Origin of the sequence: Microbacterium bovistercoris (genome assembly GCF_003387575.1) — a bacterium.
Classification (GTDB): Bacteria; Actinomycetota; Actinomycetes; order Actinomycetales; family Microbacteriaceae; genus Microbacterium; species Microbacterium bovistercoris.
On the sequence record NZ_QUAB01000014.1, the window covers coordinates 1 to 55,954 of the forward strand.

Annotated in this window: 55 protein-coding genes and 2 rRNA genes (1 of these 57 cut by a window edge); 29 read left to right on the forward strand and 28 right to left on the reverse strand. The window is 69.5% G+C overall.

Translation table 11 applies throughout. From position 1 onward, the window contains the following. The 3 genes from DY023_RS02125 to DY023_RS02135 all read left to right on the forward strand — a co-directional run. A 23S ribosomal RNA gene (locus tag DY023_RS02125) occupies positions 1–96 on the forward strand; the annotation flags it as partial. 111 nt (positions 97–207) lie between these two features. Continuing rightward, a 5S ribosomal RNA gene (rrf, locus tag DY023_RS02130) occupies positions 208–324 on the forward strand. Positions 325–454: 130 nt separating this feature from the next. Beyond that, on the forward strand, positions 455–2,170 hold the full coding sequence (locus DY023_RS02135) for an acyl-CoA dehydrogenase family protein (protein WP_116240703.1): 1,716 nt from the start codon (positions 455–457) through the stop codon (positions 2,168–2,170). A gap of 61 nt (positions 2,171–2,231) precedes the next feature. Here the strand turns inward: DY023_RS02135 and DY023_RS02140 are convergent, their stop codons facing one another. Beyond that, a complete protein-coding gene (locus DY023_RS02140) occupies positions 2,232–2,600 on the reverse strand; it encodes a group I truncated hemoglobin (protein WP_116240704.1) in 369 nt (122 codons plus the stop codon). A gap of 118 nt (positions 2,601–2,718) precedes the next feature. Then, a complete protein-coding gene (gene soxR / locus DY023_RS02145; protein WP_116240705.1) occupies positions 2,719–3,183 on the reverse strand; it encodes a redox-sensitive transcriptional activator SoxR in 465 nt (154 codons plus the stop codon). 82 nt (positions 3,184–3,265) lie between these two features. Between soxR and fdxA the strand changes: the two genes are divergently transcribed. The 3 genes from fdxA (at position 3,266) to DY023_RS02160 (ending at position 5,568) form a co-directional block, all read left to right on the forward strand. After that, entirely contained in the window at positions 3,266–3,592 is a 327-nt protein-coding gene (gene fdxA, locus DY023_RS02150) for a ferredoxin (RefSeq protein WP_116240706.1), read from the forward strand. Positions 3,593–3,651: 59 nt separating this feature from the next. Continuing rightward, on the forward strand, positions 3,652–4,116 hold the full coding sequence (locus DY023_RS02155; protein WP_116240815.1) for a flavin reductase family protein: 465 nt from the start codon (positions 3,652–3,654) through the stop codon (positions 4,114–4,116). 126 nt (positions 4,117–4,242) lie between these two features. Then, complete coding sequence (locus DY023_RS02160; RefSeq protein ID WP_245958544.1) at positions 4,243–5,568, forward strand: D-alanyl-D-alanine carboxypeptidase family protein; 1,326 nt, start codon at positions 4,243–4,245, stop codon at positions 5,566–5,568. Between the two features lie 26 nt (positions 5,569–5,594). Here DY023_RS02160 and cls read toward each other — a convergent pair whose 3' ends face one another. Further along, positions 5,595–7,055, reverse strand: a complete 1,461-nt coding sequence (cls, locus tag DY023_RS02165; RefSeq protein ID WP_116240708.1) for a cardiolipin synthase — start codon at positions 7,053–7,055, stop codon at positions 5,595–5,597. Positions 7,056–7,288: 233 nt separating this feature from the next. Then, the gene (locus DY023_RS02170) at positions 7,289–10,099 is read right to left on the reverse strand and encodes a helix-turn-helix transcriptional regulator (protein ID WP_116240709.1); all 2,811 of its coding nucleotides are present in this window, start codon (positions 10,097–10,099) and stop codon (positions 7,289–7,291) included. A gap of 76 nt (positions 10,100–10,175) precedes the next feature. On the opposite strand from DY023_RS02170, the gene DY023_RS02175 reads away from it, so the two are divergent. After that, complete coding sequence (locus DY023_RS02175; RefSeq protein WP_147303244.1) at positions 10,176–13,913, forward strand: AAA family ATPase; 3,738 nt, start codon at positions 10,176–10,178, stop codon at positions 13,911–13,913. Between the two features lie 42 nt (positions 13,914–13,955). Here the strand turns inward: DY023_RS02175 and DY023_RS02180 are convergent, their stop codons facing one another. Further along, the gene (locus tag DY023_RS02180; protein ID WP_116240711.1) at positions 13,956–14,297 is read right to left on the reverse strand and encodes an ArsR/SmtB family transcription factor; all 342 of its coding nucleotides are present in this window, start codon (positions 14,295–14,297) and stop codon (positions 13,956–13,958) included. An 83-nt stretch (positions 14,298–14,380) separates the two neighbouring features. On the opposite strand from DY023_RS02180, the gene DY023_RS02185 reads away from it, so the two are divergent. From DY023_RS02185 to DY023_RS02200, 4 genes are all read left to right on the forward strand, one after another. Beyond that, the gene (locus DY023_RS02185) at positions 14,381–15,682 is read left to right on the forward strand and encodes an NAD(P)-binding domain-containing protein (RefSeq protein WP_116240712.1); all 1,302 of its coding nucleotides are present in this window, start codon (positions 14,381–14,383) and stop codon (positions 15,680–15,682) included. Positions 15,683–15,749: 67 nt separating this feature from the next. After that, positions 15,750–16,847, forward strand: a complete 1,098-nt coding sequence (gene arsB / locus DY023_RS02190) for an ACR3 family arsenite efflux transporter (RefSeq protein WP_116240713.1) — start codon at positions 15,750–15,752, stop codon at positions 16,845–16,847. Beyond that, a complete protein-coding gene (locus tag DY023_RS02195) occupies positions 16,844–17,854 on the forward strand; it encodes a metalloregulator ArsR/SmtB family transcription factor (protein ID WP_116240714.1) in 1,011 nt (336 codons plus the stop codon). Before arsB ends, DY023_RS02195 begins: the two co-directional genes overlap by 4 nt. Beyond that, a complete protein-coding gene (locus tag DY023_RS02200) occupies positions 17,851–18,246 on the forward strand; it encodes an arsenate reductase ArsC (RefSeq protein ID WP_116240715.1) in 396 nt (131 codons plus the stop codon). The genes DY023_RS02195 and DY023_RS02200 overlap by 4 nt, the downstream gene beginning before the upstream one ends. An 8-nt stretch (positions 18,247–18,254) precedes the next feature. Here DY023_RS02200 and DY023_RS02205 read toward each other — a convergent pair whose 3' ends face one another. Further along, on the reverse strand, positions 18,255–19,202 hold the full coding sequence (locus DY023_RS02205) for a hypothetical protein (RefSeq protein ID WP_116240716.1): 948 nt from the start codon (positions 19,200–19,202) through the stop codon (positions 18,255–18,257). 107 nt (positions 19,203–19,309) lie between these two features. On the opposite strand from DY023_RS02205, the gene DY023_RS02210 reads away from it, so the two are divergent. Next, positions 19,310–22,474 carry an MFS transporter gene (locus DY023_RS02210; protein WP_116240717.1) on the forward strand — a complete coding sequence of 1,055 codons (3,165 nt, stop codon included), beginning with the start codon at positions 19,310–19,312 and terminating at the stop codon, positions 22,472–22,474. Positions 22,475–22,652: 178 nt separating this feature from the next. Then, positions 22,653–23,741, forward strand: coding sequence for a 3-deoxy-7-phosphoheptulonate synthase (locus DY023_RS02215; RefSeq protein WP_116240718.1), 1,089 nt, complete (start codon positions 22,653–22,655; stop codon positions 23,739–23,741). Here the strand turns inward: DY023_RS02215 and DY023_RS18170 are convergent. Genes DY023_RS18170 through DY023_RS02225 form a run of 3 tightly spaced genes read right to left on the reverse strand, consistent with a single transcriptional unit; the run spans position 23,722 to position 28,011 of the window. Continuing rightward, positions 23,722–24,564 carry a bifunctional lysylphosphatidylglycerol flippase/synthetase MprF gene (locus DY023_RS18170; RefSeq protein ID WP_245958545.1) on the reverse strand — a complete coding sequence of 281 codons (843 nt, stop codon included), beginning with the start codon at positions 24,562–24,564 and terminating at the stop codon, positions 23,722–23,724. The genes DY023_RS02215 and DY023_RS18170 overlap by 20 nt on opposite strands. Beyond that, positions 24,557–25,804, reverse strand: a complete 1,248-nt coding sequence (locus tag DY023_RS18175) for a DUF2156 domain-containing protein (RefSeq protein ID WP_245958546.1) — start codon at positions 25,802–25,804, stop codon at positions 24,557–24,559. Before DY023_RS18175 ends, DY023_RS18170 begins: the two co-directional genes overlap by 8 nt. Next, a complete protein-coding gene (locus DY023_RS02225) occupies positions 25,801–28,011 on the reverse strand; it encodes a winged helix-turn-helix domain-containing protein (protein ID WP_116240719.1) in 2,211 nt (736 codons plus the stop codon). The genes DY023_RS18175 and DY023_RS02225 overlap by 4 nt, the downstream gene beginning before the upstream one ends. Before the next feature lie 128 nt (positions 28,012–28,139). On the opposite strand from DY023_RS02225, the gene DY023_RS02230 reads away from it, so the two are divergent. Next, positions 28,140–29,000, forward strand: coding sequence for a CPBP family intramembrane glutamic endopeptidase (locus DY023_RS02230; protein ID WP_245958547.1), 861 nt, complete (start codon positions 28,140–28,142; stop codon positions 28,998–29,000). Positions 29,001–29,075: 75 nt separating this feature from the next. Beyond that, the gene (locus DY023_RS02235; RefSeq protein ID WP_116240720.1) at positions 29,076–29,906 is read left to right on the forward strand and encodes an isocitrate lyase/PEP mutase family protein; all 831 of its coding nucleotides are present in this window, start codon (positions 29,076–29,078) and stop codon (positions 29,904–29,906) included. Between the two features lie 155 nt (positions 29,907–30,061). Here the strand turns inward: DY023_RS02235 and DY023_RS17865 are convergent, their stop codons facing one another. Beyond that, entirely contained in the window at positions 30,062–31,720 is a 1,659-nt protein-coding gene (locus DY023_RS17865) for an HNH endonuclease signature motif containing protein (protein WP_181905689.1), read from the reverse strand. Positions 31,721–31,876: 156 nt separating this feature from the next. On the opposite strand from DY023_RS17865, the gene DY023_RS02245 reads away from it, so the two are divergent. The 4 genes from DY023_RS02245 (at position 31,877) to DY023_RS02260 (ending at position 34,238) form a co-directional block, all read left to right on the forward strand. After that, positions 31,877–32,383 (forward strand): O-acetyl-ADP-ribose deacetylase, encoded by a 507-nt coding sequence (locus tag DY023_RS02245; protein ID WP_116240721.1) that lies wholly within the window; start codon positions 31,877–31,879, stop codon positions 32,381–32,383. Positions 32,384–32,442: 59 nt separating this feature from the next. After that, positions 32,443–32,832, forward strand: a complete 390-nt coding sequence (locus tag DY023_RS02250; RefSeq protein WP_116240722.1) for a DUF5684 domain-containing protein — start codon at positions 32,443–32,445, stop codon at positions 32,830–32,832. A gap of 153 nt (positions 32,833–32,985) precedes the next feature. Then, the gene (locus DY023_RS02255; RefSeq protein ID WP_245958548.1) at positions 32,986–34,050 is read left to right on the forward strand and encodes an iron-containing redox enzyme family protein; all 1,065 of its coding nucleotides are present in this window, start codon (positions 32,986–32,988) and stop codon (positions 34,048–34,050) included. Then, a complete protein-coding gene (locus DY023_RS02260; protein ID WP_245958549.1) occupies positions 34,047–34,238 on the forward strand; it encodes a CDGSH iron-sulfur domain-containing protein in 192 nt (63 codons plus the stop codon). Before DY023_RS02255 ends, DY023_RS02260 begins: the two co-directional genes overlap by 4 nt. Positions 34,239–34,248: 10 nt before the next feature. Here the strand turns inward: DY023_RS02260 and DY023_RS02265 are convergent, their stop codons facing one another. Continuing rightward, the gene (locus DY023_RS02265; protein ID WP_116240725.1) at positions 34,249–35,628 is read right to left on the reverse strand and encodes an MFS transporter; all 1,380 of its coding nucleotides are present in this window, start codon (positions 35,626–35,628) and stop codon (positions 34,249–34,251) included. A gap of 124 nt (positions 35,629–35,752) precedes the next feature. Between DY023_RS02265 and DY023_RS02270 the strand changes: the two genes are divergently transcribed. The 4 genes from DY023_RS02270 to DY023_RS02285 are packed head-to-tail and all read left to right on the forward strand — an operon-like array spanning position 35,753 to position 38,010. Then, positions 35,753–36,103: a PadR family transcriptional regulator gene (locus DY023_RS02270; protein ID WP_116240726.1), complete on the forward strand. Its 351-nt coding sequence runs from the start codon at positions 35,753–35,755 to the stop codon at positions 36,101–36,103. Position 36,104: 1 nt separating this feature from the next. After that, the gene (locus DY023_RS02275; RefSeq protein WP_116240727.1) at positions 36,105–36,473 is read left to right on the forward strand and encodes a DUF1048 domain-containing protein; all 369 of its coding nucleotides are present in this window, start codon (positions 36,105–36,107) and stop codon (positions 36,471–36,473) included. Beyond that, positions 36,470–37,249, forward strand: a complete 780-nt coding sequence (locus DY023_RS02280; protein ID WP_116240728.1) for an ABC transporter ATP-binding protein — start codon at positions 36,470–36,472, stop codon at positions 37,247–37,249. Before DY023_RS02275 ends, DY023_RS02280 begins: the two co-directional genes overlap by 4 nt. After that, complete coding sequence (locus DY023_RS02285; RefSeq protein WP_116240729.1) at positions 37,246–38,010, forward strand: ABC transporter permease; 765 nt, start codon at positions 37,246–37,248, stop codon at positions 38,008–38,010. Before DY023_RS02280 ends, DY023_RS02285 begins: the two co-directional genes overlap by 4 nt. Before the next feature lie 147 nt (positions 38,011–38,157). On the opposite strand, the gene DY023_RS18180 is transcribed toward DY023_RS02285, so the two are convergent. Continuing rightward, the gene (locus DY023_RS18180; protein WP_245958550.1) at positions 38,158–38,445 is read right to left on the reverse strand and encodes a hypothetical protein; all 288 of its coding nucleotides are present in this window, start codon (positions 38,443–38,445) and stop codon (positions 38,158–38,160) included. Here DY023_RS18180 and DY023_RS18185 point away from each other — a divergent pair. Continuing rightward, a complete protein-coding gene (locus DY023_RS18185) occupies positions 38,342–38,611 on the forward strand; it encodes a four-helix bundle copper-binding protein (RefSeq protein WP_484192425.1) in 270 nt (89 codons plus the stop codon). The genes DY023_RS18180 and DY023_RS18185 overlap by 104 nt on opposite strands. Positions 38,612–38,629: 18 nt before the next feature. On the opposite strand, the gene DY023_RS02295 is transcribed toward DY023_RS18185, so the two are convergent. The 6 genes from DY023_RS02295 to DY023_RS02320 form a co-directional block, all read right to left on the reverse strand. Continuing rightward, entirely contained in the window at positions 38,630–38,977 is a 348-nt protein-coding gene (locus tag DY023_RS02295) for a hypothetical protein (protein ID WP_116240731.1), read from the reverse strand. An 89-nt stretch (positions 38,978–39,066) separates the two neighbouring features. Further along, positions 39,067–39,372 (reverse strand): hypothetical protein, encoded by a 306-nt coding sequence (locus DY023_RS02300; RefSeq protein WP_116240732.1) that lies wholly within the window; start codon positions 39,370–39,372, stop codon positions 39,067–39,069. 11 nt (positions 39,373–39,383) lie between these two features. Beyond that, positions 39,384–39,863, reverse strand: a complete 480-nt coding sequence (locus DY023_RS17870; protein WP_181905690.1) for a hypothetical protein — start codon at positions 39,861–39,863, stop codon at positions 39,384–39,386. Beyond that, positions 39,860–40,663: a prolipoprotein diacylglyceryl transferase gene (locus DY023_RS02310; RefSeq protein WP_116240733.1), complete on the reverse strand. Its 804-nt coding sequence runs from the start codon at positions 40,661–40,663 to the stop codon at positions 39,860–39,862. The genes DY023_RS17870 and DY023_RS02310 overlap by 4 nt, the downstream gene beginning before the upstream one ends. Position 40,664: 1 nt before the next feature. Further along, positions 40,665–40,997, reverse strand: a complete 333-nt coding sequence (locus DY023_RS02315) for a hypothetical protein (protein ID WP_116240734.1) — start codon at positions 40,995–40,997, stop codon at positions 40,665–40,667. Then, positions 40,994–42,625 carry a radical SAM protein gene (locus DY023_RS02320; RefSeq protein ID WP_245958552.1) on the reverse strand — a complete coding sequence of 544 codons (1,632 nt, stop codon included), beginning with the start codon at positions 42,623–42,625 and terminating at the stop codon, positions 40,994–40,996. The genes DY023_RS02315 and DY023_RS02320 overlap by 4 nt, the downstream gene beginning before the upstream one ends. A 168-nt stretch (positions 42,626–42,793) precedes the next feature. Between DY023_RS02320 and DY023_RS02325 the strand changes: the two genes are divergently transcribed. Further along, complete coding sequence (locus DY023_RS02325; RefSeq protein ID WP_116240736.1) at positions 42,794–43,276, forward strand: FBP domain-containing protein; 483 nt, start codon at positions 42,794–42,796, stop codon at positions 43,274–43,276. Positions 43,277–43,298: 22 nt separating this feature from the next. Here the strand turns inward: DY023_RS02325 and DY023_RS02330 are convergent, their stop codons facing one another. The 9 genes from DY023_RS02330 to DY023_RS02365 all read right to left on the reverse strand — a co-directional run bounded on the left by DY023_RS02330 (position 43,299) and on the right by DY023_RS02365 (position 51,390). Continuing rightward, the gene (locus tag DY023_RS02330) at positions 43,299–43,568 is read right to left on the reverse strand and encodes a response regulator (protein ID WP_116240737.1); all 270 of its coding nucleotides are present in this window, start codon (positions 43,566–43,568) and stop codon (positions 43,299–43,301) included. A gap of 130 nt (positions 43,569–43,698) precedes the next feature. Continuing rightward, the gene (locus DY023_RS02335; protein ID WP_245958553.1) at positions 43,699–44,523 is read right to left on the reverse strand and encodes a PaaX family transcriptional regulator; all 825 of its coding nucleotides are present in this window, start codon (positions 44,521–44,523) and stop codon (positions 43,699–43,701) included. 66 nt (positions 44,524–44,589) lie between these two features. Continuing rightward, positions 44,590–45,858 (reverse strand): kynureninase, encoded by a 1,269-nt coding sequence (locus DY023_RS02340; protein WP_116240739.1) that lies wholly within the window; start codon positions 45,856–45,858, stop codon positions 44,590–44,592. Between the two features lies 1 nt (position 45,859). After that, the gene (locus tag DY023_RS02345; RefSeq protein WP_116240740.1) at positions 45,860–46,933 is read right to left on the reverse strand and encodes an amidohydrolase family protein; all 1,074 of its coding nucleotides are present in this window, start codon (positions 46,931–46,933) and stop codon (positions 45,860–45,862) included. Beyond that, entirely contained in the window at positions 46,930–47,802 is an 873-nt protein-coding gene (locus DY023_RS02350) for a tryptophan 2,3-dioxygenase (protein WP_116240741.1), read from the reverse strand. The genes DY023_RS02345 and DY023_RS02350 overlap by 4 nt, the downstream gene beginning before the upstream one ends. Positions 47,803–47,849: 47 nt before the next feature. Further along, entirely contained in the window at positions 47,850–48,380 is a 531-nt protein-coding gene (locus DY023_RS02355) for a cysteine hydrolase family protein (protein ID WP_116240817.1), read from the reverse strand. A 71-nt stretch (positions 48,381–48,451) separates the two neighbouring features. Then, positions 48,452–49,903 carry a purine-cytosine permease family protein gene (locus DY023_RS02360; RefSeq protein WP_116240742.1) on the reverse strand — a complete coding sequence of 484 codons (1,452 nt, stop codon included), beginning with the start codon at positions 49,901–49,903 and terminating at the stop codon, positions 48,452–48,454. Positions 49,904–49,925: 22 nt separating this feature from the next. Further along, a complete protein-coding gene (locus DY023_RS17875) occupies positions 49,926–50,066 on the reverse strand; it encodes a hypothetical protein (RefSeq protein ID WP_181905691.1) in 141 nt (46 codons plus the stop codon). A gap of 40 nt (positions 50,067–50,106) precedes the next feature. Further along, complete coding sequence (locus DY023_RS02365; RefSeq protein WP_116240743.1) at positions 50,107–51,390, reverse strand: M18 family aminopeptidase; 1,284 nt, start codon at positions 51,388–51,390, stop codon at positions 50,107–50,109. 408 nt (positions 51,391–51,798) lie between these two features. Between DY023_RS02365 and DY023_RS02370 the strand changes: the two genes are divergently transcribed. Together DY023_RS02370 and DY023_RS02375 are read left to right on the forward strand one after the other, a co-directional pair. Further along, entirely contained in the window at positions 51,799–52,431 is a 633-nt protein-coding gene (locus tag DY023_RS02370; protein ID WP_245958554.1) for an EamA family transporter, read from the forward strand. Positions 52,432–52,513: 82 nt separating this feature from the next. Further along, a complete protein-coding gene (locus tag DY023_RS02375; protein WP_116240744.1) occupies positions 52,514–53,548 on the forward strand; it encodes a RelA/SpoT domain-containing protein in 1,035 nt (344 codons plus the stop codon). Positions 53,549–53,687: 139 nt separating this feature from the next. Here the strand turns inward: DY023_RS02375 and DY023_RS02380 are convergent, their stop codons facing one another. Continuing rightward, a complete protein-coding gene (locus DY023_RS02380; protein WP_116240745.1) occupies positions 53,688–54,431 on the reverse strand; it encodes a GntR family transcriptional regulator in 744 nt (247 codons plus the stop codon). 170 nt (positions 54,432–54,601) lie between these two features. On the opposite strand from DY023_RS02380, the gene DY023_RS02385 reads away from it, so the two are divergent. After that, positions 54,602–55,525, forward strand: coding sequence for a phosphate/phosphite/phosphonate ABC transporter substrate-binding protein (locus DY023_RS02385; RefSeq protein WP_116240746.1), 924 nt, complete (start codon positions 54,602–54,604; stop codon positions 55,523–55,525). Positions 55,526–55,634: 109 nt separating this feature from the next. Continuing rightward, positions 55,635–55,954 carry the 5' end (the start) of a phosphonate ABC transporter ATP-binding protein gene (phnC, locus tag DY023_RS02390; protein ID WP_116240747.1) on the forward strand. 493 nt of this gene lie beyond the right edge of the window, so only the first 320 of its 813 coding nucleotides appear in the window; the start codon lies at positions 55,635–55,637; its stop codon lies off the right edge, out of view.

The following is a 55,954-nucleotide window of genomic DNA, read 5'->3' on the forward strand; positions in this document are numbered from 1 at the left end:
GAGGCTCCCAGCCAGACTACTGGGTTGATAGGCCAGATGTGGAAGCACGGCAACGTGTGCAGCTGACTGGTACTAATAAGCCGACGACTTGATAACACCTCTTTCTGCGAGATGAACGCGTCCACTTTGTGGTTCTCGACGTACGGTCGGGAACCAAACAACACACACATTCACGTGCTCGTGTTGCCTGATACATGTCAATAGTGTTTCGGCGGCCATAGCGTGAGGGAAACGCCCGGTCACATTCCGAACCCGGAAGCTAAGCCTCACAGCGCCGATGGTACTGCAGGGGGGACCCTGTGGGAGAGTAGGACACCGCCGAACTCCTTCTAAACGAAAGAGCCACCCAAAGCTGGGTGGCTCTTTCGCGTTAACGGAGACTTCCGATGAGACTCGATCCCAGCTAGACTGAACCGCAGTCTCACCACATGCGGTGTCGCAGAATGGAGTCCCGATGGCATCCGACTACATCCCCCCGGTCTCGGACTACGCGTTCCTCTTCGGCGAGGCCTTCGGCCTCGACCTGGTCACGCGAGGCACCGGAGGCGCGTTCAGCGCCGAGGACGCCACGGAGATCATCGCGGGCGCCGGCGAGTTCGCGGCTTCCGTCCTCGCTCCTCTCGAGACCGTCGGCGACCGTGTCGGCGCCCGTCTCGAGGACGGCCAGGTGCACCTTCCTGACGGCTTCGCCGAGGCCTACCAGGCCTTCGTCGAAGCGGGCTGGGTCACTGCTGAGGCCCCGGAGTCCGCAGGCGGAGACGGCCTGCCCGGATCGATCCGTGCCGGGCTCGGTGAGATCTGGAACGGGTCCAACGCGGCTTTCGCGCTGTGCTGGCTGCTCTCCGCCGGCCAGATCCACGCGCTCGACGCCGCGGCATCCGACGAGATCCGCGAGACGTACCTGTCCAAGCTGGTCTCGGGCGAGTGGACCGGCACGATGAACCTCACCGAGCCGGAGGCCGGAACCGACCTCGGCGCGATCCGCACCATGGCGACGCCGCGCGACGACGGTTCGTGGGGCGTGAGCGGCCAGAAGATCTTCATCACCTGGGGCGACCACGACGTCGCGCCGAACATCGTGCACCTCGTGCTCGCGCGCACGCCGGACGCCCCGGCCGGTGCGAAGGGGCTGTCACTGTTCGTGGTGCCGAAGTTCCTGCCCGACGCGGCCGGCGAGCCGGGGGAGCGCAACGCCGTCACCACCGCGTCGATCGAGCACAAGCTCGGCATCCACGGCAGCCCGACCTGCGTGCTCGCCTATGAGGACGCCACCGGCTACCTGGTCGGAGAGGTCGGCGGGGGACTGGCGGGCATGTTCGTGATGATGAACTCCGCGCGTGCGGGGATGGGGTTCCAGGCCACCGGCATCTCGGACCGCGCCTATCAGCAGGCCGCCGCGTACGCGGCTGAGCGCCGTCAGGGCGTCGTGCTCGACCGCGCCCCGGGCGCACCGATCGCCGAGCATCCCGACGTCCGTCGTCTGCTGCTCTCGATGCAGAGCCGCGTCTTCGCGATGCGGGCACTCGGCGTCTACCTCGGCGACCTGTTCGACCGCGCCGACACCGACGGGACCGGCGCGCTCGCGGAGTTCTTCGTGCCGATCCTGAAGGGCTGGGCGACCGAGGACGCCGTCGCGCTGACCAGTGATGCCATCCAGGTGCACGGCGGCATGGGCTTCATCGAGGAGACCGGCATCGCGCAGCACTACCGGGATGCCCGCATCATGCCGATCTACGAAGGCACCACCGCGATCCAGTCGAACGACCTGATCGGACGCAAGGTGATCCGCAACGGCGGTGCGACCGCCGAGGAGCTGTTCGGCGCCATCGAGCAGACCGTGGCAGTGCTGCGCGGCCTCGATGACGCCGTCGCCGCGCGCACCGCCGACCGCCTCGAGCGTGCGATCGCCTCGGCGCGCTCCGCCACGGCGGCGCTGCTCGGTTTCGGTCAGACCCGCGACGCCTACGGCGTCAGCGTGCCCTACCTCATGCTGCTCGGAACGCTCGCCGGAGGTTGGATGCACGGTCTCGCGGTCGCCGCCGTGCTGGCGCACGACGCGCAGGATGCCGCGGATGCTGCGCGGCTGGTGTCCGCCGACTTCTACGGTGCGCACCACCTGCCCCGCGTGCACATGCTCGCCGAGACGGTCGCCGCGGGCGAGGTCGCCTGAGACACGCAGCGAAGGCCCTGTTGCGATGCCCGAGCATCGCAACAGGGCCTTCGCCGTGCAGTCAGGAGCCGGTGACCACCTGAGCGCGCAGCGGCATCAGCGCCCCGGCGACCTCGCCGATGGTCTCCGAGTCGACGCCCGCCTCAGTCAGTGCCGTCGCCGCGTGCCCGATCACGCTGTCGAAGTCGGCGTCGGAGATGCCGCGACCGGCGTGCGCGGAATTCATGTCGAGGCCCTTGTACGTGTTCGGGCCGCCGGTCGCCGCAGTGAGGAACATGGCCATGTGCCCCTTCTGCTTGGCGAGGTGGGTCTCGACGAAGTAGGGGGCGAGTGTCTCGTCGGCCATGATCAGCTCGTACAGCCGGTCGACGACACCGCCGATGCCCTCGCTCTCGCCGAGCTGCTGGTAAAGGGTCTGAGTCTCGGTCATCGTTCAGTACTCCGTTCTGGTGGGGGGATGCGGCGAAGCGGGGCTTCGGCGCCGATCGAACGGATAGACGCTAGCGGGCGACCGGGGCCCGCGCGACAGGGTCACCCTGGGAGGGTGATCAGCCGTCGTCCCGCAGGCGCAGGGCGCCGGCGCCCTGCGTGCCGAGAGCGTCGTCGGGGTTGAGCAGTCCGCACGCCTTCATCGACAGGCATCCGCAGCCGATGCATCCGGTCAGCTCGCGTTCCAGACGTTCGATGCCCTCGCGGCGCTTCTCCAGCTCGCGTTTCCAGCGCCGGGACGCGCGCGCCCAGTCCTCGTGGCTCGGAGTCTGGGTGAGCGGCACATCGGCGAACGCGTCCTTCACCTCCGACAGCGGCAGGCCGAGGTTCTTGGCGACGGTGATGAGCGAGACGCGGCGCAGCATGTGCCGGGCGTAGCGGCGCTGATTGCCGGGAGTGCGGGTCGACGCGATCAGCCCGAGGCTCTCGTAGAAGTGCAAGGCAGACGGTGCGACGCCGGTGCGCCGGCTCATCTCGCCGATGGTCAGCGGCTCGTCCGGGGTGTGTGCCTGCTCGGCGGTCATCGCAGAACCTTCCCTCGATTTGACCTCAAGGTTACTTGAGGTTTTACGCTGGAACCGTGACCCGAGTGAAGGACGCCCTCCGATGACCTACGTGATCGCGCTGCCGTGCGTGGATGTGAAGGACCGCGCGTGCATCGACGAATGCCCGGTGGACTGCATCTACGAGGGTGAGCGCTCCCTGTACATCCATCCCGACGAGTGCGTGGACTGCGGTGCCTGCGAGCCGGTATGCCCTGTCGAGGCGATCTACTACGAGGACGACCTGCCCGAGGAGTGGGCCGACTACTACAAGGCCAACGTCGAGTTCTTCGACGAGATCGGCTCCCCGGGCGGCGCGGCGAAGGCCGGGACGTACGACTTCGACCACCCGCTGGTGGCGGCCCTTCCTCCGCAGGCGGTGTCCGAGTGAGTGCGCCGGCCATCACCGTGAAGCCCGGGGCGCCGGTCCCGTCCGAGGTCGGAGAGGCCATGAAGGCGGCGTTCCGCCGGCATCCGGCCGGGGTCGCGATCATCACGACCATGACGTCGACGGGCCCGGTGGGCCTCACCGCGTCGAGCGTGGCGTCGGTGGCCGTCGACCCCGCGGCGATCGTCTTCTCGGTCACGCGCGCGACCGGAAGCGCCGGCGCGATCCTCGAGGCCGAGGGTTTCGTCGTGCATCTGATCGACGACGAGCACTCCCTGCTCGCCCAGAGCTTCGCGGTGAGCGGGGCCGAGCGCTTCACGCCGGAGCAGGGCTGGGGCGTCCTGCCGACAGGCGAGCCGCACCTGCCCGCCGCGCGGGTCGCGCTGCGTTGCCGGCCGCTGCAGACCGTGGCCGTCGGATCCTCGACGGTGGTCATCGCCGAGGTCGTCGAAGTCATCTTCGGTGAGGAGAGCCGGCCGCTGGTCTACGTCGACCGCGCGTTCCACGCGCTGCCGCACACCGGCTGACCGCGGAGCTCGTCTGCGCTTCCCTCTGCGCCGCCGCAGGTCGGCCGGCAGCCACGCACGGCGAGGATGGTGCCAGGATGAGGGGACACACACAGCCTGGGGGCAGCCATCAGGACTCACGACGACGTGACGGAAGACCTCTCCGAGATCGCGGACCTCTTCCAGGGCGCGCAGGCGCCGACCGACGCAGACCGCGCCGTGCGCCGCAGGCGAGGCAGGGTCGGACTGCTGATCACTGCGATCGTGCTCGTGCTGATCCTCGGCGCCACGGGCGGATACGTCTGGTGGGCTCTCGCCGCCCCGCTGCCCGCGCCGACGGTCGCATCGCAGACGCCCGCGGCCCCGGCATCCGCCGCCGCGGTCATCGCGTTGCCTCAGGAGGGCGCCTCCGCACTCTCCGTCTCCGGCGGCGAGGCGTATCTCGGTGAGACATCGGGCATCTGGGCGAAGACCGGCACGAACGACCCGCGACCGATGGCGAGCATCACCAAGCTCGTCACGGCGCTCGTCGTGCTCGAGCGCAAGCCGCTCGCCGACGCGATCGATCCCGGCCCCACGATCCGGTTCAGCAAGACCGACCACGACCTGTACGACAAGTACTACGTGCAGGGGGCCACGATCAGGGCGATGCCGACGGGCAGCTCGATGTCCGAGCGCGAAGCGCTCGCGGCGATGCTCATCCCGTCGGCGAGCAACTACGCCGAGGCGGTGTCCACCTGGGCGTACGGCTCGCAGGGGGCGTTCCTCAGCGCAGCGCGGCGGTGGCTCGCGAAGAACGGGCTCGCAGAGACGCGGATCGTCGAGCCGACGGGCATCAGCCCGAAGAACACCAGCACGCCGGCGGATCTCATCGCTCTGGGCAGGCTGGCGGCGGCGAACCCGGCGGTCGCCGCGATCACCGCGACCCGGTCGATGACACTGCCGAACATCGGGGTCGTCTCCAACACCAACGACCTGCTCGGCGTCGAGGGGGTCACCGGGCTGAAGACCGGCAACCTCGGTGACGGCGCGCACAACCTGCTCTACACCGCGTCGCTCGACGTCGGCATCGGCGAGCCGCTCGCCGTGGTCGGCGTGGTGCTCGGAGGCTGGAGCGACCGATCGGTCGACGCAGAGGTGCAGGCACTGCTGGCGAGCATCCGCAGCGGGTTCCACGAGGTGCCGGTGGGAAGCGCCGGCCAGGTGGTCGGCGAGGTGACGACGCGATGGGGCGACAAGGCCCAGCTGGTGATCGCCGAGAGCGCCTCGCTCCGCACCTGGTCGGACACGCCGATCGAGGTCACCATGACAACCGAGAAGCCGAAGACCTACACCGACGGTGAGGTCGTCGGCAGCATCACCTGGACCGCAGGGCCGAACACGGCGACCTCCGACATCGTCCTCGACGGAGCGATCGGCCAGCCCGACGAGGTGTGGCGGCTGAAGAACCCCGGCGAACTCGGCGAGGGCTGAGCGCCCCCGCTCGATTCACTGCAGGCTCAGTTCAGTGCCGAGGTCAGCCGGAACACCCCGTCGAGGAACGTCGACTTCGCGGGCTCGCGCAGCCACTCCTCGAGGGTGAGCTCGCGACCGGCATCCCGGTACTTCTGCTCGACGTCGCGCATCTGCGCGACGAAAGACTCGCCGCGCACGAGCAGCGACATCTCCGAGTTCAGGCTGAAGGAGCGGATGTCCATGTTGCTCGAGCCGATCACGGCGATGTCGTCGTCGATCGAGAAGTGCTTCGCGTGCAGGATGTACGGCGCCGGGTACAGGAAGATGCGCACGCCGGCGCGCAGCAGCGTCTCGTAGTACGAGCGCTGCGCATGGTAGACCATGCCCTGGTCGCCCAGCTCCGACACGAACAGCTGCACGTCCAGTCCCCGCTGGCAGGCGGTCGTGATCGCGTAGATCATCGCCTCGTCCGGCACGAAGTAGGGGCTCGTCAGGATGACCTTCTCGGTCGCCCCGTGGATCAGCGAGAGGAACATCCGCAGGTTGTTCTCGGTGCCGTAAGCCGGACCGCTCGGCACCATCTGGCAGTGCAGGTCGCCCCCGGCGGGCTTCGGCACAGCGGATGCCGGCACCCGCTCGATCTCGGAGAGGTCCTCGCCGGTCTCGATCAGCCAGTCGCTCAGGAACACGGCATCCACCTGGGCGACGACCGGACCCTCGACGCGGGAGACGAGCTCCTGCCACATCAGGCCGCGCTTGATGTTCTTCTCGGCGTTGTAGTCGCGCGAGATGAGGTTCTGCGAACCGACGAAACCGATCGCGCCGTCGACGACGACGAGCTTGCGGTGGTTGCGCAGATCGGGGCGCTGGTACTCGCCCTTGAACGGGCGGAACGGCAGCATCCACGACCACTTCACGCCGATGCGGTCCAGTTCGGCGAAGGTCTCCTCCGACTTCGGGATCTTGCGCGAGGCGATGTAGTCGGCGAGCAGGCGAACGGTGACGCCGCGCTGCACGGCGCGCTCCATCGCGGCGAAGAAGCCGCGCGTGGTGTCATCCCATGCGGCGATGTAGAACTCGACGTGCACGTACGTCTTCGCCGTGTCGATCGCGGCGGCCATCGCGTCGATCGACCCCTGATAGTCGTCGATCAGCTCGGCGGAGGAGTCCCCGACGACAGGCAGGCCGGTGAGTTCGTGGTTCTGGATCGCGACGCGCTGCAGCCAGCGCGGAGCCTCGACGTCGACGTGGTCGCCGGCCCGCTCGGCGATCATCGCAGTGATGCGCTTCTGCTCGTCCTGCCGCTTCTTCGGCAGCCGGAAGTTGCCGATCAGCAGGTACAGCCCCATGCCCACGAACGGCACCAGGAAGATGAGCAGCAGCCAGGCCATCGCCGCCGTGGGCTTGCGGCCGCGCGGGATGTAGATCAGTGCGAGCACGTTGATCGCGAGGGCGGCAAGAGCCACGATCGTCCAGATCAGGTTGGCGGAGAAGAGTGCGGACATGCGATTCCTTCGGGGCTGAGTTGTTTCAGTGTGTCACGCCGGCGGAGTCCGGATGAGCGAGTTCATGCTTTGCGGACGATGCCGGGAAGTTCCGTGATCTCACGGATCCGGCATCCGGCTGCCGGTGCGACGCTGGCAGGGTGCGGATCGAGATCGAGCTGGACGGCACCGACCCGCCCGTCGGCCGGGTGAGCGGGCGGGATCAGCCCCTGCCGTTCAGCGGCTGGATCGACCTACTCGCGGTGCTCTCCGACATCATCGAGACGACGCGCGACGAAGACGGCGACCTCGGTGCGCGTGCGCAGCCCGAGCTTGGCGAGGATGTTTGAGACATGCGTCTCCACCGTGCGCCGCGAGACGTTCAGCCGCTGCGCGATCTGCGGGTTCGTCGCTCCCGTGGCGAGCTGCGCCGCGACCTTCTCCTCGGTGCGTGTCAGGGAATCCCACCCGAACGTCGGCCGCGTCCGAGGCGGCGACAGCACCGGGATCCCGGTCTTCCGGAAACCGGCCCTGGCCCTGGTCACCTCATGGTCGGCACCGATCTCGGCGTACTCGCGCAGCGCGGTCTCGGCCAGCATCCGCCGTTCGCCCGATCGCGCCGGCAGTGCGCGAGCCGCGACCTCGGCGAGTCGCGCATGGTCGAGCCGGCGCGGCGTGGTCGCCATCAGCCGCTCTGCCTCGAGCACGGCCTCCGGCTCGTCCAGGACGCCGCGCACGGCCAGCGCGATCGCACGCAGGTACGTCACGTCGGGATTCCGATCGGCGAACGCCGCGAGCAGTTCGGATGCCGTATGCGCCCGCTCCAGCACCAGTCGGCTCTCCGCCGGGCGGATGCCGGCCACCAGTCGCGACAGCAGCACGAGATCGAGGCCGAGCTCGGCGCACTCCATGAGCATGTCCGCCTCGAGGCAGTCCTGCCAGCCGGTCCAGAGCACCTCGAGCGCGGCGGCATGGTCGTCTCGGGCGCGGTCGCGCTGGCTGAGCCCACGCCAGATCCAGGCCCGGCCGCGCCCGGCCCAGGTGGACCGGTCAGGCACGGGGTCGAGCAGATCGGCGAACTCGACCGCCGCTGCCGGTCCCTGCTGGCGCGCCACCATGCAGGCCCGGAGCCCGAGCACAGGGCCGATCATCCGCACATCCATCGTGCCGACCAGGGAATGGTGCGCGTCGAGCTCTGCGGTGATGTCGGACAGGATGGACGTGCTGCTCAGCGCCTGCGCACCGAAGGCGTGCGCGGCGACCATGCCGGTGCGGTAGCCGAATTCCTCCGACACGCGCAGACCGCGCTGCAGCAGCGCCGCGACGCCGTCCGTTCGCCCGGCATCCGCGAGGGCGAGTGCGAGCAGTGCGTGCGGGAACGCCTCGATCGAGGCGAGCGACGGATGCTGGTCGGCCGTCTCGACGGCGGTGGACAGCAGGGAGACGGCCATGTCCAGGTCGCCCTGGAAATCGGCGATCTGTCCGTGCAGCGCGAGCGCCGTGACCTGCGCGCCGTGGTTGCCGACCGTCGCGGCCAGCGCGGCGCCCTCCGCAGCGAGCCGCTTCGCGCCGTCGAGGTCGCCGAGCATCAGCCGGGGCCAGCCGGCGAAAGCGAGATGCGCGGCCCGGTCAGCGGGCTCGATCAGCTCCGACAGCGCCCACTGCTGGGACTGCTCCTGCGACTCGTCCTGCCGGTGCTGCTGCATGAGCGCGTGCGTGTAGGTGAGGGTGAGCGCCGGCAGCACGTCGGCGGGCACGTCTTCACCCAGCGCCTGCTCGGCGAGGATGCTCGCGTCGGCCGCCCGCCCCGAGCTGAGTGCCGCCCTGGCGAGACCCGCGGTCGCGCGCACGTGCCGCTCGTCGCCGGCGTCCGTGTGGTGCGCGACCCGCTCCCACAGCTCCGCCGCCAGGAGGGGCGCCGCGATCGCCGTGCGCTGTGCCAGCTGCAGCATCCAATCCAGGTCCTCCCGCGAGACGGGTGCCTGCAACAGGTGCCCGGCGACCGTCGCGGGCGCGACGCCCGCGGCATCCATCCGCAAGGCAACCTCGCGGTGCAGCTCGGCGCGCACAGCGGCGGGCACGTCCTGCAGCAGCACCTCCTGGATCAGCTCGTGCCGGAAGCCGAGGGCGTCGTCGTCGATCTCCTCGAGGAAGCCGGCGGCGAACGCCTCGCGCAGCATCGGTACCAGCGCGCTCATCGGCTGCCCCGCGACGACCCGCAGCTGCGTGACCGAGAAGCGGGTGCCGAGCAGCGCCGCCGTCGTGAGCATCTCGCGGGTGGCGGCGCCGAGGTGGCTGAGGTGCCGCATCATCACCATCGACAGCGAGGGGGAGGGGCCGACCGGTGCGGCCACCAGCTGCGCCTGGCCGTCTGGCGCAATCGTGACGGCGTGGTCGCGCAGCAGGGAGCGCACCATCTCGGTGAGGAAGAGCGGGTTCCCGCCGGCAGCCTCGACGTAGTGCGCGAGGGCGCCTTCGACCCGCCCGCCGGTGAGGCGTTCCACGATCGTCACGCAGGTGGCATCCGGCAGCCGCGGCACTTCGATCTGCGACAGCAGCCCGCGCTCGCTGAGCACGCTGAGCAGGTGGTCGAGGGCGGGCGAGGTCTCGTGGCGGGCCTGCGTGCGCAGCGAGCAGACGATCAGCAGCGGGAGCTGGGCGAGCGTGCGGCTGACCCGGGTGAGCAGCGCGAGCGAGGCGTCGTCGGCCCACTGCAGGTCTTCCAGCACGAGCGCGGTCGGCGCGGTCGCGACGCTGTCGGTCACCGCCAGCAGTCGCTCCGTGACGGCGTGGGCGTTGCGCTCGTCGATGATGCGGCGGTCGTCGTCGGTGAGGAGCGCGCCGTATGCATCGAGCAGCAGTCCGAGAGATCGCCTCTGCTCCATCGCATCAGCACCGGCGCGCAGCACGACCCGGCCGGAACCCGCACGGGAGAGCGCCTGTTCGATGAGCGTGCTCTTGCCGATGCCGCCCTCGCCGAGTACGACGATGACGCGTCCCGATGCGGCCGTGTCGTCCAGCGCGGTGGTGAGCGCGCGCAACTCGGCCTCCCTGCCCAGGAACATGCCGACGCCACCGCCTCTCACGCAGTCCCCATGAGTCCATCCCCTGATCGCAGATTCTAGTGAGGTCGATACATCCGTGTCTCGAGTTTCCGTGACGACGTCGCTCGACGTCGGCCCCTACGCTCCCCGGCTGTCGGCCGAGTGGCTCGCCGAGGGTGGGCCGGAGCAGTGCCGTCAGGTGGAAGGCACCATGGTCTTCGCCGACATCTCGGGCTTCACCTCGCTCACGGAGCGGCTCGCCCGCCGAGGGCGCGTGGGCGCGGAACTGCTCAGCGACACCCTCGATCTCACCTTCGCGACGCTGCTCGAACCCGCCTTCGCCGACGGAGCCGACCTGCTCAAGTGGGGTGGCGACGCGGTGCTGCTGCTGTACCGCGGCGCCGATCACGCCGCGCGCGCGGCGCGGGCGTCGTACCGGATGCGCGCGGCGCTGCACGGCCTGGTCCGCACCGCCGCCCTGCCCGCACCTGCGCGGCTGCGGCTGTCGATCGGCATCCACAGCGGATGCTTCGACGTCTTCCTCGTCGGCGATCCGGCGAGCCACCGGGAGCTCATCGTCGCGGGGCCCGCGATCACGCGGCTGGTCGCGGTGGAGCAGGCCTGTGAGGCCGGTCGGATCCTGCTGAGCGCGGAGACCGCCGGCCTGCTGCCGGGGCGCGTGCTCGGCGACCGGGCGGCGGAGGGCCGCACGCTGCGCTCGTGCCCTGAATCGGCCGCAGTCCCGCCCGCCGCTGCGCCGATGACGGATGCCGCGCCGACCCTGCCGCCCGGCATCCTGGCCCACCTGCAGTCGGGGGCTGCCGCGCCCGAGCACCGCCCGATCGCCGTCGCCTTCGTGCAGTTCACCGGTACCGACGCCCTGCTGCGCGACGAGGGGCCGGATGCCGCGGCATCCGCCGTGCACGACGTCGTGACCGCCGTGCAGCACGCGTGCCTCGACAACGGGACGACGTTCTTCGAGTCGGACATCGCTGCGGACGGCGGCAAGATCATGCTCACCGCGGGCGCCCCGCGCAGTGCCGGGCACGACGCGGATCGGATGCTGCGCACCGCCCTCGCGATCGCCGCGCATGCGGGTCCGCTCGAAGTGCGGGTGGGGCTGAACACCGGGCATGTGTTCAGCGGTGAACTGGGGCCGGCGGTGCGTCGGACGTACTCGATCAAGGGGGACGCGGTGAACCTCGCCGCCCGGCTGCTCGGCCGCGCCGCAGCGGGACAGGTGGTCGCCACCCGGCACGCGGCCCGGGAGACCAGAGCCGAGGTGCGGGGCGACGACCTCGAGCCGTTCCTGGTGAAGGGCAAGCGCGATCCCGTGCAGGCGCTCGTCGTCCGCGAGGTGCACGGCGGGTGGAGTGCGGGCCGCGGCGAGGCGCGGTTCGTCGGCCGGGAGGACGAGCTCGCGACGCTGACTGCGGCGCTCGAAGGGGCCGTAGCGGGTCAGGGGGTCGTGCTGGACGTGGTCGGCGAGCCCGGCATCGGCAAGTCCCGGCTGGTGGCCGAGGTCGCGGTGCCGGCCGGGATGACCACGCTCGTCACGACCGCCGGCGGCTACGACACCGGCACGCCGTACGCCGCGGCCGGCGCGCTGCTGCGCTCCGTGCTCGGGATCGGCGCGCGGGAGTCCGCAGAGCAGGCCGCGGCGCGGCTGGCGCAGGCGGTGCAGACGGACGCCCCGCAGCTGTCCCCCTGGCTGCCGCTGCTCGGAGCGCCGCTCGACCTGAGCCTGCCGATGACCCGCGAGGTGGAGGAACTGGACGAGCGGTTCCGCCGCGGACGCATCGAGGAGGCGGCGGTCTCACTCATCGCCGCCTTGCTGCCGGGGCCGACGCTGCTGATCTTCGAGGACGCGCACCTGATGGACGAGGCGTCCGGCGCGCTGCTGCAGCGGCTCGGAGCGGAGGCTCGGCGCCGCCCGTGGTGCATGGTCGTCACCCGGCGGGAGGTGCCGATCGGGTTCGTACCCGCTCTGGGCGGGACGGAGGATCGGCGGATCGCGCTCGCCGCGATGCCGCCGGAGGCAGCCATCGAGCTGCTCGCGTCAGCAGCGGGGGACGCCCGCCCGGGCCGCAGCGCGCTGGAGGCGATGGCCGAGCGCGCCCGCGGCAACCCGCTGTTCCTCACCGCGCTCGCCGCGGGCGGGACGGCGGATGACCTGCCGGACTCGGTGGAGGCCGTGCTGCTCGTCGACATCGACCGGCTGTCGGCCGACGATCGCACGCTGCTGCGGCTGGCGGCGGTGCTCGGGGCGCGGTTCGACCCGGGCATCCTCTCGGAGATGCACGCGGTGCGCGCCGACGAGATCGTGGGGCGACTGGACGAGTTCCTGCGCCCGGCGGACGGCCGCGAGCTGGAGTTCCGGCATGCCATGGTCCGAGACGTGGCATACGCGGGACTGCCCTACCGGATGCGCCGGGAGATGCACGAACGGGTCGCCCTGGCGCTCGAGGACACCGCGCCGGCCGAGCTGCTCAGCATGCATTTCCACGCCGCCGGGCTGCACGAGAAGGCCTGGCCGTACTCGCTGCGCGCGGGCGAGGAGGCGCGCGCGAAGTACGCCTATGCGCAGGCGGCGGCGTTCTTCGCGCGGGCGCTGGACAGCGCGGCGCACCTGCCGACTCCGCTGCTGGAGCGCTCGGCGGCGAACGCGTCGCTGGGCGAGTGCCTCGACATGGCAGGGGATGCGGCGGGGGCGCTCGCCGCACTGCGACGGGCGCGGCGCGACCTGGCATCCGACCCGGTGCCGACCGCTGAGCTGCTCTACAAGGAGGCCAGGATCACCCTGCGCCTGGGCCGGTACCGCCCGGCCCTTGCGCAGTTGACCCGCGCGCTGCGGATGCTGGAGCGCACCGAGGGCGCTGCGGCCGATGCCGTGCGCGCGACGCTCGCCACCCGGTACGGGTTCTGCCTGCATCTACAGCGCCGATCGGCGGGCGCCGTGCAGTGGGGGCGACAGGGCGTCGCATGGGCCGAGGCCTCGGGCGACCGGACGGTGCTCGCGCACGCCTGCAACGCCCTGCACCTGGCGTACGGGGCGTCGGAGGAGACGGAGGACCGGCCGTACGGGCAGCTCGCGCTCGCACTGTACGAGCAGCTGGACGACCTGAGCGGACAGGCGCTCACTCTGAACAATCTCGCGATCGACGCGTACGACTCCGGGGACTGGGGGCAGGCGGTGGAGGGGTTCGGGCGGGCAGCCGAGAGCTTCCACCGCCTCGGCGACGATGCGAATGAGGCCACCGCGCTGTACAACCGGGCCGACGTGCTGGTCGCGCAGGGACGGCACGCCGAGGCGCTGCCCGTGCTGCGCGCGGCCCTGCGCCTCGCGCAGCGGGTCGACGACGAGGAACTGGTCGGGCTGGTGTTCCGCGAGCAGGCTCGTGCGGCCGCCGGCACCGGGGATCGCGACGGGGCGTGGGAACTGTTCGATCAGGCGCGCGGGGTGCTCGCCGGGCTCGATCTCGCGACCGAGGTCGCGCTGCTCGATGCTGCGCGCGCCGAGGCGCTGGCGGATGCCGGGGACGCGGCCTCAGCTCTCGCGCTGATCGACGAGACGATCGCGGCCGCCCGGGCGAAGGCGACGGAGACGCTCACCCGGCTGCACCGGATCAGAGCGCAGGCGCTGGCGATGCAGGGCTTCTCCGCGCAGGCGGCCGAGGCCGCTCGCGAGGGACTGGCCAGGACGACGGGAACCTACGGCGGCTACGAGCCGGCGCTGCTGGGCCTGACGCTCGCCGAAGCGACGAGCGATGTGGCGCTCCGGGAGCGCTCCCGGCGCACTCTTGCCGCGCTCGGCGTGGTCACGCTGGGGCCCTGAGCATGTCGAAGGGCGCTGCGCTCGCTCAGGAACCGGGAAGCCTCACCTCACCCGGAGAGCATCCGCCGCCGCATCCAGCGCGCCGTCGTTCACAGCGAAATACGCCCACTTCCCGCGCTGCTCGCGCGTGACCAGACCGGCTTCGGTGAGCAGCTTCATGTGGTGCGACACGGTGCCCTGCGAGAGTCCGACCGGCTCGGTGAGATCGCAGATGCAGGCCTCGCCGCCCTCGCTGCCGGCGATGAGGGAGAGCAGCATCACCCGGGTGGAGTCGCCCAGCGCCTTGAACACGCGCGCGGCCCGCTCGGCCTCGTCGGATGTCAGGGTCGCGGTCACGCGCGGCACGCAGCACGCGGTCTGTTCGATGGTCAGGGGGAGACTCATACCGATAGTCTGACACGTATTGACAAACTTCGATAGGTGCGCGAGTGTTCTCGTATTGAAGTTCTTCGATTTGAGGAGTTGTGATGCCTGACCTTCCCGTCGTCGTCATCGGAGCCGGCCCGCAGGGCCTGGCGGCTGCCGCGCACCTGACCGAGCGCGGCCTCGATGTCGTGATCGCCGAACGCGGTGCGACCGCTGCCGCCGCCGTGTCCGAGTGGGGGCACGTGCGGCTGTTCTCCGCCTGGCCGGAGCTGACGGATGCCGCTGCGCGACGCCTGCTCGAGCCGACGGGCTGGACGGCGCCGGCGAGCGGCTACCCGACGGGGGCGGAGTGGGTGAGCGAGTATCTCGCACCGCTGGCGAAGGCGCTCGGCGACCGCGTGCTCTACGGCACCACCGTCACCGGCGTCGCGCGCCGAGGTCGCGACAAGGTCGTCGCCAGCGGCCGCAAGAGCACGCCGTTCGTCGTGCACACGGTCGACCAGGATGGTCACGACGGCCGCATCCTCGCGAGTGCGGTGATCGACGCGAGCGGCACCTGGGCGCAGCCGAACCCCGCGGGAGCCGACGGATTCCCGGCGGTCGGCGAGCCCGCGGCATCCGATCTCATCTCGTACCGCATCCCGGATGACGTGTCCGACCTCGCGGGATCGCACGTCGTGGTCGTCGGAGCCGGGCACTCGGCGACGCACGCGGTGCTGCGCCTGAGCGAGCTCGCCCGCCGCGAGCCGGGCACGCGCGTGACCTGGCTGCTCCGTCGCGGCAGCGCCGTGAACGTGTTCGGCGGCGGGGCCGGCGATGAACTGCCAGAGCGCGCAGCGCTCGGGTCACGCGCGCGCAAGGTCATCGACGCCGGCATCGTCAAGGTGATCACCGGCTTCCGTGTCGCGGAGTTCCGGCAGGATGCAGGCGAGCTGACTCTCCTCGCCGAGGACGGCCGCGAGCTCACCGGAGTCGCGCAGGTCTTCGCGCTGACCGGGTTCCGCCCTGACACGAGCTTCCTGCGGGAGGTGCGCATCGACCTCGACGCGTCGCTCGACGCGGTCGCCGGGATCGCCGCGGAGATCGATCCGAACATCCACTCCTGCGGCTCGGTCGGGGCAACGGGCGCACGCCAGCTCGCGCAGCCCGAGCAGGGGCTGTTCATCGTCGGGGCGAAGTCATACGGCCGGGCGCCGACGTTCCTCGCGCTGACCGGATACGAGCAGGTGCGCAGCGTCGCCGCGCACCTCGCCGGCGACCATGAGGCCGCAGCGCGCAACGAGCTCGTGCTGCCCGACACGGGAGTGTGCGGGGGTGCCGGCGGCTTCGACGCCGAGGGTGCTGGATGCTGCGCGGCTCCGGCCGTGCTGCAGATCGGATCACGTCCGGTCAGCGTCGGTTGACGCTTGAATACTGAATAGACATGCTTCAATATAGAAGCATGTCTATTCAGTCCGGGCGGAACTTCTCGTGACCGCCGAGACCGCGACGCCGGCCCGCACTGCCTCTCGCCGGCTGTCCACTCTGGACAGGTGGCTGCCGCTGTGGATCGGCCTCGCCATGGTCGCGGGCCTGCTGCTCGGGCGCTTCGTGCCCGCGCTTTCCGACCTGCTCGGCCGGATGGAGGTCGGCGGCATCTCGGTGCCGATCGGTCTCGGACTGCTGGTGATGATGTACCCGGTGCTCGCGAAGGTCCGCTACGACCGGATCGCCGCCGTCACCGGGGACAAGCGGCTTCTCGTCTCGTCTCTGGTGCTGAACTGGCTGGTCGGTCCCGCGGTGATGTTCGCGCTCGCCTGGATCTTCCTGCCCGACCTGCCCGAGTACCGCACCGGACTGATCATCGTCGGCCTCGCCCGCTGCATCGCCATGGTCGTGATCTGGAACGACCTCGCCTGCGGTGACCGCGAGGCCACGGCCGTGCTGGTCGCGATCAACTCGGTGTTCCAGGTCGTCGCATTCTCGCTGCTGGGCTGGTTCTACCTCACCGTCCTGCCCGGGTGGCTGGGCCTGGACACCCAGGGGCTGGAGATCTCGGTCTGGCAGATCGCACTGAACGTGCTGGTCTTCCTCGGAGTGCCGCTGATCGCCGGCTTCGCCTCCCGGTGGATCGGTGAGCGGCGCCGCGGCCGCGCCTGGTACGAGCAGAAGTTCCTCCCGGTCATCGGCCCCTGGGCGTTGTACGGGCTGCTGTTCACGATCGTTCTGCTGTTCGCTCTGCAGGGACAGCAGGTGACCTCGCATCCGCTGGATGTCGCGCGGATCGCGGTCCCGCTGCTGGCGTACTTCGCCGTCATGTGGTTCACCGGCATACTCACTGGTAAGGCGCTCGGGTTGAACTATGCACGTTCGACGACGCTGGCCTTCACCGCGGCGGGCAACAACTTCGAACTCGCGATCGCCGTCGCGATCGGCACCTTCGGCGCGGCATCCGGCGAGGCGCTCGCCGGAGTCGTCGGCCCGCTCATCGAGGTCCCTGTTCTCGTCGGACTCGTCTACGTCTCGCTCTGGGCAGCTCGAGCCTGGTTCCGCACCGATCCGTACACCGGCGAGAGGATCGCCTCATGAACGTCACCCTGACGGATGCGGGCGAGGCCTGCAGCCCGGTCGCCACACACGCCATCGGCCAGGAGGCGGCCGGTGCTGTCGCCGCGACGCTGAAGGCGCTCTCCGACCCGCTGCGGCTGCGGATGCTGTCTGCGATAGCGTCCGACCCGCGCGGCGAGTCGTGCGTCTGCGACCTCGCAGAACTCGCCGACGTGTCGCAGCCGACCGTGTCTCACCACCTGAAGGTGCTCAAGGACGTCGACGTGCTCACGTCGGAGCGCCGGGGCACCTGGGTGTGGTACCGCATCACCCCTAACCGCCGCGGCGCCGTCACCGCCCTGCTGGAGTCGTTCGCGCCGGCGACGGTCGCCCCTGTCGCGGACGCACCGGCGGAGAACGCGCGTCCGGACTTCGACATCCGGATCACGCATCTCGCCGACGAGCTCGCCGCGGAGGTCCCCGGGCTGAGGCCCGAGACGGTGCTCAGCATCGTCCGTGAGTCCTACACGTCACTCGCCCGAACGGCGAAGGTCACCGGCGCGCTCGTCCCTCTCACCGAGCGCTTCGCCCGGCAGCGCCTCGCCGACCTCACCCGAGACCGCGACGGGTCCGTCCCGCAGGTGCTGTTCGTCTGCGTCGCCAACGCGGGACGCTCGCAGCTCGCCGCAGCACTCGTGAATCAGATCGCCGGGGGCCGGGTCGTCGCCCGTTCCGCCGGTTCCCGCCCCGCGGACGTGATCCACCCGCGCGTGCGATCGATCCTCGCCGAGATCGAGGGCGACGTGGCGGCGGAGCGCTTCCCGAAGCCTCTCACCGATGACGCCCTCCGCGCGGCGGATGTCGTCATCACGATGGGCTGCGGCGACGTCTGCCCCGTCATCCCCGGCGTCCGCTACGACGACTGGGCCGTCGGCGACCCCGCCCTGGCCTCCCGTGCAGGCGTCGAAGCCATCCGCGACGATCTTGCGGCGCGCGTCCGCGCGCTCGTCGACGAACTCATCCGCACCGCCGAACAGGAGCAGTCATGACCAAACCGTCCGTCCTCTTCGTCTGCGTGCACAACGCGGGCCGTTCGCAGATGGCGGCCGGGTTCCTGCGCGACATCGCCGGCGACCGCATCGAGGTGCGCTCCGCCGGATCCATGCCGGCCGATCAGATCAACCCGATCGCCGTCGAGGCCATGCGCGAGGCGGGCATCGACATCACCGCCGAGCAGCCGAAGGTGCTCACCACCGAAGCGGTGCAGGCATCCGACGTCGTCATCACGATGGGCTGCGGCGATGCCTGCCCGTTCTTCCCCGGCAAGCGCTACGAGGACTGGAAGCTCGACGACCCCGCGGGTCAGGGCATCGACGCCGTCCGCCCGATCCGCGACGAGATCCGCGGCCGGATCGAGCGGCTCGTCGCGGAACTGGTCTGACTGCGGCGTCAGATCGTCCCGCGGACGTCCGTAAGGAAGAGGACCACCAGGCGAAGGTCGCCGGCGCGGTCGCGGGTGCTTGCACGCTGGTCGGTGCAGAAGTCCTGGCCGTCGCCGATCACGCCCTTCGCAGGACAGGCCGGCGTCGTGACGAGTTCCCCGATGGCCGTCGTGGACCACAGTGCCCGGTAGTGCGCGACGCCTCCGCTGCCGCACAGCGATTTGTCGCACACGATCGTCATCTTCGCTGGGGCATCGCGCGTGTACAGATCGTCGAGGTCGGCGAGGACCTGCGTCACGAGCGCGTTCTCGCCGCACGCGGCATCCGCGCAGACGCCGAGCGACACCGCGACGTCACCGCCGGCGCCGGCCGGCAGCGAGATCAGCGCGCACATCGGATGCTGCGCGTCGACCGTCGCACAGGCCGCGCCGTCGGAACCGGCCGTGCCGTTCAGCAGAGAAGCGTCGTCATGGGCGAGCACAGCCAGCGTCAGCTCGACCGGGAACGAGCCGGTCGACGCCGTCAGCCCGCCGGCCGCCACCGTGACGGTGAGCGCGGTGGTCGGCTCGGAGTACGTCAGCTCGAAGGTCGTCGTGGCCTGCCCGGCGGGGATCGCGGCGTCGCCATGCACCATGACCGTGCCTCCGCCGTTCGCGGCGAACGTCACGGGGGTGCTCGCCGGGAACGAAGCCGGCATCCCGGCATCCGTCAGCGAGACCGTGACGAGGAACGAGGTGTCGACCGACGTGAGCACCGGGGGCGCAGCGCCGGCCGGCAGCGTGCCGAGACCGTCCACCAGATCCGGAACCGAGGATGCGACGGCGGTCATCGCCGTCGGTTCGGGGAGGACCGTGGGCGGATCGTCATCCGCGTTCGCGACGGCCGGTGCGACGAGCGCCGCCAGCGTCAGCGTGACCACGGCGATGAAGGATCGAAGCGCGCGACGATGCGACATGACAGTGCCTCCCCAGGTAGGTGTCTCCCAGGGTGCTCCTCGCACGCGCGGAAAAGATCCGTGAGATCACTGAGGTTTCCTGCCTTCCGTCCGGACAGCCTGGGGAGATGGCGCTGCGGACACCCGAAGCCGGCGTCGCGGGGCGCACCCGCGAGTCCGCGCTTCGGCGTGGCCGGATCCCGGGGCGCACGGTGCTGCTGGTCGCCTCGTTCGGGGCCGTGCTCGCGTTCCTCGACGCCACGATCGTGAACATCGCGTTCCCCAGCATCCGCGAGTCCTTCCCGGACGACTCGATCGGCACGATCTCCTGGGTGCTGAACGCCTTCAACATCGTGTTCGCCGCGTTCATGATCGTCTTCGGACGGCTCGGCGACGTCGTGGGTCGCAAGCGCCTGTACCTGATCGGGATCGGGCTGTTCACCATCGCCTCCGTGATCTGCGCGCTCGCACCCAGCGTGGGGATGCTGGTGGCGGGGCGCATCCTGCAGGCACTCGGCGCTGCGATGATCGTGCCGGCTTCCCTGGCGCTGGTCATCGAGGGGTTCCCCGCGGGCAAGCGCGCCCGCGCCGTCGGCCTGTGGGCGGCCGCCGCGGCGGTGGCGGCGGGACTCGGCCCGCCCCTCGGCGGCCTCGTCGTCGAGGCGGGCGGGTGGACCTGGGCGTTCTGGATCAACCTGCCGCTCGGCGTGATCGCCTGGTGGCTGGGGCGGCGTCAGCTGGTCAACAGCAGGGCGCCCGGCCGGCGGCGGATGCCGGATCTGCGTGGCGCGCTGCTGCTGGCGGCATCCCTCGCGCTGATCACGCTGGCGATCATCAAGGCGTCGGAGTGGGGAGCCGCGAGTCCGCTGCTGTGGACCGTGGTCGTCGCCGCGGTGCTGCTGCTCGCCGGATTCGTGCTCAGCTCGATGAAGCATCCGGTGCCCGTCCTCGACCTCGCGATGATGCGCGACCGCACCTTCCTGGTCGCCAACATCGCGACCCTGGTCGCCGGCGTCGGCTTCTTCGGGTACATGCTCACCAACGTGCTGTGGCTGCAGTACGTGTGGCAGTACACCGTTCTGGAAGCCGGTCTCGCGCTGATCCCCGGTGCGCTGGTCGCCGCAGTCACGGCAGGGCTGCTCGAACCGGTCGCGGAGCGGTTCGGGTACCGGTGGATCATCGCCGCCGGGTTCGTCGTCTGGGCGCTGGGGTACGCCTGGTACGTCGGGGTGGTGGGGACCACTCCGGACTTCTGGGGGCAGTGGCTGCCGGGGCAGGTCATCAGCGGCATCGGTGTGGGAGCGACCCTGCCGCTGCTGGCCTCCTCGACGCTCGCCTCGCAGCCGGGAGGCAAGTACGCCACCGCATCCGCCGTGATCTCCAGCGCGCGGCAGATCGGCGGCACGATCGGCGTCGCGCTGCTCGTGGTGATCCTGGGCGCGCCGACTCCGCTGACGGTCGTCCAGGACCTGCGCGACGGCTGGACGATGTGCATCGTCTCGTTCGCGGCGGGCGCGGTGATCACCCTGTTCCTGGGGAGGGCCGGGAACAGCGCCGAGGGCAGGGACGAGGAGCCGATCGTCGAATCGGACCTGCGCGAGCCGGATGCGGGGCGCTCGGTGCTGCTGCGCCGCGAGCTGCCGCCGGTGGAGGAGTCGCTGTTCGGTCGGCTTCCGGCAGCGACACGGGAGCGGATCGTGGGGACGGCTCCGCGCCGAACGGTGCCGGCTGGGGACTGGGTGCTGCGGCAGGGGGATGCCGCGGAGTCCATGTTCGTGCTGATATCCGGGCGCGCGGAGGTCGTGATCGGGGAGCAGGTCGTCCGTGAGGTGGGGCCGGGCGCGGTTCTGGGGGAACTCGCGCTCTTCACGGGCGATCTGCGTTCCGCCTCGGTGCGCGCACGACGCGACTGCCAGGTGCTCGAGGTGTCGCGCGCGCTGCTCGACGAGGCGATCGGCGAGGATCCGGTCGCGCTTTCGGCGCTGGTCACCGCGCTGGCGCATCAGCTCGCCGAGGCCAGTCCCCCTGCGACCAGGGTGGCCTCGCGACCGAGCCTGGTCGCGGTGCTGGCCGCGGCGCCGGGGGCGCCGGTGGAGGCGGTCGCGGCGGTGCTTCACCGCGGGCTGAGCGAACATCTGCGGGTAGCGCTGCTGCACGGTCCGCACACCCCGGAACAGGTGGACCGCGCGGAGGCGGAGAACCAGATGGTCGTCCTCGTCGCCGTGGGGGCCGACGAGGCATGGGCCGCCCGCTGTGCGCGGGAGGCCGACACGGTGGTGCTGGTCGGAGTCAGTGGGGACGCTCCGGCCGGCACGACTCCGCCGATGGCGGGCCGCGCGGAGCTCGTGCTCGTCGGCGAGTCCCCGTCGCGTGCGATGCGTCAGACCTGGCTCGACGCCGTGGATCCGTGGCGCATCAGCGAGCTCTCCTTCGCGGATGCCGGTACACCGGGCGCCGTGCCGAGCAGCCTGCGGGGTCTGGTCGACCGGCTCGCCGGGCGGTCGATCGCCCTGGTGCTCGGCGGCGGAGGCGCCCGCGCGCTCACCCACATCGGCGTCCTGCTGGAGCTCGAGGAGGCGGGCCTGCGCATCGATCGCGTCGCCGGCGCCAGCATGGGGTCGGTGATCGCCGGGTACTACGCGACCGGGGTCACGGCGGCGGATGTCGGGGACGTGGCGTATCGCGAGTTCGTGCGCGAGGACATCCTCGGCGACTACGGCCTGCCGCGCACCTCGCTCGCCCGGGGATCCCGGGTGCAGAAGGCCCTGGCGCGCACCTTCGGCGACCTGCGGATCGAAGAACTGCCGCGCGGCTTCCGCTGCGTGAGCACCGACCTGCTCGCGCGGTCGACGGTCGTGCACCGGACCGGGCATCTCGGGGACGCCATCAAGGCATCGTCGCGGCTGCCCGTGCTCTTCTCGCCGATCCCGAGCGACGGCCGGCTGCTCGTGGACGGCGGAGTGCTCGACAATCTGCCGGTCGACACGGTCACCGAGCGCAGCGAGGGGCCGATCATCGCGGTGAACGTCTCGATGAGCGGCGGGCGGAGGCGGGCGCCGGGGGAAGCTCCGCGGCCGGTGCGCGTCCCGCCGCTGGGGGAGACGATGCTGCGCACTCTGATGATCGGCGGGGGCGGCGCCGCCGAGGCGCAGCGGCTCGGCGCGTGGGTGATCACGCCGCCGTCGATGGGCGTCGGGCTGCTGGAGTTCCATCAGTACGACCGGATGGTCGAGGCCGGTCGCGCCGCCGCGCGGACGCTGCTCGACCAGACCGGTGATATCTTTGCTGCATGAACACCCGTCGGTATGCGTATTTTGAGTCGGCTCTGGAGGAGCCGGCGCAGATCTAGCGCGCACCGACCTCTTCCAGAGCCGACAAAGGCAGAGCGAATGCTCTGCCTTTCGCCGTTTTCGGCGGGCTCTGCTCACGGGTCCGTCCGGAACTCACCCAGAACAGGACAGGACAGGACCCATGCACACTCTCGACGCCACCTCCGATCTGCACGTCTCCGGATTCACCACCATCCCGACGCCGGCAGAGGTGCTGACCGAGCATCCGCTCGACGACGATGCGTCCGCGCTCGTCGCCCGCACGCGCGACGAGGTGCGGGCGATCATGGCGGGTGAGGACGACCGCCTGCTCGTCGTGGTGGGGCCGTGCTCGATCCACGACCCGGATGCCGGGCTGGAGTACGCCTCCCGGCTGGTGCCCGAGGCCGAGCGGCTGGGCGGCGACCTGCTGATCGTGATGCGCACCTACTTCGAGAAGCCGCGCACCACGATCGGCTGGAAGGGACTCATCAACGACCCGCACCTCGACGGCAGTCACGACATCGCAACCGGGCTGCGGATGGCACGCGGCTTCCTGCGCGACGTCGTCGCGCTGGGCATGCCGTGCGCGACGGAGTTCCTCGAGATGATCAGCCCGCAGTACATCGCCGACCTGGTGACCTGGGGCGCCATCGGCGCGCGCACCACGGAGAGCCAGCTGCACCGCCAGCTCGCGTCGGGGCTCTCGATGCCGATCGGCTTCAAGAACGGCACGGACGGAGGGCTGCAGGTGGCGCTGGACGCCGCGGTCGCGGCATCCGCTCCGCAGGCGTTCCTCGGGATCGACGCCGACGGGCGGGCGAGCCTCGTGTCGACGACAGGCAATCCCGACACCTCGGTGATCCTGCGCGGTGGCGCGGACGGTCCGAATTACGCGGCCGATCACATCGAGCGCGCCGCACAGCGGCTGTCGGCGGCGGGCGCATGCGACCGGCTGATCGTCGACGCGAGCCACGGCAACAGCGGCAAGGACCACCTGCGTCAGGCCGTGGTCGTGAGCGAGCTCGCAGAGCAGATCGCGGCCGGCGGCCGGGCGATCGCCGGTGTGATGATGGAGAGCAACCTCATCGCCGGTGCGCAGAAGCTCGACGTGTCAGCGGGGCCGGCGGGACTGGTGCGCGGTCAGAGCGTGACGGATGCCTGCATGGCGTGGGACACCACCGCCCTGGTGCTCGAGCAGCTCGCGGAGGGGGTGCGCGGGCGGCGGTCCGTCAGTCCTCGTCCCGCTTGACGAGATCCAGCCCTGCCGCCGCGTACTGCCGCAGCGTCGCACCGGGCAGGAACGCCTGCGTGAGGGCGACGCCGATGCGGGGCAGGTCGGCGGCCTCGCGATAGAGCAGGTGCAGCGTCTCGTACCGGGGGTGGAACTTCTCCTTGAAGCGGTGCAGCGACGTGAAGCCGTACACCGGCTCGAGCAGGTCGGAGAGGCGGGTGCTGAGCGCGGCGATGGCACCCGCCTCCGGAGGGTACTCGTGCGTCAGAGGAGCGCCGGACAGCGAGACGATCTCCGCCCCCTCGTCGCGGAACGTCGCCGCCGACATGCCGATCAGGTACTCCATAACCGGCGGGAAGCCGCCGGGCCGGCGGCGCATGAGGTCCAGGGTCCAGCCGCGCACGACTCCGCCGGGGCCGTAGACCGGCAGCCAGGACAGGAACCCGTCCACATCGCCGTTCCCGGCGGTGGCGATCGCGACGCGCACGTGCGGGTCCTCCGCCTCGGCGAGTGTGCCGAGCGTGAAGCGCATCTCGGGCAGATCCTTGTCGCCGACCCAGAGCTGCGAGATCGCCTGCAGCTGCGCGCGCACGCCCCAGCGTGCGTCGACCAGCCGGGAGACGGTGAAGGTCACGCCCTCGCGCTGCGCGCGATTCGTCGCCGTGCGGATCGCACCCCAGCGCTTGCCGGTGAACTCCAGGCCGGGCAGGTCGACGATCGTGTCGTCCGCGACGACCAGGCTCCGCCAGCCCTCCGGCACGGCGGCGAGGGTGGCGTCGCCGGCGCTGAAGAAGCACGGCGTCGTGCCGGCGCGTTCGGCGCGCTCGATGAACTCAGTCACGGCTGTCGCGCGGTCGGGACAGTTCCCCGATCGGATCGGCGAGTGCCAGTGCGACGCCGTTGTGCCGCTGGTAGGCGACGATCCCGCCTGCCGTGCGCAGGTACTCGTTCGGCTCCCAGGTCGTCATCCACGACAGCGTCCCGCCGCCGTGCTGCTGCAGCGCTGCGATCACGTCGTCGCGGGTGGGTGCAGTGCCCCCGCCGAGCGGCGGCCGACGCCGCCAGCGGAAGGCGCGACGTTCGATCAGCAGCATGATCAGGAACAGCGTCCAGAGGACGCCGGTGGCCAGCGCCATCCGGGCGTTGAAGCCGAGATCCTCGAGCTCCCGTTCCGAGGACATCATCACCAACAGCAGGATCAGGGCGCCGAGCAGTACATTCAGCCCGGTGTAGAGCAGCGAGAGCAGCCACGCCCACCGCCGACCTCGACGCAGCCCGTTGAGCACGATCAGGGTGATCGCCAGATCGATCAGCGTGCTCCAGTGCAGGGTCTCCGCGGGGACGGTGTCGCCGAAGGGCCCCGAGGTGGGCACGTAGTCGACGATCGTCGAGATCACGATCAGCACGATCAGCGCCCAGAACGCGAGCAGCCGCTGCTCGCGCACCGTCGCGCGGCGCAGGGTCAGTGAGCGGTCGACGGCCAGCACCAGCACGACCGCGGCCGCGTGCTCGAGGTCGGCGATGTCGCCCCAGAACAGCAGCGCGATGAAGACGTAGGTCAGCAGCGTGAGCCATGCGCGGTTGCGCCACGGAGAGGGCAGCACGCCGACCGCGAGGGCGATGCAGGCGAGAAGCCCGCCGCTGGGCCCGACATCCAGCGACGCAGCCTGATGCTGCACCCATGGCCAGGCCGGAGTGACAACCGAGAGCAGCCAGAGCAGACCCGCGGTAGCGAGGATGGCGAACAGCTGCCCACCCGCGAACCAGGCCAGCGTCACGCGCCAGCCGCGATGCCACTCCAGGTAGGCGACGCCGAGCAGGCAGGCGACGAGCAGCAGATACCCCAACGGCTGCGCTGCCAGGAAGGTTCCAGTGAGCGGAGTCCACCAGCGGCCGGCCTGGAACGCCGGCAAGCCATAGGCCAGGTCGTCCCAGAGCGGGCTGTCCTGGAACGGGGCCCACAGGGCACCCGTCGCGATCCCCGCGGAGAGCAGGGCGGCGAGGATCAGCAGGGTGACGGGCAGACGACGCAGGATGCTGCGCGGTGGCGTCGACGCACGGGCGATCGTCTCATCGTTCATGCCACCCGCTCCGTCTCTCCGCTTTCGGCGAGGATGAGTCCGGCCCGGCGGGCCGCGGCGACGGCATCCGCTCTGCTGGTCACGTCGAGCTTGCGATGGATCGACTTTATGTGAGTGCGCGCGGTGTTGACGGAGATGAACAGCTCTGAGGCGATCTCGGCGGCACTCAGCGCGGTGGGCAGCAGCGTCAGCACCTCCAGCTCCCGCCGGCTCAGTCCCTCCTGCAAGCGAGTCGGTGCCGGCGCGGTGCCGGTCTGCGCGCGCAGTGCGGCGATCCGCTCTGGCAACGCGCCGGCATCCGTGGCGCCGGCGATGACGTGGTCGGCCTGGTTCAGGGCGACCGTCGCGCGATCGGGGTGCCCGAGCGCGAGGTCTGCGCGCGCCACCTCGATGAGCAGATGAGGGACGACGAGCACGGAGTCATCGTGCTGGGCGGCGACCTCTAGCGCCCGTACGGCGGTCGCCCGCCCAGCGGCCGGGCTGCCGCTGTCGATCTGGAAGCGAGCCAGAGCCTGCTCGGCCGGCAGGTAGACATGGTCCATGCCGATCGCGAAGGCCTTCCGCGCGGCGGCGCATCGCTCGATCGCGGTCGCAGCGCCGTCGAGATCGCCGAGCTCGAGCAGGCACAGCGCTCGGTAGGCGGGCACGAACAGCTGGAGCGGGCGGGCGAGCGGCTGCATCTCCTCCACCGTGTCCAGCTCTCGCAGCGCCGCCGCGCTCTCGCCGGCGAGATGCAGCATCGTCGCCAGTCGGGTGCGCACGATCGCCGCGAACGGCGATGACGGGTCGTGCCCGGCGAGAAATCGGTCGGCGGCGCGGCGCGCGTCGCCGACGTCGTCATAGCAGGCGGAGGCATGGATGAAGTCCTCGACCTCGTCCCAGTCCCGGAACGGGGCGACGGTGCGCGCGCCGGCTGAGAGGCGGCCGCGGGAGAGCGCACGGTCGCGCCGAGCCCGATCGCCTCCGGTCGCGGTGGCCCAGGCCTCCCAGAACGCCAGGCGCGGATCCTCGCCGAGAGCGGATGCCGGGATGCGGTCCAGCCAACTCAGCCCGAGCTCCTGCCGGGGGACGAGGAAGGTGGCGTGCACGTTGAAGAGCACGTCGGCGATCGACTCGTAGTCCTCGGCCCCGAGCAGGTGGTGCACCGTGGAGGCGATGTCCTGGTGCTCCGCGAACCAGCCGGCAGCGCGCCGGTGCAGCGCCCTTCGGCCTGCGGGATCCGCTCGGCCCAACTCCGCGAGCAGCTGTTCCCGCACGAGGTGGTGCATGCGCCACCAGCGTCCGTCGTCGTCCAGAGCCGCGATCAGGCCCGTGCGGGTCGCAACATCCATGGCCACGGTCCAGGCTCGGTCATCCTGCAGCACGGCCGAGAGCACCTCAGCGGTGAACCGCTCGAACACGGCGAGTTGACGCAGCAGCTCCCCGTCGTCCGGGTCGCCGCCGGCGAGGCCCTCGCCGATCAGCGCTCCGATGCCGGTCGGATCATCGGGGCTCTGAGAGACGACACGGGCCGGAGCCAGTCCGCGCGAGATCGCCGCCCCGATGAGGGACACGGCGGCCGGCCAGCCGCCGGTGATGTCGTGCACGAAGGCCGGATCGACGGGTTCGGGGCCGGCGGCGGCGCGCAGCAGTTCCGCCGTCTGGGCCGGCGTCAGGCGCAGCTGCTCCACCTGCAGGTCGGCGACCTCGCCGCGGGCGCGGAGCCGCTGAAGGGCGGGCAGCTCCAGCGGCACTCGAGCGACCAGCACGATGACCAGGTTCTCGGGCATCCGTCCGAGGAACCAGTCCAGGCTTGCGATGGTGTCCTCTCGTGCGACCAGATGGGCGTCGTCCAGCACGAGTGTCCACTGTTCCGGCGAGGCGTCGATCGCATCGATCAGGGGCACGATGATCGAACGGCGCACAGCGCCGGCATCCGATGCATTCACGGCGAGTTCGTCGCCGGCCCTTGAGCGTGCGACCGCAGCGGCGATCGCGCCCCACAGCCCCGCCGGGTCGTTGTCGTCGGCGTCGAGGCTCACCCAGATCCGGCCGCGTTCGGGCGTGGCCTGGAGCCACTGCGAGACGACCGTGGTCTTGCCGTATCCGGCCGGGGCGCGGACGACGGCGACGCGAAGGGAAGCGCCGCGCAGCATCCCGAAGACGTCGTCGCGGATGATCGGATGCGGACCGGAGATCGGCGGGCGGAACTTGGTCGATGGGTACATGTGCGTCTCATTCTGGCGGACGGAATCACCTAGGTGAATGGAGGCGTCCCCCGGGCGATCCGCGCGGACGGGTGCGCTCTGGAGCGGTACTCTTTCGACGCTGAATCCATGGAACGCCGAGGAGAATCGTGTCCGATATCACCACCACCGAGAACGGCTGGCGCAGGTTCTGGAACAAGGGTGCCTGGTGGAAGGCGCTGATCCTGGTTCTCGTCTACGTCGCGATCTACCAGCTCATGCCGGCGCTGTGGGTGGGGGCGACGGAATCCGCGACGGCGGACGGCATGTTCTCCTCGGCGGCGAGCGTCCTCTTCGGGCTCGGGCTCCCCGTCATCGTCGGCTCGCTGCTGCTGCTCGCCTTCGCCTGGTCTGTCGGCTGGTTGCCCAAGCCGCTGTTCACCAGGCAACCGGTGCCCGGTCGCTGGTGGATGTGGATCGCCGTGGTGCTGGTCGCGCTCCCCATCCTGCTGCGGCTGTTCGGCATCGACTATTCGGCGTACTCGGCGGGCACCATCGTCATGACCTTCGTGACCGGGCTGTTCATCGGTCTGTCGGAAGAGCTGCTCACGCGCGGTCTGGTCGTCGAGATCATGCGCCGGGCGGGACATCGGGAGTGGGCCGTGGCAGCGGTGTCCGCCCTGTTCTTCGCCCTGCTGCACTCCGGCAACCTGCTGTCCGGGCAGTCGATCGTGACGGTCGGCGGCACCCTTGTCTACACCTTCGCCTTCGGCGTGCTGATGTACCTGATCATGCGCGTGACGGGGAACCTCATCTGGGCGGTGGTCCTGCACGGACTCACCGATCCGACGACCTTCCTCGCCACTGGAGGCATCGATGTCGAGGGAACCCGCACCAATACGCTGCTCACGCTCGCAGGGCCGGTGACGACGCTGCTGATCATCGCCGGCTTCGTGCTGCTGATCTTCATCCGTGGACGGGCGTATCCGGAACTCGCGAAGACTGCGGAGGCGCAGCCGACGGCGGGCTGATCCGCGCAACCCCTTGACGGCGCGCACGCCGGGCCCCTCAATAGACGTGGGGGAGGCAACCGACTGGGGGCCTCTATGGACTTTCTCGACGACGACGGAGGAACGGCGACGCGGAGCCGGGCGCTTCTCGCGCTGCACGAGGGGCGGGGATTCCTGATCCCGAACGCGTGGAACGCCGGATCCGCACGCATTCTGGAACAGGTGGGATTCCCGGCGATCGCCACCACCAGCGCGGGCATCGCCTGGTCGTGCGGAATGCCCGACGGGGGACCGATCGGTCCCGACGCGATGTTCGAGAACCTCGCGTCGATCGTCGGTGCCGTCGCTGTTCCGGTCTCGGCCGACCTCGAGGCCGGATACGGCGAGACACCGGAGGATGTCGGGTTCACCGTCGCGCGCGCCGCCGAGATGGGCCTCGCCGGTGGCAATCTCGAAGACGCGGTCGGGGGGAACCTGCTGGAAGCCGGGGTCGCGGCAGAACGCATCGCCGCGGCACGCGCCGCAGCGCCGGAGGGGACGTTCGTGCTCAACGCCCGAACGGACACGTACTTCTCCTCGTTCGACGGGGACTGCTTCGCCGAGACGATCCGCCGGGCATCGCGCTACATCGATGCCGGTGCGGACTGCATCTTCGTGCCCGGCGTGCGCGACGCCGAGACGATCCGTCGGCTGGCCGCCGAGATCCCCGTCCCGCTGAACATGGTCGCGGGCCTCACCGCGCCCGTACTCGACGCGCCGACGCTGTTCTCGCTCGGGGTGAAGCGCGTGAGCGTCGGCGGCAGCATCGCCAGGGTCGCGTTCAGCGCCGTCGAGAGGGCCGCGACGGAACTGTTCGAGACCGGCACGCTGGGATTCCTCGACGGAGCGGCGACCTACGCCGACCTGCAGCGAAGGTTCAGCGGGTGACGAGTGCTTCTCCACCGACACGAGCAAGAACTCCGTATCCCGGAGTGGACGGAACGCCGTCCGGGTCACGGCCCTGCACAGGCTGACGGCCGGACATCGCCGGCAGCCGGCGTACCGAGGCGCCGAAGCGGAAAGAGCGTGGGAGAACAGCGTACTCAGACGAACATGACGCGTCGCGGTGCGGGGGCGGTGTAGTCGCGGCCGTCCGGGGCGGTCCAGAAGACGGCGCCGGTGCCGGAGTCGATGCAGGCGGTCCACCGGAACTGCTCGGGCACGGAGGGGTGCTTGAGCTGGTGGTGGGCGGGGCAGAAATGTCCCAGGTTGTCGATGTGCGTGGGCCCGCCGAGCGCATGGTCCCGGTTGTGGTCGATCTCACAGGCGGCGGCGGGTCTGCGGCAGCCGGGGAAACGACAGTGCTGGTCCCTGGCGCGCAGGAACGCGCGCATGCCGTCGGTCGGGGAGTAGGCATCGGTCTCGACGACCATGCCGGTGGGGTCCAGGAACAGCCGGGACCACCCGGAACCTCGGGATGCGAGGTCGCGGGCGATGTCGGGGTGGACAGGCCCGACTCCGTCGATGAACGCCATGTTGTCGTCGGCGCCGGTGAGGGTGGTGGCGGCGATGGTGACCTGGATGCGTGCGGTGATATTGTCCAGCCCGGTGCCGGACAGCCCGGTGGGGTCAGCACCCAGGAGCAGGTCGGTGAACAGGTCGGCTCGGATCTGGTCCAGCGTGCGCCCGCCGGGCCGGCCGCCCTCGTCCTGCCGGTTCAGCTCGGCCAGGACCGTATCCCAGCGGGCCTGGATCTCCTCAGCCCGTTCCGGGTCGGCCTGGTACCAGTCGTTCTCGTCGTCTGTGTGGCCGAAGAATGCACGGGATGCGGCGGCGACACCGGTGCCGGCGGCTACTTCCTCGGCGAGGAACGCTTCGATGCGGGCGAGGAACTCCTCCACGGTGTCGGGGTCCACGGGCGGCTGGTCCATCCACTCCGCCCCCCGGCGGTCCCGGGCAGCAGATTCTTCGTCCGCGCTGTCCGCGTCGGCTGCGGTGTCGTCTGCCAGGCCGGTTCCCGCGGCATCCGATCGTGGGGCCTTGCCGGCGCGCTCTGTGTGTGCGGCCTTCGCAGCACGTTCTGCCGCCGCGTTCTCGATCTGTTCAGCCTTCTCGGCGCGGAGGATCTCGCGGACGAGCTGGTCGAGACGGTCGCGGATCGCGAACGCGAGGTGCTCGGGCAGAATCGCGGTCAGTCGTGCGAGGCCGTCTTCGATGGACACGATCGTCACGCACCGTTCCGATCGTGCCCTGCGGTGTCGTTCCTGGACGGTTTCGCCGAGCAGGGCGGTGAGCACCTGTCGGGCGTGGATACCGGTCTTGGCGGGGGAGTCCTGTTCGGCGACCACGAGCACGGCTGCGTCGAACAGTGCCGCAACAACGGGGTCGACGGCCCCGTTGTTGATGGCCTCATCGACCGTCCGGCCGACCCGGGTGATCTCCCGGGCATGGGCGGCGCTGATCCGCCCATGCCGCAGTGCGTCGTGTACGGCCGGGTGCAGTCCGGTCAGCGCCCTCGCAGTGTCGAACGCCGTCTCCACAGTCCCGGTCGCCAGGCGCCCTGCGGCGGTGTACTGCGCGATCATGGACCGGCGGATCGAATCTCGCGCCAGTTGATGCTCCAGCACATCCCGCTCGAACAGCACTTCCCGGGCCGCGAGCAGGTCGGCCGCCTCGGCCTCCAGCCGGGCGATCTGCTCGCGGCATGCGGTCCAGGCATCGAGAAGAGCATCCTGCTCTTCGAATCTCGACATCTGTTCCATGCATCTACCTTAGAACAAAGATATGAACGAGACAAGACCTGATCTCACCCTTTTCTGAGAGTATCCGGGGTGCCGACAGCGAAACCGCATCCCGATTCCGGCTCGCACGCCGAAGGTGGCTGGCGCGCGAGCGACCGCCGGTACGACACTGAACGCATGTCAGATCTCCTCGCCGTCCTCGGCGACATCACCGCTCAGCGCGTCGACGTGATCGTGAACGCGGCGAACAATGCGATGCGCGGTGGGGGAGGCGTCGACGGCGCCATCCACCGCGCCGGCGGTCCGGCGATCCTGCAGGACTGCATCGCCCGATTCCCGAACGGGCTCGCGACGGGCGATGCCGGCTGGACGACGGCCGGCGACCTGCCGGCCCAATGGGTGGTGCACACGGTCGGGCCGAACTGGAACGCCGGGCAGCGCGAGCGCTCGCTGCTGCAGTCCTGCTACCGGCGGGCACTCGAGGTCGCCGACGAACTCGGTGCTCGCAGCATCGCGTTCCCGCTCATCAGCGCCGGCGTCTACGGATGGCCGCGTGAGGACGCGATCGCGGTCGCGATCGACACGATTCTCGGCACGCAGACGCGGGTCGCAGATGCTCGGATCGTGGCATTCGACGAGACCGCGCACCGGCAGGTGCAGCAGGCCCTCATGGCGCGGCGGTGAGCGGAAGGCGCGCGTTCAGGTTGTTCTCAGATTCCCCCACGGCACCCTATGCTCTCCCTATGACTTTCTTCTCGGACATGGAGCCGATCAATCAGGGCGTCAGCGCCGGTGTCGGCGTCGTCGGCGTGATCTTCGGGCTCATCTACTGGGTCGCGATGATCGCGGCCTACTGGAAGACCTTCACCAAGGCGGGATACCCGGGCTGGCTGGCGATCATCCCGATCGTGAACTTCTTCGTGCTGGTCAAGGTCGCGGGCCTGTCGGCGTGGTTCGGGCTGCTCTTCTTCATCCCGGTCGCGAACCTCGTGCTCGCGATCATCGTGGCGTTCCGCAACGGCCGGGCGTTCGGCCACGGCGGCGCGTTCTCGTTCTTCCTCCTGTTCCTGCTCAACCCGATCGGCTACTTCATCACCGGTTTCAGCAACGACACGTACACCAAGCCGGTCTGAATCGCAGACGGGCTCTGAAGGCCGGCGCATCCGCAGGGATGCGCCGGCCTTTGTCGTCGGCGCACGTACCCGCGCCCGGTGCGCTCGTCAAGCCCCGTGCGTGGCGCACCCGGCCGGGCGATGATCGGACATCGACGAACCGAGGAGGACCAGGTGACCGTACTCTCCGACATCCCTGTGACGACGATCCCGATCAGCGCACGCGGCCCGCTCAGCCTGCTTGTGCTCGACCGTCTCTTCGTCGGCGGCGAGGAGCCGGCCGCGGAGGATGAGGGCCTCGTGCTCGCGCAGGGCGTCGTTTCGGCCGGCCGGGACCTCGTGCACGATGACGACGTGCAGCTGTCGCTGTTCCTGCTCTACGCCTCGCACTACGGATCCCTTCGCGGGATGGACGCCGACAGGGAGTGGGACGGTGAGCTCCTCGGCATCCGCCGTGTGCTGGAGGACGCCTTCGAGGCCAAGCTGCGCGCCCGGGTCGTCGTACCGGAAGCGCCGGAGCCGAGCGCGGCCGCCGTCGCGGAGGCGCTGTTCGCGCTGACCGGCGAAGACGGCGGCCCCGGCCTGGCTCGGTTCATCGCCAGGAAGGCGGATGTCGCGCAGGTGCGCGAGTTCCTCGTGCACCGTTCGATCTACACGCTGCGCGAGGCCGACCCGCACAGCTGGGCCATCCCGCGGCTGACGGGCAGGGCCAAGGCCGCGCTCGTCGAGATCCAGTCCGACGAGTACGGCGGCGGACGACCGGAGCGCGTGCACGCCGAGCTGTTCGCCAGAGCCCTGCGCGGCGCCGGCCTGGACGACCGCTACGGCGCATACGTCGACAGCGTCCCCGCTGTCACGCTGGCGTCGATGAACACGATGTCGCTGTTCGGCCTGAATCGACGGCTGCTGGGTGCGATCGTCGGCCACCTCGCGGCGTTCGAGATGACGTCATCGATCCCCAGCCGGTTCTACTCCCAGGGCCTGAGCCGTCTCGGCTTCGGCCCCGAGGTCGCCGACTACTACGACGAGCACGTCGAGGCGGATGCGGTGCACGAGCAGATCGCCGGGCACGATCTGGCCGGGGCGCTTGCCGAAGACCGACCGGAGCTGCTGCCGGACATCCTCTTCGGGGCCGCCGCCTGCCTCGCGGCGGACGGCTGGATCGCCGAACGGATCCTCGGATGCTGGGAGGCCGGAGTCTCGTCGCTCCGCGGTGGCGCAGAGAGGGACATGTCGTGAATCCGACGACCATCACGCCGTATCCGAACGGTCCGCTGCTCGTGCGCGGCGCGTTCGCGCTGCAGGACGAGGACGGCGAGCCGGTACCCCGTCACCGTCGCACCATCGCGCTGTGCCGCTGCGGGCTCTCATCGATCAAGCCGCTCTGCGACGGGACCCACAAAGCGGCGGGCTTCCGCACGGACTGACGCCGCGCTGTCAGACGTCGGCCTCCGCGGCAGCCGCTTCGGCAGGAATCCGGCGGATGCCGATCCACGACACGATGCCACCGGCGGCCATGAGACCAGCAGTGACCAGCGCCGCGCTGTGGAAGCCGTTCAGGTCGAGCATGCCTCCGACGATCGTCGAGATCATCGCGACCACCAGCAGGCCGGCGACTCGCGAGACCGCGTTGTTCACCGCCGAGGCGATGCCGCTGCGGCTCTCGTCGATCGAGCCGAGGATCGCGGCGGTGAGCGGCGCGACGGTCAGCGACAGGCCGAGACCCATCACGATCATCGACGGCAGCACCTGCCACCAGTAGTTGAACTCGATCGCCACGGTGAGCAGCAGCAGGGCGCCGCAGCCCATCAGGATGGGACCTGCGGTCATGAAGATCCTCGGGCCGTACTTTCCGGCCAGGGCGCCGGCGCGCGAGCTGAGCAGGATCATGAGGATGGTGACCGGCATGTTGGCCAATCCGGCGGCTGTGGCGCTGAGGCCGGCGCCCTGCTGCAGGTAGACGACGACGACGAATCCGTTCAGCGACAGCGCGGCGTACACGAACAGGGTCGCGAGGTTGCCCCAGCCGAAGTTGCGCACCCGGAACATGTCCAGCGGCATCATCGGCGCGGTGACCCTGGCCTGCCGGACGAGGAACGCGATCAGCAGGGCCGCGCCCGCGACGGCGGGGATCCAGATCGCGGGAGAGCCCCAGCCCAGGCGAGGCTGCTCGATCAGGGCGAACACGAGCGCCCCGAGTCCTGCCGCGCAGAGGACGCCGCTGGCCCAGTCCACGACAGCGCCGCGCGGATGCTCCGGCAGCTTCAGCCTCGACAGCAGCACGAGGGTGATCGCGATCGGCAGAACATTGATGAGGAACACCATCCGCCAGGAGAGGAAGTCGACGAACAGACCGCCGAGCAGGGGGCCCACAAGCTGGGCGGCGGTGGTGAACGCCGTCCACACGCCGATCGCCCTGGCCTGGATCTCACCGCGCATGGTCGCCGTGATGAGCGCGAGCGAGCTCGGCACCAGCAGGGCGCCGGCGGCGCCCTGACCGGCCCTGGCCACGATGAGCATGAGCGGATCGACCGACGCGGCCACGGCGACGGACGCGATGCCGAACGCGATCAGTCCGATCCGCATGATCAGCACCCGGCCGTACGCGTCCGACAGGGAGCCCGCCAGCAGGATCAGGGCACTGAGCGTGATCAGGTAGGCGTCGACCACCCACTGCTGGGTGGTGATGCCGCCGCCGAGCTCGTCGCTGATCGCGGGCAGGGCGACGTTCACGACGGTGCCGTCGAGGAACGTCACGAACGAGGCGAGCACGGCGATCGTGACGACCAGTCGCTGAGTGCCGGTGAGGGAGGCCACGGCCCGACCTTACGCCCGTCCACGGACTCTCAGAAGAAGATCAGTATTCGGTGTTGCTAAGTACTAGTACTCAGTGTTACTTTGTACTGGTAGTCAGTAACACCGAGTACTGAAGGGAGTTCCGATGGGCAAGCAGGAGACCGAGATGCTCAAGGGCGTCCTGGAAGGCGTCGTCCTCGCGGTCCTCGCGAAGCGCCCCGCCTACGGATACGAGATCACCGCCTCGCTGCGGGATCGCGGATTCGCCGACATCGCCGAGGGCACCGTGTACGCGGTGCTGGTGCGGATCGAGCAGCGGGGCATGGTCGACGTCGAGAAGGTGCCGTCCGAGAAGGGGCCGCCGCGCAAGGTCTACACGCTCAACGCGCAGGGCCGGCAGAGCCTCGAAGAGTTCTGGAGGACGTGGAGCTTCCTCGCAGACCGACTCACCCAGCTCCACACCGAAGACATCAATGCAGAGAACGAAGGAGCCTGACATGGCCGCGAAGTGGATCGAAGTCATCACCGGATCGCTCGAGCAGAAGAAGCAGTACAAGCAGGACAAGGCCCGCATCGAGGGGCTGCCGGAGCCGTACCGCGCATCGGCGCTCGCGATGCACCGCTACCTCATGTACGCCGGCGGAGTCACCGACGGCGACACCCTCACGCAGATGTTCACCGACATGGCCGACCTCTGGGAGGCGGCCGCAGCCGACGGCACCCCGGTGCGCGACATCGTGGGCGCCGACCCGATCGACTTCGCCGAGACGTTCGCCAAGGCGTACGGCGGCAAGGAGTGGATCGACAAGGAGCGCAGCCGCTTCACGAAGACGATCGACGATGCAGAGAAGGAGCAGCGATCATGACCACCGCCATCGAGGTGCGGGGCATCCGGAAGTCCTTCAAGGATCTCGAGGTGCTCCGCGGCGTCGACTTCGACGTCGCCCCCGGCAGTATCTTCGCCCTGCTCGGCTCCAACGGAGCCGGCAAGACGACGCTGGTGCGGATCCTCTCGACGCTGCTGAAGGCGGATGCCGGCACGGCATCCGTGCAGGGGCACGATGTGGCATCCGCACCGGGCGACGTGCGCGAGTCGATCAGCCTCACCGGGCAGTTCGCCGCGGTCGACGAGGTGCTCACGGGACGGGAGAACCTCATCCTGGTCGCCAAGCTGCGCCATCTGAAGAATCCCGGCGCGATCGCGGACGACATGCTCGCCCGGTTCTCGCTGACGGATGCCGGCGGCCGCAAGGCCGGCGAGTACTCCGGCGGCATGCGGCGCCGGCTCGACATCGCGATGAGCCTGATCGGCAACCCGCCGATCATCTTCCTCGACGAGCCGACCACGGGTCTCGATCCGCAGGCCCGCATCGAGGTCTGGCAGACCGTGCGGCAGCTCGCGCAGAACGGCACCACGGTGCTGCTGACCACGCAGTACCTCGACGAGGCCGAGCAGCTCGCCGACCGGATCGCGATCCTGCACGAGGGAACGATCATCCAGAACGGCACGCTCGCCGAGCTGAAGGCCCTGCTGCCGCAGGCCACGGTCGAGTACGTCGAGAAGCAGCCCACCCTCGAGGAGGTCTTCCTCGCCCTGGTCGGCCCTTCGTCAAGCTCAGGAACCGAGAGGAACGCATCATGACCACGCACGTCCTGGCCGACACCGGCACGCTCACCGGGCGCTCGCTGAAGCACATCCTGCGCAGCCCCGACACGATCATCACCACGGCGGTCACGCCGATCGCGCTGATGCTGCTGTTCGTCTACGTGCTCGGCGGCGCCATCAACACCGGCACCGACGAGTCGTACATCAACTACATGCTCCCGGGCATCCTGCTGATCACGATCGCCTCCGGCATCGCCTACACGGCGTACCGGCTGTTCCTCGACATGCAGGGCGGCATCTTCGAGAGGTTCCAGTCCATGCCGATCGCGCGCTCCAGCGTGCTGTGGGCACATGTGCTCACCTCGCTGGTGTCGAACATCATCTCGGTGGCGCTCGTGATCGGCGTCGCATTCATCATGGGCTTCCGCACCGGGGCGTCCTTCGGGGCGTGGCTCGGAGTCGCGGGCATCCTCGTGCTGTTCACCCTGGCGCTGACCTGGCTGGCCGTGATCGCGGGCCTGTCGGCGAAGACCGTGGACGGGGCGAGTGCGTTCAGCTATCCGCTGATCTTCCTGCCGTTCATCAGCTCGGCGTTCGTGCCGACCGACACGATGCCTGGTCCGGTGGCCTGGTTCGCCGAGAACCAGCCCGTGACCTCGATCGTGAACTCGATCCGTGCGCTGTTCGCCGGGCAGCCGGTGGGGTCTGACATCTGGATCGCACTGGCATGGCTGGTGGGCATTCTCGTGGTCGCCTACGCGATCGCCGTGTCGATCTACAAGAAGAAGCTGCGCTGACCCGCGCTGCGCAGCTCGCTCGGCGTTCGCGCTGCAGAGCCCGCGCCGTTCCGGTCGCGATCGAGCACAGTACGAGCGCTCGGGACTGTGCTCGATCGCGACCGGAATCGACCATCGACGCAGACGCACGAGCGGCGTACCCTGGCGTCAGGCGGACGAGTCGCCCGCCGATTCCGAACAGAAGGGTGCGGGCGAGATGGACTCGATGATGATGGACATGATGTCCAAGGACATGAAGATGGCCGACATGGACATGATGATGGACATGTCCGTGATGCAGGCCTGTATGGATGCCTGTTCCGCCTGCGAACAGGCCTGCACGGTCTGTTCGATGCAGATGATGGACTGCGCTCCGGCGTGCATGAACTGCGCCGACATGTGCAACACGATGATGCGCGGAATGATGCGGATGCAGGGCATGACATCGCCGGTCATGATGGCGATGCTGGACGCCTGCATCGCGATGTGCCAGTACTGCATGGACAAGTGCATGGAGCACGCGAACCACAGCGAGGTCTGCAAGATGTGCGCTCAGGCGTGCAAGGCCTGCATGGACGCGTGCATGGCCATGCGCGAGTCGATGATGATGGCGGCGTCCTGACGAGGATGCCGCAAACGCTCAGACCACCGCGACGTTGAACTGGACGCGGCCGTAGGCGAGCACGCCGTAATCGAGGTGCATGGCGACGGGGCTGCCCGCGGGTGCTTCGAGTGCGGCGCCGCCGGCGTTCCAGATCACGTGCCGGTCGCCGTCGAGCGTGCGCAGCGACAGGATGCCGGAGTCTGTGTCGGCGGCCTCGACGATCGCGTCAGTCCACCCCAGCGGCGTCGCCGATGCCATGCGCGCCTGGATGAGGTGCAGGGCGTGCCCCGGCGCGAAGGAGGAGCAGGCGAATCCGTGGTCGCACATGCACGCCGCACGCTCACGCACCTCGAGGGGCGAAAGGCGGGTGTGCTGGCTGGTCACGGTGATTCTCCTGACGATCGGTTTCACCGAGAGTACGTCCGCGACCTGGAACTGGCCATCAGGGATGAAATGCGGCGCAACAAAGTCGGTCAGAGTCCGCCGAATCCTCCGATCAGCCCGATGCACGGGCCGATCACGATGATCCAGGCCGCGGCCGCGACGATGGTCATTCCCGCCCCGATGCGCCTGGTCCGCGGGACGATGAGCAGCGCCACCGAAAGGATCAGGACCAGCACGAACGGCCACACGAACTTCACCGCACCCCAGGTGTACGGCAGCAGCGAGCCCGTCGCCATGAACAGCAGGAAGCCGAGCACGTGCGCTCCGCATCCGATTCCGACACCCGCTCCGATGCCGGGACCGGACTTCTCCGGTGGACGTGGCGCGTCTGACATGCGCAGGCCGCTCAGTATCCGCCGAACAGCCCGAAGCACGGGCCGATGATGATGATGCCGAACGCGGCGACGCCGATGAAGAACAGCGCGGCGAGGGAGCCGCAGGTGATGCCGAGGATCTTGCCGGTGCTGCTCGGTGCCGGCGGCGGTCCCGGCTGCGGGTACCCGGGCGGGTAGGCGGCCGGCTCCGGCGGCGCCGGGTACCCCGGCTGGCCGTACGGGTACCCTGGCTGGCCGCCCGGAGCGCCGGGCGGCGTCGGGTATCCCGGCTGTCCGTAGGGCGGATTCGGCTGCGGGGGAGCCGGTTGCGGAGAAGCGGGGTCGCCGGACGGCGGCGGGAACGCGCTCGGGTCCGGGCCGGACGGTGCGGGCGGCGCCGGCTCCGGTGGAGGCAACGCGGGTCCTGCCGGGGGCTGCACCTCCCACGAGGGCTGCGGCGGGTCCGGCGGCTGCGCCGGCGGCTGGTTCGAGGGATCCTCAGGCGTGCTCATACGGGCACCGTCCTCTCCACTGAAGGCGCCGGGGTGCGGAATCGCCCGCGGCGCAGCATCCAGATGATCCGCGCCGCGAGCAGCGGGATCGTGACCAGCAGGAACAGCTGGGGTCTGGTCAGCCCCATCCAGGCGACGTCGTTGCCGCGCACGAACTCGACGAGGAAGCGGAACACCGCGTACCCGGCGATGTAGATCGTGAGCGTCTCGCCGGCGGCGATCGGCCGGTGCCGCAGCCAGAACCAGAGCACCGCGAACGCGGCAGCCTGGAACACGATCTCGTACACGAAACTCGGATGCAGCGGCACGCCGGCCACCGAGCCGGTGCGTGCGGCGGCCTCCGCATCGAGCACGATGCCCCAGTCGCCGCCGGTCGGCGTGCCGGGATTCTCCGTGAGCAGGCATCCGATCCGCCCGATCACCATCGCGAGCGCGAAGGCGGGCGCGAACAGGTCGCCGGTGCGATCGGGGTACTTCACGATCTTCTTCGCGACGTGCACGCCGAGCCAGGCTCCGACCATTGCCGAGAGCACCGAGGCGTTGCCGCGCAGCAGCTGCTCGCCGAGGCTGAGGTTCTTCGCCGGGTCGAGGTGCTGCGCCCAGGTGCCGAGGCGCGACATCACCGCTGCTCCGACCATCGCGCCCATCACGAGGTAGATCAGACGCGGATCGGTCACGCCGCGGCGGCGACGCTCCACCAGGAAGACCACCCCGGCGGCGACCATGCCGAGCGCGACGAACACCGAGTGCGTGCCCAGCGGGGGCAGCCACGGCGCGATGTCCTGCAGCGTCGGGAACACGTCAGCCTCCCAGCATCCGCATCCAGAGCATGACCCAGAACGGGATCGCGACAGCCGCGGCGACAGCGATCACGGACAGGTAGGCGAGCACCAGCCGGGTGTCGCCGAGCTTGCAGCGCGACCGCAGCAGCCCGCCGCGTCGCGCCTTCGCGTAGCCGGCGATCGCGATCAGCGCGAAGGCCAGCACGGCGATCGGACCGAGGATGCACGAGATCAGTGCGATCGTCGTGAAGACGCACAGCCGCAGCGGGTCGTACGGCTTCGCGTCCGGCACGGACGGATCGCGCTGATTCAGCTTGTGGGTTGCTGAGCCTGTCGAAGCGTCGTGCGTCATGACGTCACCACCGGCAGTCGCGTGCGCCGGCCCGTCTCACGCACGTCTGGCGTCGACGCCGCCGGCCGCCCGGTCGCCGTGGAGATCCTGGTGCGGCTCAGCGGCGCCCACGCCTGCAGCGCGCAGAACGGCGCGCACTGATGCGCATCCGTCTGCTCGTTGACGGTCGCCACGTGAACACAGCACTGCGTGAGGCGCTCCTCGATCATCGTGTTGATGTCCATGAACGGCTTCACCGTGATGCGCAGCACGCGGTCGGCGAGCATCGCCCGCATCCGCTTGTGCTGACCGGGCAGCTTCGATGCGGCAAGCGTCGCGAGGGTGCCGACGCCGAGATCGCAATTCACGCAGATGTCGCGCCAGATGTCGCCCATCGACGGATGCGACAGCGACGACTGCTCGCTGAGCAGGTCGAGCAGCGAGTTCTTCACGACATCGCGGATGGCCTTGTTGACGTTCGAGTCCGCGATGCGGTTGGCGAGGAGGTCGGGGTTCAGGTCGAGGAACTCCTTCAGGCGTTCGTGGCCGATCAGGCCGACCAGCGACTTCCAGTCGCCGGAGTCGTCCTTGAGGAAGTAGCCCACCGAGCAGCAGTGCGGATGGCTGCACGGCAGCGCCGTGAGGTCGCGCCAGGTGATGTCGCCGTCGGTCTGCGGGCCGAGGCGGGCGAGCACGCCGGTGTGGGTGAGCCGGTCGTCCGGATCGATGCCGGCCGAGCGTCCCGACCCGAACACGGGCTGGATCGTCACTCCGCCGACATAAGGCGTCGCCTGCGCCCGGCGGATCACCGCGCCGATCTCGTGGTCGTTCACGCCGAGGGTCGCGGTCATCGTGAGGGTGGTGAAGACGCCGGCCTCCGACAGCCGCTCCAGCGCCCGCTCCTTGAACCGGCGTATGTCGGCGCCGCGATGGAACGCGACGGACGAGGCCTCCTCGCCGTCGTACTGCAGGTAGACCTCGACGCGCTCGCGATGCTTCTTCAGGAACGCGACGAACTCGTCGTCGTTCGCGATCCGCAGGCCGTTCGAGTTCAGCAGGATGCGCACGATCGGCCGGGCCACGAGGTGCTCGATCAGCTGCTCCAGCCACGGGTACAGCGTCGGCTCGCCGCCGGAGAGCATCAGCACGTCGATACGGTCGTTCTCGCGGCCGAGTTTCGCATCGACGGATGCCAGCACTTCTGCCAGCGGGGCCACGGCGGCCATCGCCGGGCTCGACTCCGCGAAGCAGGTCGGGCACTTCAGGTTGCAGTGGTCGGTGATGTCCTCGAGCAGGATGCAGGTGTGCTGCGTCTGCATCTCGGGCAGACCGTCCTCGTACGCCTGGGGGACCGGCTTGAAGTTGCCGGCGGTGTCTGGCGTGTGGACCTTGGTCGGCGCCGTCCACTGCTCGAGGTACCGCAGGATCTCGGCGTTCTCGTCGTACATCGTCGAGATCAGGCCGTGCTCGGGGCACCCACGCTCCAGCCACACCGTGCCGTCCCTGTCGGCCAGCCAGCCCGACAGCCGCTGCACCTCGGAGAGCGGCTGATCCGGCTTCTCCTCGTGGCACCGCGGGCAGAACGCGTTCACATAGCGATGCACGCGGTAGTCCCGCAGCGGCATCCCGGTTCCGGCAGGCGGCGTCATGGGATCACCCTAGCGGCGAGGAGGTAGACTCGCCGGGTGCATCTTCTGAAGGTGGCTGTCGGCGCGTCACGCGCCGGCGGCAGAGGCTGACGACCGGCCGGTGGCGGAACTCCCGTCACCGGTGATCCATCGCATCCTCATCCACCCTTTCTGACAGAAGGCACTTTCATGCTTCCCCTCGACGAGCGCGCCGTTCGCGCCTCCTTCCTCAACGCCTCCCGCAAAGAGGCCGCATCGCTCACTCTGCCCGCCGACTTCGACGAGATCGACTTCGCGGATCTGGACTACCTCGGCTGGTTCGATCCGAAGATGCCCAAGCGGGCGTACGTGATCACGGAGATCGATGACCGTCCCGTCGGCGTGCTGCTGCAGCGCGCCGAGCAGCGAGTCGTGCGTCGCGCCCAGTGCTCCTGGTGCGACGACGTCACGCTCCGCAACGACGTGCAGTTCTTCTCGGCGCGCAAGGTCGGCGCCGCCGGCCGCAACGGCGACACGATCGGTACTCTCCTGTGCGAGAACTTCGGATGCTCGGCGAACGTGCGCCGGCTGCCTCCGCTCGCCTACGAGGGCTACGATCGCGAACTCGCGCGCGACCTGCGGATGCTGCGCCTCCGCGAGCACGTCGCGGCGTTCATCGCCGAGCTCGGCTGAGGCTGCGATCCTCTGCCCGGGCTCAGCGCGACAGCGCGAGCCTGGGCGGGGGTCCCTCGAGCCGCGCGATCGTGATCTTGACCTCAGTGAGTTCCTGAGTCAGGGCATCGATCCGGTTGTCGAGTTTGTCGACTCGGCTGTCGAGCTTGTCTATGCGGGCGTTGATCGAGGCCTCGAGCCTGTCGTCACCACGGTCGCTGCGCTGGATCATCCAGGCGAAGCCGCTGAACATGCCGATCACCATCGTCACGCCGACCGAGAGGGTGGCGACGAGCTCAGGGGACATGTACATACCTCTCATTCTGCACCTCGAAGGCGGGGCGCGTCAGCGAGCGTACTCATCGCCCGAGAGGACGGACCTTGCGATTCACGGCATCGGTGGACAGAAGACGAAGGCTGGTCGTTGTGAGTGGAGAGTCGTGTCAGGCGGCCGTCGCCCGGACATGCTCCCACGCCGGCGCGGCGAGGCGCTCGGACAGCCCGGCGAACGCGGCGAAACTGCGGTCGCCGGGCCAGTCCGACGGCAGCAGCTCGGCCGCGAGCCCCGGATCGACGTAGGGCAGCACCCTCCAGCTGTCGATCAGGCGCACGTAAGCGGCGAACGGCTCGGCGGGCAGCGACGCCACGGAATCCTGGAAGCGCAGGTGCTCCGCGCGCAGGGCGTCCAGGTCCCACCAGGCCGCGACGGCGACCGGCAGGGGTGACGCGGGCCGGGGGTCCTCGGTTCGGAAGAGCGTCGCGTACTCCCTGACGCCCAGCTCGTCGAGCAGCAGCCCGACCTCGTCGTCCAGGAAGCCGGGGACGATCCACAGCCCGGGAGCCACCGAGCCCGCGCCGATGAACTGCAGCCGACGGCGAAGCTGGTGGCGCAGGTCGCGCCGCGCCTCGGGGATCGTCGCCGACACCAGGCACCATGGGTCGCCGGCCTGCATCCTGCGCACCTCGAAGATCCGCCGGTCGCCGCGCTCCAGCATCCGGATCGCCGCCGGATTCAGTCGGTATCCGCCGTCCTCGGCGAGGAGCAGGCCCTTCTGCTTCAGCCGGGTGATGGCGGTGCGGGCGGGGCCGGCGGGGATGCCGAGGTCGCCCGCGAGTCGCACCAGCTCGGCCGACGGGACACCCTCTTCGAGCCGGCGCAGGTACAGCCCCACCGTGGTGCGCAGCAGAGAGGTGGTGCTGCCGGGACGCGCATCGATGTCGTCGAGCACGGCTTCATCGGCGCCCCCGCTGGTCGTCGGCGCCCCCACGGGGGGACGTGATTCAGCGGGGGCGCCGGCGACGGGAGGGGGCGTCGACACCATGGTGCGGCTCACTCAGCGGCCGGCGAGCAGCGCGTCGCGGACCGCGACGACACCGCGCAGGGTCTCCTCGTGCGACGTGCTCAGCGGCGACAGGCCGAGGCGGATGCCGTCGGGGAAGCGGAAGTCGGGGATCACGCCCTGCCCCCACAGCTCCTGCGTCACGCGCTGGAACGACGGATGCCCGATGGTGATGTGCCCGCCGCGGCCCGCGGCATCCCGCGTGCTCAGCAGCCGTACGTCCAGCGGGGCGAGCAGTTCATCGTAGGCGCGCACCGCGAAGTCGGTGAGCGAGATCGACTTCGCCCGCACCGCGCCGATGCCGGCCTCGTCGATGAGGTCGAGCATTCCCTGCATCCCGAGCATCGACATCACCGGCGGCGTGCCGCTGAGCAGTTGGCGGATGCCGGGGACCGGTGCGTACTCCGGACCCATCGCGAAGATGTCGGCGGCGCTCCACCAGCCGTGGATCGGCTGCCGGATCGAATCCTGCAGCTCACTGCGCACGTAGCCGAAGGCGGGGGATCCCGGCCCGCCGTTCAGGTATTTGTAGGTGCAGCCGACCGCGAGGTCGACGCCCCAGTCATCCAGCTGCATCGGCACGACGCCGACCGAGTGGCACAGATCCCAGAGCATCAGCGCGCCGGCGTCGTGCGCGGCCGCGGTGATGGAGGCCATGTCGGCCAGCGCGCCGGAGCGGTAGTCGACGTGGCTGAGCACGACCAGCGCGGTGCGTTCGCCCACGACCGCGCGCATGTCGTCCACGCTCACGCCGGTGATCTCATCGGGTTCCACCCAGCGCAGTGTCGCGCCGACCTCTTCGGCGATGCCCGCCGCGATGAAGCGGTCGGTGGGGAAGTTGCCCGCCTCGATGACGATCTCGTCTCGCCCGGGGCGCGCGGCGACGGCCGCCCGGATGAGCTTGTAGAGCATGACGCTGGTCGAGTCGGCGACCACGGTCTGCCCCGCGGCGGCACCGAGGGCCACCGAGGCGATGCGGTCGCCGAGGCGCATCGGCAGCTCCATCCACTGCTCGTCCCAGGAGCGGATCAGGCGGGTGCCCCAGTCGTCGCGGATGAACTGCGCGACCTTCTCGGGCATGTCCGCGAGCGGCCGCCCGAGAGAGTTGCCGTCGAGGTAGGCGGTTACGCCCGGTGCCTCGGCGAAGGCGGACAGGTGGCGAGCGAGCGGGTCGGCGGCATCGAGCCGGGCGGCCTCGGAGGCGAGGTCGGGGCTCAGGATGCCGGCGACGCGGCGGTGCTCGTCTTCGGGGGATTCGGTCATGTCAGTCCTCGGATTCTTCTTCGGTCAGAGGGGTGGCGCGTGCGGGATCGCCCTCGGGCAGGAAGAGCAGGGGTGCGTCGGAGCCGAGCGGATCGCCAGGTGCGAGCGTCCGGAGCAGGGCGAGCCCGTCAACGCCCGCCTCGCGCAGCGCCGCCACCTCGCTCTCGCGCAGGTCGACAGGCGTCGGGCCGTTGCCCATGTCACTGCCGTAGACCAGCTCGCCGCCCGCAGCGGCGAAGCGCCGAACGTTGTCGACGACGTTCGCGTACTGCTCACCGTCGTGGATCGCCATGGTCGAGACCCACGAGACGGATGCCGCCTGCGCGGCGACCTCGTCATCGGTGAGGAGTTCGGTGAAGGGGGAGTGGGCGAGGCGCGTGGCGCCCAGTCGCGCGGCGCGCTGCGCCTGCCCGACGCCCTCCGCATGCGCGACGAGCGGCAGCCGGTGGGTGGCCGCAAGCCGGGCGAGTTCGCGGAACAGGTCGTCGTCCAGCACAGGACCTGCGTCGCTGTTGCCGACGGTCTTCAGGCACGAGACGCCGGCGGCCGCGAGGCCCGCGACGACGGATGCCGCGTGCGCAGCATCCCTCAACTCGATGACGGAGCCCTCCGGCGCCCACTCACGATCCGACGGGTACCCGCCGATCGCGGTGAGGAACGGGCCGGCGTACTCGACGGTGACCCCGGCGCGGCTTCCGTCCGTATCCGCGCGGTTCGGCTCCCCGGGATGCGAGGAGGAAAGCGCTGCTTCGTGGCTGGGCGAAGCAGCGTTCTCCTCCTTGCGCGGGGTCGGCCGCGCCGCGTCCGCGCGGGCGCTGCGCGGCTCGAGCGCGGAGGCGAGCGCCCGGATCGCATCGACGTTCGCGCCCAGATCCACGACCCGGCCCAATCGCGAGCCCGCCAGCAGCGCGGGGTCGACGAGCTGCAGGTGCACGTGGTGATCGGTGAACCGGCCCGTCACGATTCCGTCCAGCGCGGGCGTCCCGGCGGACGCCGGCTCGGCGACGAGCCTGCCGTCGACCAGCATCCCGTCGCGCAGCATCCGCCCGTCGTAGAACCGAACCGCGCGGATCACAGTCCGATCCGCTCGTCCTTGCCGATCTCGGTGCGCACCGTGTAGAGCTCGGGGAAGAAGGTCAGCGAGAGCGCGCGCTGCAGGAAGTCCACGCCGGTCGATCCGCCGGTGCCGCGCTTCATGCCGATCGTGCGGGTGACGGTGCGCAGGTGCCGGAAGCGCCAGAACTGGAAGTTGTCCTCGACGTCGACGAGCTCCTCGCAGGCCTCGTAGAGCTCCCAGTGCTCCTTCGGGTTCTCATAGACCTCGCGGATCACCGGCACGAGTTCCTCGGTCTCGCGGTAGGGCAGGCGCACGTCGCGATCGAGGATGGATTCCGGCACGGGAAGCCCCTGCCGGGCGACGTAGCGCAGGAACTCGTCGTACAGGGTCGGCCGCTCGAACTCCGTCGTCAGCAGCGCGAGGTTCGCGGGGTGATCGCGGAACACGCCCAGCATCCGCTCGTTCTTGTTGCCCAGCGCGAACTCGACCGCGCGGTACTGAACCGACTGGAAGCCGGAGGAGTTGCCGAGATCGCTGCGGAACTCGGCGTACTCGGTGGGCGTGAGGGTGGCGAGCACCGACCACTGCTGGGTCAGCACCTCTTGGATGTGCTTGATGCGCGCGATGTGCTTCAGCGCTGATCGCAGATCGTCCTCGGCGAGCCGGGTGCGCGCGGTATCGAGCTCGCGCAGCACGAGCTTGAGCCACAGCTCGGTGGTCTGGTGCTGGATGATGAACAGCATCTCGTCGTGGTGCTCGGGCACCGAGACCGGATGCTGCGCCCCGAGAAGCCGATCCAGGTCGAGGTAGCCGCCGTAGGTCATCCGATCCTTGAGATCGGTGACGATACCGTCCTCCAGGGCGCGCTCGTTCTGCTCATCAGCCATGCCGCGAGAATAACACCATCACAACGGCCGTCACAATGATGAAATGTCTATCGACCGGTGATCACCGTCGCCGTGTCGGAGATCGTCAGCTGCGGAGGATACAGTCCCATCACGTGCAGCGCCGCGGCGTGGTTCTCGGCGGTCGACCCTGCGCAGGCATCCGCCGCGATCGTCGCGTGCGCTCCGGCATCCGCCGCGGCGAGAGCCGTGGACAGCACGCAGCAGTCGGTCGAGACGCCGGTGAGGACGACGTGCGCGCCGCGCCCGACGACCTGCTCGATCTCCGGTCCCCACTTGCCGAACGTCGGCAGATCGAGGGTCGGATGCCGCGACAACTCGCGGGCTTCGGGCACGAGGTCGAACAGCGGATCGGATGCCGGCCTGTCGGCGAACGGCCACGCCGCGAAGTAGTCGCCCCAGGCTGTGGAGCGGTCGGCGGTCGGCATCCATCTGGTGACCAGCACGTTCTCGCCGAAAGCGTCTGCGAGACGACGGATGTTGGTGAAGGCGTCCGCGAAGAACGGCGATCCCCAATCGGAGTCGGGCGCGGCGAAGATGTTCTGCGGGTCGATGACGATCAGCCACGTCTGGGACGCTTCGACAGGCTCAGCGACCCAGGGTTGGGTCCCTGAGCTTGTCGAAGGGTCGGTCACGCGCCGGCCTCCTGCTCCCGGATCCTCCCGGCCCGGGCGAACCAGGTCACCAGGAACGACAGCGCCAGCGCGAAGATCACGCCGAGGTTCGCGTAGCCCCAGGCGTCTCGCCAGCCGAGCAGGTCGAGGAAGTAGCCCTGCCAGTCGTTCCACGGGGTATCAGGGATCTGGTTCATCACGAAGCCCCAGCCGATCACGGTCGCGACGACCATCGTGACGATCGAGGTCCAGTCGAACGCGCCGTACCGGCCGGCCGAGTCGAAGAGCGCGGCCTCGTCATAGTCCTTGCGACGGCGCAGGATGTCGGCGATGAGGATGCCCGCCCACGACGCCATGGGCACGCCGAGCGTGATGAGGAACGACTGGAACGGACCGATGAAGCTCGTCGCGAAGAACACCACGAAGATCGTGCCGGCCGTGAGGATGATGCCGTCGATGCCCGCTGCGGCCGGCCGCGGGATGCGGATTCCGAGGCTCAGCAGCGTGAGGCCGGAGGAGTAGATGCCGAGCACCGCGCCCGAGACGAGGGTGAGGATCGCGACGATGAGGAACGGGAACAATGCCCAGGTCGGCAGCAGCACGGCCAGCGCCCCGATCGGGTCGCTGCCGACGGCGGCGAGCAGTGCGTCGTCCGACGCCGCGAGCAGCAGGCCGAAGAACACCAGCACGATCGGCGCCACCGAGCCGCCGATCGTGTTCCAGGCGATGATCTGGCCGTCCGAGGCGGTGCGCTTCTGGTAGCGCGACCAGTCGGCGGCGATGTTGATCCAGCCCAGTCCGAAGCCGGTCATCACCATGACGAGTGCGCCGATGGTCTGCGCGAAGGTGCCGTCGGGGCGCGAGAACGCGGTGGCCCAGTCGATGTACTGGAAGGTGAGGATGAGGAACAGCACGGTCATCGCACCGGTCAGCCAGGTCAGCACCGACTGCAGCTTCATGATGGTGTGATACCCGAGCACCGAGGCACTCACGATCAGCGCCGCGACGAGGATCGTCGCGATGATCTTCACGGCGGTGTCGTCGCCGTCGACCCAGCCCAGTTCGCGCAGGATCGTGCCGGTGGCGAGCACCGCGGTGATCGCGAGCGAGGTCTCCCAGCCGATCGAGGTCAGCCACGACACGATGCCGGTCAGCTTCTGCCCCTGCACGCCGAACGCCGCCCGTGAGAGCACCATCGTCGGTGCGGATCCCCGCTTCCCGGCGATGGCGATCAGGCCGCACAGGAAGAACGACACGACGATGCCGATCACCGAGACGAGCGTCGCCTGCCAGAGCGAGACTCCGAAGCCGAGGATGAACGATCCGTACGACATGCCGAACACCGACACGTTCGCTGCGAACCAGGGCCAGAACAGGTCGCGCGGCTTCGCGGTGCGCTCGGACTCGGGGATGATCTCGATCCCGGTGCGCTCGATGAGCGTCGACGTCGAGGTGCTCTCTGCGGTCATGCCCTCATCCTGACACCACTCGTCAGCCGGCGTCGCGGTCGTTTCGCAGCAGTTCGACCGCGGCGTCGCCGGCATCGACGGATGCGTTCAGGCGCACTCGTGCGAGCCACTCATCGAACGTCGGTTGCCGCGGTTCGTCGACGAAGTCATCTGGCGCGGACATACGTCCACGCTAGCGACCGGATCGTCCCGGGTCTACGCCGTCAGCCGGCGAAGAACGCCTCCGCGACGCGGGAGAGGTCGTGCAGGTCGCTCACGCCGGCGAGCTCACGTGCCGAGTGCATCGAGAGGATCGGGATGCCGATGTCGACCGTGCGGATGCCGAGACGGGTCGCGGTGATCGGGCCGATCGTCGATCCGCACGGCACGGCGTTGTTCGACACGAACTCCTGCGATGCGACACCGGAGACCTCGCACCAGGCGGCCCAGGCGGCGGCGCCCACGGCATCGGTGGCGTAGCGCTGGTTGGCGTTGATCTTCAGGATCGGGCCGGAGCCGAGCAGGGGCTGCACCACGGGGTCGTGCTTGTGCGCGTAGTTCGGGTGCACCGAGTGCCCCACATCGCTGGAGAGGTGCCACGAGGCGGCATACGCGCGGCGGCGATCCGCGGCATCCGCTCCGAGCTGCTCGTAGACGCGCTCCAGCACGTCCTCGAGGAACGGCCCGGCGGCTCCCGAGCGCGACTCGGAGCCGAGCTCCTCGTGGTCGAAGGCGGCGAGCACCGGGATGACGCCCGTCGCCGCGTCGGCGGCGGCGAGCAGCGCCACGACGCCGGCGTGCACGGATGCCAGGTCGTCGAGCCGGCCGCTGGCGAAGAACGCGTCGTCCTTGCCGAACACTGCGCCGCGCGCCGAGTCGGCGACGACGGCGTCGAAGCCGCGGATGTCGCGCGGGTCGACGTCGGCGGATGCCGCGAGCTCGGCGAGCAGATCCTCCGCGGTCGGGTCGCCCAAGCCCCACACCGGCTGGGTGTTCACCTGCTTGTCGAGCGTGAGTCCGTTGTTCGCGCCGCGGTCGAGGTGGATCGCCAGTTGCGGCAGGCGCAGCAGCGCGCCCGTGTCGGCGAGCACGACCCGGCCGTCGGCGAGGGCGAGGCGCCCCGCCAGCCGCAGTTCCCGGTCGAGCCACGAGTTCAGCAGCGGCCCGCCGTAGACCTCGACGCCGGCCTGCAGCCAGCCGTGCGATCCGGTGGTCGGCTTGGGCTTCAGCTTGAAGCCGGGGGAGTCGGTGTGCGCACCCAGGATGTGCACCGGAGTCGTGGCCGTGGCGTCCGCAGGCACGACCCACGCGATCGCCGCGCCGTCACGGACGACGACGTACCGCCCGCCGGGCTGTGCGGGCCAGGCATCCGCCTCGCTCAGCCACGTGAAGCCGCCGTCCTCGAGCCGTCGCGCGACCTCTTCGGCGGCGTGATAGCTCGACGGGGACGCGGCGACGAAGTCGGCGAGATCGGAGGCGTGGGCGAGAGCGGCGGGAGTGACGGGCATCCTTCGATCGTAATCGGGGCGGCTAGGGTGGTCTCGACAGCGCCTAGGGTTCCGGGGCATCCGCCCGACTGGTCCGAGCGGCGCCACGGCTCGGCCGCACGGCTGGCCGTCATCTGAACGGACAAAAGCCTGGAGGACCCGTTCGTCGCGCCCGCGGCGGGCAGAAGGGTCTTCGGATGTCCGGTATCGCCATCGCTCTCGCGCTCGCCGCGGCCGTCGTGCACGCGGCCTGGAATGTCATCGCGCATGACGTGAGCAGGGCTGGTGTCGTGTTCCTGTGGTGGGGCGCCGTGGCGAGCACGGTGATCTGGGGCGGCGTGATCCCGCTCACCGGGGGCTTCGGCACCGACGACCTCGCGGGGCATCGCCCTGGGCATCGGCGTCTCCGGAGTGCTCCACGTGATCTACATGAGCGTGCTGCAGCGGGGATACCGGGCGGGCAACCTCTCCACGGTGTACGCGACAGCGCGCGGCACCGGGCCGTTCCTATCGGTGATCATCGCGATGGCGCTCCTGGGGGAGCGGCCCAGCCTCATCGCCTTGGGCGGAGTGCTGCTGGTGATCGCCGGGGTCGTCGCGATCGGACTGGTCGACCGGGGGCCCTCGGCGGGCCGGCGCGGTCCGGATCCCGCGATCGTGTTCGGCCTGCTCACCGGCGTCGCGATCGCCGGCTACACGATCTGGGACGCGTTCGCGCTGCGGACCTGGCACCTCTCGCCGGTGGCATTCATGGTGGGTGCCGCCGCGGCCGAGATCCCGTTCTTCACGATCGCGGTCGGCCGACGGTGGGATGCGGTGGGAGCGCTGTGGCGCGCGCAGTGGCGGCGCATCCTCGCCTTCGGCGTGCTGTCGCCGCTGGCCTACATCCTCGTCCTGCAGGCGATCACGATCGCGCCGGTCGCGCTCGTGGCTCCGCTGCGCGAGGTGAGCGTCGTGCTGGTGAGTCTCTTCGGAGCGTTCGTGCTGCGCGAGAGCCGGCCCGGATGGCGGATCGCGGCATCCGTCGTGGTGGTCGCGGGCGTCGCACTGATCGCGGTGTGATGGAGGGGCCCGAGGAAGTCATTTCGAATGTTGGAAGCCCCACTTCGGAGAGCTTGCGGGGCGCCGACGATACTCTCGGAGCATGACGAGATGGGCAGTTCAGGAGTACTCGCGCACTCAAGTGAAGCGTGCTGGGGAGCTGATTGGGGGCAGGGGCGGTAGCGACGAGGAAGTGAAGGCGGCGCGAGCGAAGATCAGCAACTTTAGAAGTGCCCACGGGTACCCCTTACTGTCCGTCACGATGCATGTCAGGGACAAGGCAGCAGCGGTGTCGTCGGACGTCGTGGTCGCACGCCGTCTAAAGCGTCTGCCCACGATCCTCGACAAGCTTGAGCGCCAGCCGACCATGAACGTCACGACTATGCAGGATCTAGGTGGCTGCCGAGTAGTTCTCTCGTCCGTGACCGACGTTTATGAGCTTCTGAGCGCGCTAGAGGCTGCAAATCCCCAGAGCCGAATTGTCCGGAAGAAGGACTACATCGCCGAGCCCCAGACGACGGGCTACCGGGGTGTTCATCTCATCTACTCGTACGGCGCAAGCAAGACGGAGTATCACGGGCTGAAGGTAGAAGTGCAGATCAGAACCGAGCTACAGCACGCTTGGGCGACGTCGGTTGAAACGATGGACCTTTTCTCTGGTAGCCGGCTGAAGTACAACGAGGGTGACCCCATGCTTAGGCGGTACTTCGTTGTCGTAGCCGCTCTCATGACTCACCATGAATCCACCGCAGCGGTTCCTAGCGCAGAAGCCGCGCGTGAGGAGCTTCGCGAAGAGTTGGCCGAGCTGGAAGGTCGGCTCGGAATTACCGAGCTGCTGAGCGGATACGCAGCGATTGTTGGCGGCATGCCGACGAGCGACCGGCGCTCCACTATCGTGCTCAAGCTGTGGCGGGATACTCGCCAGCTCGGTGTCTCTGTGTTCGAGACACAGGCGGACGCCGAAGAGCATCTGGCAACAGTCGAGGCTCTAAATGATGAGAATATCGACGCGGTGCTGATCTCCATCAGCAAGGTTGGACAGCTTCAATCGGCTTACCCCAACTACTTTGCAAATACGACAGCATTTGTTGACTTCGTTTCATCGCAACTCGATATGTCCCACGTCGCCCACACCTGACCAAGAGGTGAGGGCAGTTCGGGCCACCGGCACGAGGTGGCATCAAACGCGTGCGCTTTGCGGCCACCCAGTGGCTGCGTATCAGACGCCCGTTTCTGCTGAGGGCTAGACCGGCAGCTCCGACCATGTGTGAGCGGGCTCAGCCGGCGACCGCGCGCAGATACTGCCCGTCGGCGGAGATGCCGGAGCCCGAGACCGTGAAGCGAACCACGTCGCCGAGGTAGCGGTCCTGCGAGGCCTCGAAGATGCGGCCCTCCGCGTCGCGCGAGACGCGGCTCAGGCGCAGGATCGGCGATCCCTGCGGCACGCGCAGCAGCGCGGCATCCCGCTCGTCCGCCGCGATCGCGTCGATCTCGTGCTGCACGCCGACGATCGGATGCCCGTGCGCGCCGAGGAACTCGGTGATCGAGATCGCGTCGAGGTCGGCCTGGAACAGCAGCCGGCCGACCTCCTCGATGTAGTTCAAGCGCTCGACCATGGTGGGCCGGCCGTCGAGCAGCCGCAGTCGCAGCACGCTGACGATCTGATCGTCGGGTGAGACGCCGAGCGGTTCGGCGAGCTCGGCCGCGCGGCGCAGGCTGACCTCCTGCGTCTGTGCGCCAGGCTCCAGGCCCAGGTCGCGCGCCCAGCGTGTGAACGGGACGGACATGTCCACAGCCTGCGTGGCCTTCTTGGAGACGACCCGGGCGGGGCGACCGCGCGTGGTCTCGACGAGACCCTCGGCGCGCAGCGCCGCGAGCGCGTTGCGGATCGGACCGCGCGATGTGTGCCAGCGCTCTGCGAGCTCGGCCTCAGTCGGCACGTCGTCACCGGGCCGCAACTGGCCGGACGCGATCCGGTCGCGCAGATCGTCGGCGATACGGAGGTAGACAGCTTGGGACACATAGGCATACTACTTGCGCAGGTCGAGGTGTGGTCGCCCTGTTCTGCGGATGTTCACCCCGGGAAACCCTTGGTGAACGACGAGCGAACAGTGCCGAGATAGGTACATTTGTCGCTCTTTCGGGTGTCAGTCTTGGTCGCGGTTCCTCCACACACACCCGAAAGGTCCTCATGAAGCTCCGTGCTCTCCCCGCCCTGGTCGGCGCCGCGGCCCTCGCCCTCGGCCTCGCCGCCTGCTCCGGCTCGGCCGGTGCCACCGGCTCGTCCGACGAGCCGAAGGCGGAAGGCGGCTACGCCGTCGACGCGAACACCCTCGTCTTCGGTGTCGTGCCCGACTCGGTCGACACCGAGACCAACTACCAGCCCCTCATGGACTACATCGCCGAGGAGACCGGCAAGAAGGTCGAGTACCACGAGTCCACCGACTACGCCGCGCTCATCGAGGCCGCGATCGCCGGCAAGGTCGACGTCGCCTCGTTCTCGGGCTTCACCTACGTCACCGCCACGAACAACGGCGCGAAGCTCACCCCGATCTCCTCGATCATCACCAAGGAGGGTCAGGAGCCCGGCTACTACTCGCAGGCCATCGTGCCCAAGGGATCGTCGATCAAGACCCTCGAGGACTTCAACGGCAAGAAGGTCTGCTTCGTCGACCCGTCGTCGACCTCGGGCTACCTGTTCCCGTCCTACAACCTGCTCGAGGCGGGCGTCGACCCCGAGAAGGACGTCACACCGGTCTTCGCCGGCAAGCACGACGTCAGCGTCACCAAGGTCGGCGAGGGCAAGGAATGCGAGGCCGGCTTCGCGGAGGACAGCGAGGTCGCAAAGTCCGACAAGGTGACCAAGATCGCCGAGACCATGGTGCCCGGTGCGCCGCTGGTCTACGCGAACGCGCTGCCGGATGACGTGAAGAAGACCCTGACCGACGCGCTCTCCGAGGTCACGATCGACGACATCATCGCCGCCGGCGTGACCAGCGCCGACAGCGACGCCTTCCGCACCGTCTTCTACGCCACCAAGCCTGTCGACGACGCGTACTACGACCTCATCCGCGACATCTGCAAGAAGACCAACGCGACCCAGTGCCAGGGTTGACGCCCGTCGGCCGTTGAGCGAACGGAGCGAGACGAAGCGTCCTCCGCTGCCGAAGACGTTTCGTCTCGCTCCTTCGTCGCTCGCTCAACGACCGGAGATGGAGACTTTCATGAACACCGACCAGGTCATCCGCATCGACGCGCTCACCAAGCGCTTCGACGAGACCACGGCCCTCGCCGATGTGAACCTCGGCGTCGGCCGCGGCGAGATCGTCGTGCTGCTCGGCCTCTCGGGGTCCGGCAAGTCCACCCTGCTGCGTCACATCGACGCGCTCGAGCTGCCGACATCCGGCCGGGTGGACGTGCTCGGAGAGGACGTCACCCGTCTGCGGGGACGCGCCCTGCGCCGGTTGCGCAGCCGCGTCGGCTTCATCTTCCAGCAGTTCGAACTGGTGGGCTCGCTCACCGTGCTGGAGAACGTGCTGACCGG

Excerpts from the sequence above, each read along its gene's own strand:
- DY023_RS02135 (WP_116240703.1), top strand. The coding sequence starts at position 455 with ATGGCATCCGACTACATCCCCCCGGTCTCGGACTACGCGTTCCTCTTC.
- DY023_RS02140 (WP_116240704.1), bottom strand. The coding sequence starts at position 2,600 with ATGACCGAGACTCAGACCCTTTACCAGCAGCTCGGCGAGAGCGAGGGC.
- soxR (WP_116240705.1), bottom strand. The coding sequence starts at position 3,183 with ATGACCGCCGAGCAGGCACACACCCCGGACGAGCCGCTGACCATCGGC.
- fdxA (WP_116240706.1), top strand. The coding sequence starts at position 3,266 with ATGACCTACGTGATCGCGCTGCCGTGCGTGGATGTGAAGGACCGCGCG.
- DY023_RS02155 (WP_116240815.1), top strand. The coding sequence starts at position 3,652 with ATGAAGGCGGCGTTCCGCCGGCATCCGGCCGGGGTCGCGATCATCACG.
- cls (WP_116240708.1), bottom strand. The coding sequence starts at position 7,055 with ATGTCCGCACTCTTCTCCGCCAACCTGATCTGGACGATCGTGGCTCTT.
- DY023_RS02170 (WP_116240709.1), bottom strand. The coding sequence starts at position 10,099 with ATGTTCCTGGGCAGGGAGGCCGAGTTGCGCGCGCTCACCACCGCGCTG.
- DY023_RS02180 (WP_116240711.1), bottom strand. The coding sequence starts at position 14,297 with ATGAGTCTCCCCCTGACCATCGAACAGACCGCGTGCTGCGTGCCGCGC.
- DY023_RS02185 (WP_116240712.1), top strand. The coding sequence starts at position 14,381 with ATGCCTGACCTTCCCGTCGTCGTCATCGGAGCCGGCCCGCAGGGCCTG.
- DY023_RS02195 (WP_116240714.1), top strand. The coding sequence starts at position 16,844 with ATGAACGTCACCCTGACGGATGCGGGCGAGGCCTGCAGCCCGGTCGCC.
- DY023_RS02200 (WP_116240715.1), top strand. The coding sequence starts at position 17,851 with ATGACCAAACCGTCCGTCCTCTTCGTCTGCGTGCACAACGCGGGCCGT.
- DY023_RS02205 (WP_116240716.1), bottom strand. The coding sequence starts at position 19,202 with ATGTCGCATCGTCGCGCGCTTCGATCCTTCATCGCCGTGGTCACGCTG.
- DY023_RS02210 (WP_116240717.1), top strand. The coding sequence starts at position 19,310 with ATGGCGCTGCGGACACCCGAAGCCGGCGTCGCGGGGCGCACCCGCGAG.
- DY023_RS02215 (WP_116240718.1), top strand. The coding sequence starts at position 22,653 with ATGCACACTCTCGACGCCACCTCCGATCTGCACGTCTCCGGATTCACC.
- DY023_RS18175 (WP_245958546.1), bottom strand. The coding sequence starts at position 25,804 with ATGAACGATGAGACGATCGCCCGTGCGTCGACGCCACCGCGCAGCATC.
- DY023_RS02225 (WP_116240719.1), bottom strand. The coding sequence starts at position 28,011 with ATGTACCCATCGACCAAGTTCCGCCCGCCGATCTCCGGTCCGCATCCG.
- DY023_RS02235 (WP_116240720.1), top strand. The coding sequence starts at position 29,076 with ATGGACTTTCTCGACGACGACGGAGGAACGGCGACGCGGAGCCGGGCG.
- DY023_RS17865 (WP_181905689.1), bottom strand. The coding sequence starts at position 31,720 with ATGGAACAGATGTCGAGATTCGAAGAGCAGGATGCTCTTCTCGATGCC.
- DY023_RS02245 (WP_116240721.1), top strand. The coding sequence starts at position 31,877 with ATGTCAGATCTCCTCGCCGTCCTCGGCGACATCACCGCTCAGCGCGTC.
- DY023_RS02250 (WP_116240722.1), top strand. The coding sequence starts at position 32,443 with ATGACTTTCTTCTCGGACATGGAGCCGATCAATCAGGGCGTCAGCGCC.
- DY023_RS02270 (WP_116240726.1), top strand. The coding sequence starts at position 35,753 with ATGGGCAAGCAGGAGACCGAGATGCTCAAGGGCGTCCTGGAAGGCGTC.
- DY023_RS02275 (WP_116240727.1), top strand. The coding sequence starts at position 36,105 with ATGGCCGCGAAGTGGATCGAAGTCATCACCGGATCGCTCGAGCAGAAG.
- DY023_RS02280 (WP_116240728.1), top strand. The coding sequence starts at position 36,470 with ATGACCACCGCCATCGAGGTGCGGGGCATCCGGAAGTCCTTCAAGGAT.
- DY023_RS02285 (WP_116240729.1), top strand. The coding sequence starts at position 37,246 with ATGACCACGCACGTCCTGGCCGACACCGGCACGCTCACCGGGCGCTCG.
- DY023_RS18185 (WP_484192425.1), top strand. The coding sequence starts at position 38,342 with ATGCAGATGATGGACTGCGCTCCGGCGTGCATGAACTGCGCCGACATG.
- DY023_RS18180 (WP_245958550.1), bottom strand. The coding sequence starts at position 38,445 with ATGACCGGCGATGTCATGCCCTGCATCCGCATCATTCCGCGCATCATC.
- DY023_RS02300 (WP_116240732.1), bottom strand. The coding sequence starts at position 39,372 with ATGTCAGACGCGCCACGTCCACCGGAGAAGTCCGGTCCCGGCATCGGA.
- DY023_RS17870 (WP_181905690.1), bottom strand. The coding sequence starts at position 39,863 with ATGAGCACGCCTGAGGATCCCTCGAACCAGCCGCCGGCGCAGCCGCCG.
- DY023_RS02315 (WP_116240734.1), bottom strand. The coding sequence starts at position 40,997 with ATGACGCACGACGCTTCGACAGGCTCAGCAACCCACAAGCTGAATCAG.
- DY023_RS02320 (WP_245958552.1), bottom strand. The coding sequence starts at position 42,625 with ATGACGCCGCCTGCCGGAACCGGGATGCCGCTGCGGGACTACCGCGTG.
- DY023_RS02325 (WP_116240736.1), top strand. The coding sequence starts at position 42,794 with ATGCTTCCCCTCGACGAGCGCGCCGTTCGCGCCTCCTTCCTCAACGCC.
- DY023_RS02330 (WP_116240737.1), bottom strand. The coding sequence starts at position 43,568 with ATGTACATGTCCCCTGAGCTCGTCGCCACCCTCTCGGTCGGCGTGACG.
- DY023_RS02340 (WP_116240739.1), bottom strand. The coding sequence starts at position 45,858 with ATGACCGAATCCCCCGAAGACGAGCACCGCCGCGTCGCCGGCATCCTG.
- DY023_RS02350 (WP_116240741.1), bottom strand. The coding sequence starts at position 47,802 with ATGGCTGATGAGCAGAACGAGCGCGCCCTGGAGGACGGTATCGTCACC.
- DY023_RS02360 (WP_116240742.1), bottom strand. The coding sequence starts at position 49,903 with ATGACCGCAGAGAGCACCTCGACGTCGACGCTCATCGAGCGCACCGGG.
- DY023_RS17875 (WP_181905691.1), bottom strand. The coding sequence starts at position 50,066 with ATGTCCGCGCCAGATGACTTCGTCGACGAACCGCGGCAACCGACGTTC.
- DY023_RS02365 (WP_116240743.1), bottom strand. The coding sequence starts at position 51,390 with ATGCCCGTCACTCCCGCCGCTCTCGCCCACGCCTCCGATCTCGCCGAC.
- DY023_RS02370 (WP_245958554.1), top strand. The coding sequence starts at position 51,799 with ATGAGCGTGCTGCAGCGGGGATACCGGGCGGGCAACCTCTCCACGGTG.
- DY023_RS02375 (WP_116240744.1), top strand. The coding sequence starts at position 52,514 with ATGACGAGATGGGCAGTTCAGGAGTACTCGCGCACTCAAGTGAAGCGT.
- DY023_RS02385 (WP_116240746.1), top strand. The coding sequence starts at position 54,602 with ATGAAGCTCCGTGCTCTCCCCGCCCTGGTCGGCGCCGCGGCCCTCGCC.